The 57370-nt window shown below is 65.0% G+C and carries 46 protein-coding genes and 2 pseudogenes (2 of these 48 cut by a window edge); 30 read left to right on the top strand and 18 right to left on the bottom strand.

What is annotated here, in order from left to right; all coding sequences use genetic code 11:
* A protein-coding gene (locus XcuCFBP2542_RS03070; protein ID WP_104602150.1) for a tyrosine-type recombinase/integrase crosses the window boundary here: on the bottom strand, positions 1-492 show its 5' end (the start). The gene continues 693 nt to the left of window position 1, outside the view; the window shows 492 of its 1185 coding nt (coding positions 1-492); its start codon is at positions 490-492; its stop codon lies beyond the left edge, outside the window.
* A gap of 576 nt (positions 493-1068) precedes the next feature.
* Between XcuCFBP2542_RS03070 and cyoA the strand changes: the two genes are divergently transcribed.
* From cyoA to XcuCFBP2542_RS03030, 8 genes and pseudogenes are all read left to right on the top strand, one after another.
* Entirely contained in the window at positions 1069-2007 is a 939-nt protein-coding gene (gene cyoA, locus XcuCFBP2542_RS03065; RefSeq protein WP_104602149.1) for a ubiquinol oxidase subunit II, read from the top strand.
* The gene (gene cyoB, locus XcuCFBP2542_RS03060; protein WP_104602148.1) at positions 2007-4007 is read left to right on the top strand and encodes a cytochrome o ubiquinol oxidase subunit I; all 2001 of its coding nucleotides are present in this window, start codon (positions 2007-2009) and stop codon (positions 4005-4007) included. The genes cyoA and cyoB overlap by 1 nt, the downstream gene beginning before the upstream one ends.
* A complete protein-coding gene (cyoC, locus tag XcuCFBP2542_RS03055; RefSeq protein WP_211292967.1) occupies positions 4004-4636 on the top strand; it encodes a cytochrome o ubiquinol oxidase subunit III in 633 nt (210 codons plus the stop codon). Before cyoB ends, cyoC begins: the two co-directional genes overlap by 4 nt.
* Entirely contained in the window at positions 4636-4971 is a 336-nt protein-coding gene (gene cyoD / locus XcuCFBP2542_RS03050) for a cytochrome o ubiquinol oxidase subunit IV (RefSeq protein WP_104602147.1), read from the top strand. The genes cyoC and cyoD overlap by 1 nt, the downstream gene beginning before the upstream one ends.
* A 155-nt stretch (positions 4972-5126) precedes the next feature.
* A complete protein-coding gene (locus XcuCFBP2542_RS03045; protein ID WP_158251429.1) occupies positions 5127-7007 on the top strand; it encodes a M61 family metallopeptidase in 1881 nt (626 codons plus the stop codon).
* 522 nt (positions 7008-7529) lie between these two features.
* Positions 7530-8816, top strand: coding sequence for an aminotransferase class I/II-fold pyridoxal phosphate-dependent enzyme (locus tag XcuCFBP2542_RS03040; RefSeq protein WP_249027599.1), 1287 nt, complete (start codon positions 7530-7532; stop codon positions 8814-8816).
* 128 nt (positions 8817-8944) lie between these two features.
* Positions 8945-10336, top strand: a complete 1392-nt coding sequence (gene radA / locus XcuCFBP2542_RS03035; RefSeq protein WP_104602145.1) for a DNA repair protein RadA — start codon at positions 8945-8947, stop codon at positions 10334-10336.
* Positions 10337-10369: 33 nt separating this feature from the next.
* Positions 10370-10468 (top strand): annotated as a pseudogene (locus XcuCFBP2542_RS03030) (DUF805 domain-containing protein); the annotation flags it as partial.
* 173 nt (positions 10469-10641) lie between these two features.
* Here the strand turns inward: XcuCFBP2542_RS03030 and XcuCFBP2542_RS03025 are convergent.
* Positions 10642-11427, bottom strand: coding sequence for a response regulator transcription factor (locus XcuCFBP2542_RS03025; protein ID WP_104602144.1), 786 nt, complete (start codon positions 11425-11427; stop codon positions 10642-10644).
* Between the two features lie 890 nt (positions 11428-12317).
* Between XcuCFBP2542_RS03025 and XcuCFBP2542_RS03020 the strand changes: the two genes are divergently transcribed.
* The 12 genes from XcuCFBP2542_RS03020 (at position 12318) to XcuCFBP2542_RS02965 (ending at position 28309) form a co-directional block, all read left to right on the top strand.
* Positions 12318-13673, top strand: coding sequence for a helix-turn-helix transcriptional regulator (locus XcuCFBP2542_RS03020; protein ID WP_208800631.1), 1356 nt, complete (start codon positions 12318-12320; stop codon positions 13671-13673).
* A 208-nt stretch (positions 13674-13881) separates the two neighbouring features.
* A complete protein-coding gene (locus tag XcuCFBP2542_RS03015; RefSeq protein WP_104602221.1) occupies positions 13882-15750 on the top strand; it encodes an ATP-binding protein in 1869 nt (622 codons plus the stop codon).
* Between the two features lie 24 nt (positions 15751-15774).
* Positions 15775-18099, top strand: a complete 2325-nt coding sequence (locus XcuCFBP2542_RS03010; RefSeq protein ID WP_104602142.1) for a hypothetical protein — start codon at positions 15775-15777, stop codon at positions 18097-18099.
* 176 nt (positions 18100-18275) lie between these two features.
* The gene (locus tag XcuCFBP2542_RS03005; RefSeq protein WP_104602141.1) at positions 18276-18608 is read left to right on the top strand and encodes a helix-turn-helix domain-containing protein; all 333 of its coding nucleotides are present in this window, start codon (positions 18276-18278) and stop codon (positions 18606-18608) included.
* The gene (locus XcuCFBP2542_RS03000) at positions 18605-19831 is read left to right on the top strand and encodes a type II toxin-antitoxin system HipA family toxin (RefSeq protein ID WP_104602140.1); all 1227 of its coding nucleotides are present in this window, start codon (positions 18605-18607) and stop codon (positions 19829-19831) included. The genes XcuCFBP2542_RS03005 and XcuCFBP2542_RS03000 overlap by 4 nt, the downstream gene beginning before the upstream one ends.
* Positions 19832-20213: 382 nt before the next feature.
* Positions 20214-21062: an STAS domain-containing protein gene (locus tag XcuCFBP2542_RS02995; RefSeq protein WP_104602139.1), complete on the top strand. Its 849-nt coding sequence runs from the start codon at positions 20214-20216 to the stop codon at positions 21060-21062.
* Between the two features lies 1 nt (position 21063).
* Entirely contained in the window at positions 21064-21426 is a 363-nt protein-coding gene (locus XcuCFBP2542_RS02990; RefSeq protein WP_104602138.1) for an STAS domain-containing protein, read from the top strand.
* A complete protein-coding gene (locus XcuCFBP2542_RS02985; RefSeq protein WP_104602137.1) occupies positions 21423-21818 on the top strand; it encodes an ATP-binding protein in 396 nt (131 codons plus the stop codon). Before XcuCFBP2542_RS02990 ends, XcuCFBP2542_RS02985 begins: the two co-directional genes overlap by 4 nt.
* Positions 21809-22819 (top strand): ATP-binding protein, encoded by a 1011-nt coding sequence (locus XcuCFBP2542_RS02980; RefSeq protein ID WP_104602136.1) that lies wholly within the window; start codon positions 21809-21811, stop codon positions 22817-22819. Before XcuCFBP2542_RS02985 ends, XcuCFBP2542_RS02980 begins: the two co-directional genes overlap by 10 nt.
* Positions 22816-23691: a sensor histidine kinase gene (locus XcuCFBP2542_RS02975; RefSeq protein ID WP_104602135.1), complete on the top strand. Its 876-nt coding sequence runs from the start codon at positions 22816-22818 to the stop codon at positions 23689-23691. The genes XcuCFBP2542_RS02980 and XcuCFBP2542_RS02975 overlap by 4 nt, the downstream gene beginning before the upstream one ends.
* A complete protein-coding gene (locus XcuCFBP2542_RS02970; RefSeq protein ID WP_104602134.1) occupies positions 23681-25636 on the top strand; it encodes a response regulator in 1956 nt (651 codons plus the stop codon). The genes XcuCFBP2542_RS02975 and XcuCFBP2542_RS02970 overlap by 11 nt, the downstream gene beginning before the upstream one ends.
* 306 nt (positions 25637-25942) lie before the next feature.
* Positions 25943-28309, top strand: a complete 2367-nt coding sequence (locus XcuCFBP2542_RS02965; RefSeq protein WP_104602133.1) for a TonB-dependent receptor — start codon at positions 25943-25945, stop codon at positions 28307-28309.
* Positions 28310-28368: 59 nt separating this feature from the next.
* Here the strand turns inward: XcuCFBP2542_RS02965 and trxC are convergent, their stop codons facing one another.
* The 6 genes from trxC to XcuCFBP2542_RS02935 form a co-directional block, all read right to left on the bottom strand.
* Positions 28369-28815: a thioredoxin TrxC gene (trxC, locus tag XcuCFBP2542_RS02960; protein WP_104602132.1), complete on the bottom strand. Its 447-nt coding sequence runs from the start codon at positions 28813-28815 to the stop codon at positions 28369-28371.
* Positions 28816-28981: 166 nt separating this feature from the next.
* The gene (locus tag XcuCFBP2542_RS02955) at positions 28982-29347 is read right to left on the bottom strand and encodes a DUF1428 domain-containing protein (RefSeq protein WP_104602131.1); all 366 of its coding nucleotides are present in this window, start codon (positions 29345-29347) and stop codon (positions 28982-28984) included.
* 359 nt (positions 29348-29706) lie between these two features.
* Positions 29707-30831, bottom strand: coding sequence for a hybrid sensor histidine kinase/response regulator (locus XcuCFBP2542_RS02950; protein WP_104602130.1), 1125 nt, complete (start codon positions 30829-30831; stop codon positions 29707-29709).
* On the bottom strand, positions 30828-31412 hold the full coding sequence (locus tag XcuCFBP2542_RS02945; protein WP_104602129.1) for a chemotaxis protein CheB: 585 nt from the start codon (positions 31410-31412) through the stop codon (positions 30828-30830). Before XcuCFBP2542_RS02945 ends, XcuCFBP2542_RS02950 begins: the two co-directional genes overlap by 4 nt.
* Entirely contained in the window at positions 31409-32257 is an 849-nt protein-coding gene (locus tag XcuCFBP2542_RS02940; RefSeq protein ID WP_208800486.1) for a CheR family methyltransferase, read from the bottom strand. The genes XcuCFBP2542_RS02945 and XcuCFBP2542_RS02940 overlap by 4 nt, the downstream gene beginning before the upstream one ends.
* Complete coding sequence (locus XcuCFBP2542_RS02935) at positions 32230-35400, bottom strand: response regulator (RefSeq protein ID WP_104602128.1); 3171 nt, start codon at positions 35398-35400, stop codon at positions 32230-32232. The genes XcuCFBP2542_RS02940 and XcuCFBP2542_RS02935 overlap by 28 nt, the downstream gene beginning before the upstream one ends.
* 156 nt (positions 35401-35556) lie before the next feature.
* On the opposite strand from XcuCFBP2542_RS02935, the gene XcuCFBP2542_RS02930 reads away from it, so the two are divergent.
* Both XcuCFBP2542_RS02930 and XcuCFBP2542_RS02925 read left to right on the top strand, forming a co-directional pair.
* Entirely contained in the window at positions 35557-36720 is a 1164-nt protein-coding gene (locus tag XcuCFBP2542_RS02930) for a PAS domain S-box protein (protein ID WP_104602127.1), read from the top strand.
* Entirely contained in the window at positions 36713-37081 is a 369-nt protein-coding gene (locus XcuCFBP2542_RS02925; RefSeq protein WP_104602126.1) for a response regulator, read from the top strand. The genes XcuCFBP2542_RS02930 and XcuCFBP2542_RS02925 overlap by 8 nt, the downstream gene beginning before the upstream one ends.
* Before the next feature lie 206 nt (positions 37082-37287).
* Here the strand turns inward: XcuCFBP2542_RS02925 and XcuCFBP2542_RS02920 are convergent, their stop codons facing one another.
* From XcuCFBP2542_RS02920 to XcuCFBP2542_RS02890, 8 genes and pseudogenes are all read right to left on the bottom strand, one after another.
* Positions 37288-37917, bottom strand: coding sequence for a response regulator transcription factor (locus tag XcuCFBP2542_RS02920; RefSeq protein WP_104602125.1), 630 nt, complete (start codon positions 37915-37917; stop codon positions 37288-37290).
* A complete protein-coding gene (locus XcuCFBP2542_RS02915) occupies positions 37914-38915 on the bottom strand; it encodes a sensor histidine kinase (RefSeq protein ID WP_425477978.1) in 1002 nt (333 codons plus the stop codon). The genes XcuCFBP2542_RS02920 and XcuCFBP2542_RS02915 overlap by 4 nt, the downstream gene beginning before the upstream one ends.
* A gap of 92 nt (positions 38916-39007) precedes the next feature.
* A pseudogene (locus XcuCFBP2542_RS19935) lies at positions 39008-39169 on the bottom strand (IS30 family transposase); the annotation flags it as partial.
* 74 nt (positions 39170-39243) lie between these two features.
* Entirely contained in the window at positions 39244-40752 is a 1509-nt protein-coding gene (locus XcuCFBP2542_RS02910; RefSeq protein ID WP_211292971.1) for an efflux transporter outer membrane subunit, read from the bottom strand.
* The gene (locus XcuCFBP2542_RS02905) at positions 40752-43868 is read right to left on the bottom strand and encodes an efflux RND transporter permease subunit (RefSeq protein WP_104602122.1); all 3117 of its coding nucleotides are present in this window, start codon (positions 43866-43868) and stop codon (positions 40752-40754) included. Before XcuCFBP2542_RS02905 ends, XcuCFBP2542_RS02910 begins: the two co-directional genes overlap by 1 nt.
* On the bottom strand, positions 43861-44988 hold the full coding sequence (locus tag XcuCFBP2542_RS02900; RefSeq protein ID WP_104602121.1) for an efflux RND transporter periplasmic adaptor subunit: 1128 nt from the start codon (positions 44986-44988) through the stop codon (positions 43861-43863). The genes XcuCFBP2542_RS02905 and XcuCFBP2542_RS02900 overlap by 8 nt, the downstream gene beginning before the upstream one ends.
* A gap of 152 nt (positions 44989-45140) precedes the next feature.
* Positions 45141-45425 carry a hypothetical protein gene (locus XcuCFBP2542_RS19785; RefSeq protein WP_104602219.1) on the bottom strand — a complete coding sequence of 95 codons (285 nt, stop codon included), beginning with the start codon at positions 45423-45425 and terminating at the stop codon, positions 45141-45143.
* Between the two features lie 453 nt (positions 45426-45878).
* Positions 45879-47462: an alpha-N-arabinofuranosidase gene (locus XcuCFBP2542_RS02890; protein WP_104602120.1), complete on the bottom strand. Its 1584-nt coding sequence runs from the start codon at positions 47460-47462 to the stop codon at positions 45879-45881.
* Between the two features lie 239 nt (positions 47463-47701).
* Here XcuCFBP2542_RS02890 and XcuCFBP2542_RS02885 point away from each other — a divergent pair, with 239 nt between their 5' ends.
* On the top strand, positions 47702-48751 hold the full coding sequence (locus XcuCFBP2542_RS02885) for an aldose epimerase family protein (RefSeq protein WP_104602119.1): 1050 nt from the start codon (positions 47702-47704) through the stop codon (positions 48749-48751).
* 48 nt (positions 48752-48799) lie between these two features.
* On the opposite strand, the gene XcuCFBP2542_RS02880 is transcribed toward XcuCFBP2542_RS02885, so the two are convergent.
* Complete coding sequence (locus XcuCFBP2542_RS02880; RefSeq protein WP_104602118.1) at positions 48800-49591, bottom strand: cytochrome C assembly family protein; 792 nt, start codon at positions 49589-49591, stop codon at positions 48800-48802.
* Positions 49592-49871: 280 nt separating this feature from the next.
* Here XcuCFBP2542_RS02880 and ffh point away from each other — a divergent pair, with 280 nt between their 5' ends.
* The 7 genes from ffh (at position 49872) to rplS (ending at position 55691) form a co-directional block, all read left to right on the top strand.
* Positions 49872-51248: a signal recognition particle protein gene (ffh, locus tag XcuCFBP2542_RS02875; RefSeq protein ID WP_104602117.1), complete on the top strand. Its 1377-nt coding sequence runs from the start codon at positions 49872-49874 to the stop codon at positions 51246-51248.
* 289 nt (positions 51249-51537) lie between these two features.
* On the top strand, positions 51538-52608 hold the full coding sequence (locus XcuCFBP2542_RS02870; RefSeq protein ID WP_104602218.1) for an NAD(P)H-dependent flavin oxidoreductase: 1071 nt from the start codon (positions 51538-51540) through the stop codon (positions 52606-52608).
* Complete coding sequence (locus XcuCFBP2542_RS02865) at positions 52599-53396, top strand: aminotransferase class IV family protein (protein WP_104602116.1); 798 nt, start codon at positions 52599-52601, stop codon at positions 53394-53396. Before XcuCFBP2542_RS02870 ends, XcuCFBP2542_RS02865 begins: the two co-directional genes overlap by 10 nt.
* Positions 53397-53506: 110 nt before the next feature.
* A complete protein-coding gene (gene rpsP / locus XcuCFBP2542_RS02860) occupies positions 53507-53764 on the top strand; it encodes a 30S ribosomal protein S16 (protein WP_104602115.1) in 258 nt (85 codons plus the stop codon).
* A 43-nt stretch (positions 53765-53807) separates the two neighbouring features.
* Positions 53808-54323, top strand: coding sequence for a ribosome maturation factor RimM (gene rimM / locus XcuCFBP2542_RS02855; RefSeq protein ID WP_104602114.1), 516 nt, complete (start codon positions 53808-53810; stop codon positions 54321-54323).
* A gap of 57 nt (positions 54324-54380) precedes the next feature.
* Positions 54381-55139: a tRNA (guanosine(37)-N1)-methyltransferase TrmD gene (gene trmD, locus XcuCFBP2542_RS02850; protein WP_104602113.1), complete on the top strand. Its 759-nt coding sequence runs from the start codon at positions 54381-54383 to the stop codon at positions 55137-55139.
* Positions 55140-55283: 144 nt separating this feature from the next.
* Positions 55284-55691 (top strand): 50S ribosomal protein L19, encoded by a 408-nt coding sequence (gene rplS / locus XcuCFBP2542_RS02845; RefSeq protein ID WP_005989873.1) that lies wholly within the window; start codon positions 55284-55286, stop codon positions 55689-55691.
* Positions 55692-55913: 222 nt separating this feature from the next.
* Here rplS and XcuCFBP2542_RS02840 read toward each other — a convergent pair whose 3' ends face one another.
* Positions 55914-57370, bottom strand: the 3' portion of a protein-coding gene (locus XcuCFBP2542_RS02840; protein ID WP_104602112.1) for an MATE family efflux transporter. The gene runs 19 nt beyond the window's last position; 1457 of the gene's 1476 nt are visible here — the last part of the coding sequence; its start codon lies beyond the right edge, outside the window — the gene reads right to left on this strand; its stop codon occupies positions 55914-55916.

Here is a 57370-nt window from a genome sequence, read left to right as displayed (position 1 = left end):
GTCCGCCGAGGGTGCGCCGTGCCGATCGGTGATCCGGCGGTGCCTGTCGCGCACGCCCGAGCGGTCCGCGCCGAGCTCGGCCAACGGACGGTCGAGCCAGTCGGACAGGTACTGCTCGCAGTTGTAGCGGTAGTCGTCCTTGGTCCTCGGGGACAGCGGCTTGGCCGCCAGGTGGAGGTCGAGCGCCTCGCGCAGGGTGATCCCGCGCGCACGCGCCCGTCGGCGCTCCTCGTTCGGGTTGACCCCGCCGCGCATGCCGACCAGCGTCTGCCGGGCGGCGTCGCGGGCCTGCTTGGCGTCCATCGCCGGGTGGTCGCCCAGCTTCGTCCTGACCTGGCGGCCGTTGACGAGGGACTGCACGTAGAAGCTGCGCTTGGTGGCGGTGACGATGAGGTAGAACCCCCTCATCTCGGTGTCAGCGTATAGGACCGACTTGCCCGGCTCGGGCCGGGGCGCCCTTTCGACGAGGGACTGGGTGATCTTCGACTTCATGCTGGCTCCGTGAGTGGCGGGGCCACGGCACGGACACGGTTTCGCACCACAAGGTGCCGTGTTCAGACGCGCCGTAAGTGCCCCTGAAGCCTCATTAGGTCGCGGTTTTCCCTTGCTGTAAGCGCACTTAGGCCATCTGATACCAAATCATGGCAAACTGCGCACGCAGCGATTCGTAATGCGTAGGTCGTAGGTTCGATTCCTATTTCCGGCACCAGCACGCTCGCACCGGGTCGGCCCTTGGCCGGCCCGGTTGCGTTTTGCCAGGCGTGTAGTCAATCCGCGCCGTCGCTGCGCCTGTGCGCAGGTCACTTTCAGATCGTTGCGGGCAGGTGCCAGGGCGCACTGCGACGTTTGCCTGCGCTGCGACAACATGTCGCACAACGTTGCACGTATTTTATTGCGGCAGATCATTGCCAATGGGTTTCGTGCAGGTGCAGCAAAGTTTAAAATTAGGCAGCTAACCCGTGTCTTCGGTCTGCGCGGCGCCTTCCATCCAAAAAGCGCAGCCGTGGACAAGTCCCCCCACCGGATACGACGAACGAGGCTGGCGTTCCTTCGCACTTGGATCGACCGATGATTCCGCTGAAACATCTCGGGCGTTTACTTCGTCCAGGCCTGATGTTGCCGTTCCTGCTGCTGGCAGGCTGCAACTCGGCCATCCTCAATCCGAAAGGCCAGATCGGCCACGACGAGAAGCAGTTGCTCATCACCTCGGTGGTGCTGATGCTGATCGTGGTCATCCCGGTGATCGTGATGACGATTGCGTTCGCGTGGAAGTATCGCGCTTCCAACACCAAGGCCCGCTATGAGCCGGACTGGTCGCACTCCACCGCCATCGAAGTGGTGGTGTGGTCGATCCCGTGCGTCATCATCCTGGTGCTGGCGGTGCTGACCTGGCGCTCGTCGCACGCGCTGGACCCGTACCGGCCGCTGGATTCGGACGTCAAGCCGATCAACATCGAAGCGGTGTCGCTGGACTGGAAGTGGATGTTCATCTATCCCGACCAGAACATCGCTACCGTCAACGAAATCGCGTTTCCGGTGCATACGCCGCTGAACTTCAAGATCACCTCCGACACGGTGATGAACTCGTTCTTCATTCCGCACCTGGGCACCATGATCTACGCCATGGCGGGCATGGAAACCAAGCTGCATCTGGTGGCCGACGAGCCGGGCGAGTACTTCGGCCTGTCCACCAACTACAGCGGCCACGGCTTCTCGAAGATGAGCTTCAAGGCGCATGCGCTCGACCAGGCCGGCTTCGAGGCGTGGGTGGCCAAGGTCAAGGCGTCGCCGACCGCATTGAACGCAGCCGAATACCAGGTGCTGGCGGCCAATCGCAACGACAAGGAACAGTATCCGGTCACCTACTACTCGTCGGTGCAGGAGGGCATGTTCCGCGCGCTGGTCGACAAATACATGAATGGTCCGGGCCATAACAAGGGCAACCACGGCGACCATCAGGCACCGGCTGCAGAGCCGGTCGCCATGTGCACTTCCGGAGACAAGTGATGCTAGGCAAACTTACGATCGAGGCAGTTCCGTACCACGAGCCGATCATCATGGTCGCGCTGGGTGGTGCCGGCCTGCTCGGCCTGCTCATCGCGGGCGCCCTCACCAAGTACAAGCTGTGGGGCTACCTGTGGAAGGAGTGGTTCACCTCGGTGGATCACAAGCGCATCGGTGTGATGTACATCATCGTGGCGCTGGTCATGCTGCTGCGCGGCTTTGCCGATGCGGCGATGATGCGCGCCCAGCAGGCGCTGGCCGGTAACGGTGGCGAAGGCGTGCTGCCGCCGCACCACTACGACCAGATCTTTACCGCGCACGGCGTCATCATGATCTTCTTCATGGCCATGCCGTTCATGACCGGCCTGTTGAACCTGATCGTGCCGTTGCAGATCGGTGCGCGCGACGTGGCGTTCCCGTTCCTGAACTCGCTGAGCTTCTGGCTGTTCGTGGCCGGCGCGGCGTTGATCAACATCTCGCTGGGCGTGGGTGAATTCGCGCAGACCGGCTGGCTGGCGTATCCGCCGTTGTCGGGGCTGGAATACAGTCCGGGCGTCGGGGTGGACTACTACATCTGGGCGTTGCAGATCTCCGGGTTGGGCACCTTGCTGACCGGCGTGAACTTCTTCGTGACGATCATGCGCATGCGTGCGCCGGGCATGACCTTGATGCGCATGCCGATCTTCACCTGGACTGCGCTGATTACCAACATCCTGATCATCGCCGCGTTCCCGATCCTGACCGTGGCGCTGGCGTTGCTGGGTGCCGACCGCTACCTGGGCACGCACTTCTTCACCAACGACGGTGGCGGCAACGCCATGATGTACGTCAACCTGATCTGGATCTGGGGTCACCCGGAGGTCTACATCCTGATCCTGCCGGCGTTTGGCATCTTCTCCGAGTTGATCGCCACCTACAGCCGCAAGCGCCTGTTCGGCTATACCTCGATGGTGTACGCGACCTCGTGCATCGGCGTGCTGTCGTTCGTGGTGTGGTTGCACCACTTCTTTACCATGGGCTCGGGTGCCAACGTCAATGCCTTCTTCGGCATCACGACGATGATCATCTCGATCCCGACCGGCGTGAAGATCTTCAACTGGTTGTTCACCATGTTCCGCGGCCGCGTGCACATGACCTCGCCGGTGCTGTGGACGATCGGCTTCATCATCACCTTCACCATCGGCGGCATGACCGGCGTGATGCTGGCGATTCCGGCCGTGGACTTCGTGCTGCACAACAGCCTGTTCCTGATCGCGCACTTCCATAACGTCATCATCGGCGGCGTGGTGTTCGGTTACCTGGCAGGCCTGACCTATTGGTTCCCCAAGGCGTTCGGCTTCAAGCTCAACGAGAAGCTGGGCAAGGCCTCGTTCTGGTGCTGGATCGTGGGTTTCTTCGTGGCCTTCATGCCGCTGTACGTGCTCGGTTTCATGGGCATGACCCGGCGCATGAACACCTACAACCACCCGGAGTGGGCGCCGTGGCTGTACGTCGCTGCGGTGGGTGCGGCGATCATCGGCATGGGCATCTTCCTGAACCTGGTGCAGATCGGCTACAGCGTGTGGAAGCGCAAGGAGCACATGGACTACACCGGCGATCCGTGGGATGGCCGCACGCTGGAATGGGCGACCTCCTCGCCGCCGCCGTTCTACAACTTCGCCGTGCTGCCGCACATCGACGACCGCGATCAGTTCTGGGCCGACAAGCAGAACGGCAAGGGCTGGGTGCGTCCGTCCAAGTACGAAGCCATCCACATGCCGCGCAACACCGGTGCGGGCGTGTACATGGGTGCCTTCAGCGTGCTGCTGGGCTTCGGCCTGACCTGGCACATCTGGTGGCTGGCCATCGTCGGCCTGGTGGGCATGATCGGCAGCTTCATTGCGCGCACCTTCGATAACGACATCGATTACTGGGTGCCGGCCGAAGAAGTGGAGCGGATCGAGAACGCACGCTTTGCCCTGCTCGAACAGCAACAGGCGGCGCAGCCCGCGAAGGTGGTATGACCATGGCTTCCTCGACCACGCTTGACCACGCCGCCCACGCGGGTGGCCACGATCACGACCACGAACATCACGACGCCGGTGGCAACACCGTCTTCGGGTTCTGGGTCTACCTGATGAGCGACTGCCTGCTGTTCGCCGGCCTGTTCGCCACCTACGCGGTGCTGTCCGGCGCCACGGTGGACGGGCCGACGGCCAAGGAGCTGTTCGATCTCAAGTTCGTCCTGGTGGAAACCTTCCTGCTGTTGTTCAGCAGCCTGAGCTTCGGCTTTGCGATGATCGCCGCGCACAAGCGCAAGATGGGCGGCCTGTATGGTTGGCTGGCCGTCACCGCGCTGCTGGGCATCGGTTTTTTGTGCATGGAAATCTGGGAGTTCAACCACCTGATCCATGAAGGCGCAGGCCCGGGTCGCAGCGCGTTCCTGTCGGCGTTCTTCACCCTGGTGGGGACTCACGGCCTGCACGTTGCCTCGGGCCTGCTGTGGATGGCGGTGCTGGTGATCCAGATCTCCAGGCACGGCCTGACCGCGCGCAACAGCACGCGCCTGGCGTGCCTGAGCCTGTTCTGGCACTTCCTGGACATCATCTGGATCGGTGTGTTCACCGTCGTCTATCTGCTGGGAGCGCTGTAATGGCCAATCACCACCACACCGAAAATACCGCCGATGCACATGCTGGCGGTCTCAAGTCCTACCTGATCGGCTTCGTCATGGCGGTGATCCTGACCGTCATTCCGTTCGCGATGGTGATGAGCGGCGCGTTCTCCAAGGGCGTGACCGTGGTCGTGATCTCGCTGATGGCGGCGGTGCAGATGCTGGTGCACATGGTCTATTTCCTGCACATGGACCGCTCGCCGGAGCAGCGTTCCAACGTCCAGGTGGGCCTGTTCTCGTTGCTCATCATCGGCATCGTGATCGTCGGCTCGCTGTGGGTGTTGCACAACATGAACGTCAATATGATGCATTGAGACGGCTGCCGGCCGGACCCCAAAAAGCCCCCATCGCCTGGCGGCTTTTTTGGATGCACGATTTCGTGGGTGGCATGACCAATGGCATGCGGGCAGGCGCCCGTTGCCGCTTAGCATCGTGGGCTTGCCTGTTCCAGGTCCCCTGCGGAGTTGCGATGAAGATGCCCACCCTGTTGTCCGTGTCGCTGCTGGCGGCGTTGTCCTTGCCGGCGGCGGCGCAAACCGCGCCGCCACAGGACGTGCCGTTCGAGGGCACCCTGAAGATCGACGTCGATGCCACCGACCTGGTGCGCCGCATCTTCAAGGTCAGGACCAGCATGCCGGCCAAGCCTGGCCCGATGACGCTGCTGTATCCGCAGTGGATTCCCGGCAATCACTCGCCGACCGGGCCGATCGACAAGCTTGCCGGCCTGGTGGTCAAGGTGGATGGCAAGGTGGTGCCATGGACGCGCGACCAATTCGATGTCTACGCCTTCAAGGTGGATGTGCCGCAGGGCGCCACCGAGCTGACGGCCGAGTTCAAGTTCCTCTCGCCGCAGGCCCCCAACCAGGGCCGGGTGATGATGACCCCGGAAATGCTCAACCTGCAGTGGAACACCACGGCGATCTATCCGGCTGGGTACTTCGCGCGCAACATCAAGGCGCAGGCCAGCGTCACCCTGCCGGCTGGCTGGAGTTATGCCACCGCGCTGGAGACCGATCGCCGCGTGGGCGACACGGTCACTTTCAAGCCGATCGATTTCGACGATCTGGTCGACTCGCCGATGTTTGCCGGCAAGTACTACAAGCGGGTGGAGCTGAGCGCCGGCAAGCAGCCGGTCTATCTCAACGTGTTCGCCGACGAGGCCAAGGCGCTGGAGGCCAAGCCCGAGCAGATCAAGGCGCACGCGGCGCTGGTGCAGCAGATGGACAAGCTGTATGGCGCGCGCCATTTCGATCATTACGAATTCCTGTTGGCGCTGACCAAGAAGCTGGGTGGCATCGGCCTGGAGCACCACCGCTCCAGCGAAAACAGCGGCCCGACCAATTACTTCACCGAGTGGGACAAGAGCTGGACCGGACGCGATCTTCTCGCGCACGAATTCAACCACTCCTGGAACGGCAAGTACCGCCGCGGCGCCGACCTGGCAACGCCCAATTTCAATGTGCCCATGGGCGACAGTTTGCTGTGGCTGTACGAGGGGCAGACCCAGTTTTGGGGCGAGGTGATGGCAGCGCGTTCGGGCTTGTGGACGCAGGAGCAGGCGCGCGACATGCTGGCCGGCGTGGCTGCAACCTATGAGCGCGGTCGCCCGGGCATGGCCTGGCGCACGGTGCAGGACACCACCAACGACCCCACCATGTCGCTGCGCCGGCCCAAGGCCTACCGCAGCTATCAGATGTCGGAAGACTATTATTCCGGCGGGCAGATGATGTGGCTGGAGGTGGACAGCAAGCTGCGTGCACTGACCAACAACAAGCGCTCGATCGACGACTTCGGCAAGGCCTTCTTCGGCATGAAGAACGGCGACTGGGACGTCAACCCGTACACCTTCGACGACATCGTCGCCACTCTCAACGGCGTGGCTGCCTACGACTGGGCCAGCCTGTTGCGCAGCCGCATGGACGGGCATGGTTCCTTGAATGGAGGGATCGAGGCCAATGGCTGGAAGCTGGTCTATACCGACGAGCCGAACCTGGTCATCAAGAACTACGAGAGTAACGAGAACGACGTGAGCCTGACCTACTCGATCGGCTTGTCGCTGGAAAGCTCGGGCGAGATCAACGAGGTGCTATGGGACAGCCCGGCATTCAATGCGGGGCTGGTCGGCGGCAACACCATCGCGGCCGTCAACGGCCGCGCGTTCGGGGGCGAGGTCATCAAGGACGCGATCAAGGCCGCAAAGGGCACCACGTCGCCGATCGAGCTGCTGGTCAAGCGTGGCGATCGCTACGAGACCGTCCGTCTCGATTACCACGGCGGCTTGCTGTATCCGCATCTGGAGCGTATCGCCGGCAAGCCGGATCGGTTGAGCGAGTTGTACCGGGCACGGTGATGGGCAGGCGCCGGCTTGCGCCTGTCCAAGTCGGCGCTTGCAGCGTGGTGGTCGTTGTCATGTGTGTTGTTTGCCGGGCAGTCGTCCACTGAGTCTGCCACTGTCGGGCATGCCGCATGTTTGCATCCGAGATGTCGCTGCGGGCAGTCAATGCCCGTAGCAGGTGCGGTTGCCGTTTGCGGTGTAACACGGCGCTGAGGTGGCAGTAGTTGGACCAAGCGCAGTGCGGGCGACGCGGCCGTCTGCTGGGACGCTAGTGAAGTTGATCTGCCTTGACTTTCAGCTTCAGCCCATAGTTTATATGGATAAATAAATAATACTATTGAATTGTAGGCTAAATGCATTTACTTCATTGCCCTTGAATTACGCAGTATTTACGCTGGCAGACTTAATCCTGGATTGCATCTTTACGCTTGGGGCGCGCAATCTTGTTCGGCTGCAACTGTGTGCAGGCCGATAGCCGGCGATACGGCAAATGTAAGGTGTTCAATGAATTCTGCAGTAGATTGCACGGACTTTGAAATGCCGCGTAGCGGCGAGAACTTCGATCCCGCAGCGCTGTTCGACGGACGTGATTTGACGCTCGCACAACGCGCTGTGTATATCGATACAATGGTGCGACAGGATCGCGCCGATGGGCGGATGCCCTATCACCGCGTGATCGGCTCGGCGGCTGGCCGGGAAGTATTGGTGCATGATCGCGATGGCGTGGGAGTACAGCGATTATTGATGTTTGGTTCCAACAACTATCTGGGACTGGCCACCCATCCTAAGGTGCGCGAGCGGGTGATGCGCGCCATCGATCAATACGGCACCGGCATCGGTGGCCCGCCATTGCTCAATGGATATCTACGCATTACCCGTCAGCTGGAAGAACGCCTGGCGGCGCACAAGCAGCAAGAAGATGCGATGATTTTTTCCAGCGGCTTCAGCGCCAATCTGGCCTTGCCCGGGGCGCTGGCGCGGCGTACCGATTGCATTTACTACGATGAATATTCGCATGCCTCGTTGTTCGATGGCCTGCGGCTTGGTGACATTCCCGCCAAGCGCTTTCCGCACAACGATGTGTCGCGTCTGGAGGCAATGCTGGCAAAGCCCCGCTCCAGTCGACAGGATGTGTTCGTGGCGGTGGAGGGCGTTTATTCAATGGACGGCGATCTGGCACCACTGGACCGCATTGCGCCGCTCTGTCGTCGTTATGGCGCGCTGTTGGTGGTCGACGATGCGCATGGCACCGGCGTTATCGGCGCGCATGGTTGCGGTGCAGGCGAGCACTTCGGCGTGGCCTCGCAGATCGACGTGCTGATGGGTACCTTCAGCAAGGCGCTGGCGGTCAGCGGCGGCTTCGTCTGCGCATCGCGGCCATTGATCGAATATCTACGCTGCATGTCGCGCTCGTACGTGTTTTCTGCGGCACTGCCGCCGCCTACCATCGCGGCGGTGCATGGCGCGCTTGATGTCATTGAAAGCGAGCCTGAGCGCATGCAGGCGTTGCACGACAACGTGGCCTATGCGCTGGCGGCACTCAACGCCTTGCCCTGGGGCTTCACCTTGCATACCGACTCGGCGATCCTGATCGTGCCGACGCCGCCGCAAATGGATATCAGGAGGGCAAGTGCTTATCTGCATGAGCAGGGTCTGTTCATCAATCCCGTGCATTATCCTGCGGTGCCACGCGGCCAGGAACGCTTGCGCATCAGCCTGATGTGCACGCACACGCGTGATGACATCGACCGTCTGGCCGATGGCATCGATGGTCTCTGGCGGCAATACAGCGCCGGTGGCCTCCGCGTGGTCGGCAATTGCTGAGGGCAGCGCGCCGTCGGTTTGGGTGGTCCGACGGCGCGCTGCCGATCCTGTCGCGCGGATCTTCCTACGTCTCGCCGGATGCGACAGCGGCAGACTATGCTGCCGCATTGTCGAACGAGTCAACATCCATGGCGAAGGCGAAAACGGCCTATGTCTGCGGCGAATGCGGCGCCGAATACACCAAGTGGCAGGGGCAGTGCACCGAGTGCGGGGTGTGGAATACGCTCAGCGAAATCGTGCTCGAAAGCGCCACTGCCGGCGGCAAGGCGTCGCCAGCGGCGTCACGGCGCAGCGGCTGGGCTGGCAAGGCCGAGGCGCCCAAAATCACTGCGCTGAAGGATGTACGGCAGACCGAACAGGCGCGCGTGTCCACCGGCATCGGCGAGTTCGATCGCGTGCTGGGCGGCGGGTTGGTCGAAGGCGCGGTGGTGCTGATCGGTGGCGACCCCGGTATCGGTAAATCGACGCTGTTGCTGCAGGCGTTGGCCAGCATGGCCGGCACGCTGCCGGTGCTGTACGTCACCGGCGAGGAATCGCTGGCCCAGGTCGCCGGGCGCGCGGTGCGCCTGGATCTGCCGCTGGAAGGCTTGAATGCATTGGCCGAAACCGGCATCGAACATATCCTGCAGCATGCCAGCGCGGCGCGACCGAAGCTGATCGTGGCCGATTCGGTGCAGACGCTGTGGACCGAATCGCTGACCGCCGCGCCAGGCTCGGTCAGCCAGGTGCGCGAGAGCGCGGCGCGGCTGGTGCGCTTCGCCAAGGAAACCGGCACCGCCGTGTTCCTGGTCGGGCATGTCACCAAGGAGGGCGGCATCGCCGGCCCCCGCGTGCTCGAACACATGGTCGATGCGGTGCTGTATTTCGAAGGTGAGAGCGGCAGTCGGTTCCGCTTGCTGCGTGCCTTCAAGAATCGCTTCGGCGCGGTCAACGAATTGGGCGTGTTTGCGATGGGCGAAAAGGGACTCAAGGAGGTCTCCAACCCGTCGGCAATCTTCCTGTCCGGCGGCAGCACGCAACAGCCGGGCAGCTGCGTGATGGTGACGCGCGAAGGTACCCGGCCGCTGATGGTCGAAGTACAGGCACTGGTGGACGCCTCGCCCTTGTCCAACCCGCGTCGGGTGGCGGTGGGGCTGGAGCAGAACCGGCTGGCGATGCTGCTGGCGGTGCTGCATCGTCATGGCGGCATCGTGGTCGGTGACCAGGACGTGTTCGTCAACGTGGTCGGCGGCATCCGCGTGCAGGAAACCGCCGCCGACCTGCCGGTGCTGCTGGCAGTGCTGTCCTCGCTGCGCGACCGGCCACTGTCGGAAAAAACCATCGCTTTCGGCGAGGTGGGGCTGTCCGGCGAGATCCGCCCGGTGCCCAATGGCGAGGACCGGTTGAAGGAGGCCGCCACGCACGGATTCAAACGCGCCATCGTGCCGCGTGCCAACGCCCCCAAGACCTCCAGCATCAAGGGAATGGAGATCGTCGCGGTCGAGCGGCTGAGCCAGGCGCTGGAGGCGGCGGCGGACTGAGGCCGCCGGGCTGGGGTGGCCTCGCCGGCTCCCTGCGAGGCACCGCACGTGGGCGGCCTTGTCGTGCTGGTATTCATGTGCCTGGAAGGCACGCCGGGGCCGAACGAATACGGCGAAGATCCGAAGCAGTAATACCCGATTGCCTGGGCGAACGGAAACGGCGCAGGGAAGCCTGCGCCGTCTTTCTTTTCACTGGCAACGGCATGCGGCCCGGCAAGGCGCGCCTCACGTCTGTGCTGGAACGACGTCGGTGCTGGAACGGCGTCGGTGCGGCTACGCGGCACCGGACCTGTAGGCCGGCTCGCTCAGCAGGCCGCCGAATGATGCCCCGGGCTCTGGTTGCTGCCCTTGCCGGGTAGCGTTGCATCCTTGTCCTGCAGGGCAAGTTCCAGCTTGTAGCCGTGCGAATACACGGTTCTGATGCGCACCGGGCCAGTGTGATTGCACAGCTGCAATTTCTTGCGCAGCTTGTAGATGTGCTGCTCCATCGTGCGGTCGGTGAATTCGGTATGGCTGCCCCACACGGCCTTGGCCAGCTGACAACGACGAAAGCAGACTCCGGGGCTGGAAAACAGCAGCCAGGCGATCGAAAACTCGCGTGCCGTCAGGACGATCGGCTTGCCGTGCAGGTAGACCGTGTTTTGCTCACGGATCAGGCGATAGGGGCCGACGTTGAGCTGCTGCGCCTGCTCACAGGCGGCAGCCATCGGGGCGGTTGCCAGTGTCGCCCGCACCTGTAGTTCGTGCGAATTAACCGGCAGCGCCAGCACTTCCTGCGCCCCTGCGCGGTACCAGGCCAGGATGTCGTTGGCGCAATCGAAGCGCCCCAGGACGATCAACGGCATCGGGTGATCGCCATGGCATCGCTGCCACGCCAGCACGGAACTCTCGTCGCAGGCCACGCAGGTTGCATCGAAAATCAGCAATTCGCAGGGGGAATGACGCAGGAAGCGCAACAGTTCCAGTTCGTCGGAAAACACCGCGAAGTGCGCAGCCAGGGTGGCCAGGCTGGCGTGGATCTGCGAGGTCAGGCGTGCGTCCTGGCTCAGCAGGAACACCGACCCCTGGGTAACCGGAGGGTTGCCGTGCATCAGGTATCTTCCCCCTGCTCGATCTCGCACAGGACGGGTCCGGCAAACCGACGCCAGGCGCCGGGCGGGAAGGCCGTGCAGACCAGGAACGAGAAGTGCATCGCCATACCATCCAGTTGACAGGGAATGTGTCCGGTCGAACTCGGACGCATTGGTATGTACCATTGCGGGAGTGGAAAGTTTCACTCCCGCGTACTTTTCTTCGGGTTGGAGTCACCGGGCTTTAATGTGCGCTCATGTACGCGTAACGCTACTCTGACCAAACAGGCATGAGCAGTGTGCTGCAGAGGCGGGCAGGTCATTCCGGACGACGAGCGCGGAATCCGACGAAGGTCTGGAAAGGTCTAGACCAATCTATTGCGATTCAGCAGAGATTCTGCCGTTTGGCGGAATACGCCGGGCGGAGATGGATGATGAGGCAGCTGTAGCGCGGGGTGACGACGCGGCTGCACACCACGCGCGGGCGACATCAGCAGGACAGACGTGGGAAATGTAATGACACCGGTAACTTGTCGTTGATGTCGCACATCCTGAGAGAACTTTACATAGTTTAGGGCTGCGTGCGCGGCTTCTCGCAGGGCAATACGCCGCCATACGGCGTGTCGTGTTCGGCAGATGGCGTGGGTTTCCGCATGCCAGATACCCCATCCAACAGCAAAACGTCTGCGGCGCGTGCAGGAAGACAGGTTGAGAATTTTTGATGTTTAGCGCGTTCGGGAGTGAGGGTTTCCATTGGATCGGCTGCATACAATCGGTTGCGCCAATACAACGGCGCATTGCGGTTTTTTGCGCATCCCCCACTGAGAGAGCTTGGCATGATCCTTTCCACGTACTTCGCAGCGATTTCTGCGTTGTCCTACGCAGACCGTCTTCCTATCTATACGAGCAGGATGCTGGTAGGTGCCTGGCCACAAGGTCTGCAACATCTTCAACAACGACGTGACGGACAGGCCGCGCCCGACACGCCCGATGACGAGGTTGCCCTGCTCGGCGCCAGTGGCGATGCGCTGCTGATCCTGGAGTATCAAGAGGAAGCCGAGGACGCCTACCGCCATGCGCTGAAGGCCGTGCGGGGCCAGCAGCGGCAGTTGCGGCTGCTGTCGTGCCGCAACACCGCCTGGCTGATGCTGAGCCAGCGCCGTCTGAGCGCGGCGCTGAACTGCTTCGCGCAGCTGGCGATGGATCGCGACACCCCGGCCTGCCTGCGCGGCGAAGGCTTGCTCGGAAAGGCGCTGACGCATTTCCATCTGGGTCAGAGCACGCTCGCCCTGCAGACCCTGGAGCGTGCCCAGGACGTGCTGTCGGAGCTGGAGGTCAATGCATCGGAATGGCAGCGGATTGCGTCCGCGCTGCGTCTGGACATGCTGGCGCAACTGCGTATCCGCCGCGCCGACCGGATGAGCGACCATGTGTTCTGGCAGGCCACGCTACGCCACGAAGATGCCGCGCATGCCTTCGAACCCAGCGATTTGCGCGCCTGTATCGCCGATCTGACCGCCACCATGCCGGTCCTGGCGCAGCGCATGCGCCATGTGCGCAATCTGTTGCGGATCGCCGGCGGCGACACCTTCGGCTTCGATGCCCAGATCGATGCACTGCCGGCAGCGGCAACCGGTTGCCCGCCCTGCGCGCGGCAGGACGCCCAGGTGGAGCTGGCGCTGGCGGCCCTGGCGGTGGGGCGCGCCGACCTGGCCGAGCGTGCATTGGCCGGTGCCGGCCGGCATCACGCGCCGCGCTGGAATCTTGAGTTCGAATACTGCCAGGCCAAGATCAGTCAGGCGCTGGGGCGCACCGAACAGGCCCTGTTGTTGTACAACCGCTATGCGTTGGGCGCGGTGCAATGCCTGCGCAGCGAAGTGCAGGCACCGCGGTTGCTGGAGAGCGGGGCGCCGGCGCATGTCAGCGATGACATCTCGGCACGGTTGCCCGCCAAGTACCGGCGCGCCTACGGTTACATGATTGCCAACGCACACCGCTCGGACCTGTCGATCAACGAGGTGGCCGCGCAGATCGGCGTCACCGGCCGCGCGTTGCAGCAGGCCTTCAAGTCTGCCACCGGGTTGTCGCCGACGCAGGTGCTGCGGCGTTATCGCATGCAGAGCATTCGCGACGAGTTGCTGGCCGAAGGTGGCTGCGGCAGCGTGTTGCAGGCGGCCAGCCGCTGGGGGGTCGGGAGTCGCTCGGCGCTGGCCAAGGGCTATCGCCAGCACTTCAACGAGGCACCGATGGAAACCCTGCAGCGCTGAGCAGGCGTGCGCCATGGTCCGGCAGCAACGTCGGGCCATGGCGCGTGTCGTGGCAGCCGGGTGGGGGCCGGTTTCGGCGATGTGTGGTGCATCTGGAAGGACCGGGCGCGCGTAGGCAGTGGCTTGGGGTTACTCTTGCCGGCTTGCTCTTCCACTCCGCGCGGCGCTTCCGAGGATGGATGTGATCGCTCCAGAAACGATGACGATCATGCAAGATCACACCCCCGAGGCGACGGACGCCTCACAGATCCGCCGTGCCGGGGTCGATCTCACTGGGCTGATGTCCGTGCTGGGCAAATACCTGTACTCCACGCCGGTGGTGGCGCTGCGCGAATTGGTGCAGAACGCGCACGATTCGATCCTGCGGCGTCGGCTGGAACAACCCGGGTGGACCGGGATGGCGCGGATCCATGTCTACGCCGATCCTGCGCAGGGCATCGTGCGCATCGTCGATACCGGTGCAGGATTGACCCGGCACGAAATCCACGACTACCTGGCGACCGTGGGCGTGGGTTACACGCGTGGATTGCGTCAGGGTGGGCACGAAGACAGCGGCCTGATCGGCATGTTCGGGCTGGGCTTTCTGTCGGCCTTCGTGTTGGCGCGGCGTGTGACCTTGCGCACCACCTCCTACCAGACGCCGACGCTGGGTCATTGCTACGTGTCCAGCACCGCCGAGCAGTACACGGTCAGCGTGATCCCGGCGCGTGCGCAGGTGGGAACGGAAGTGGTGCTGGAGTTGCACGATCAGTACCTGGCGCTGGCCCATGACGCGCGGCTGCACGAGATTCTGTCGCGGTACTGCGCGCTGTTGCGCGAGCCGATCTGGGTGGGTGCGCAGGCGCGATCCCTCAATCCCGAGCCGCCGCCGTGGCGCATGCATGCTGCGGTGCCGCTGCATCCGGTGCAGGGCTGGCGTTTGCAACGCGAGTTCGCGGCGCGTTTCGAGCGCAACTTCGAACCGCTGTGCTGTTTGCCGGTGCGCGCGCACGACAGCAGCGATGCGGTGGGGTTGCTCTGGGTACAGGATGGCGCCACCTATGGCACCAGCGACAACCGCACTCTGTCGGTGTTCCTGCGCGGGATGCTGCTGGACGACAACGCGCGCGAATTGCTCCCGTCCTGGGCCGGCTTCATCGGTGGAGTGATCGAATCGGACCGCTTGACGCCAACCGCCAGCCGCGAGGAGCTGCAGCGCGATGCGGTGTACGGTGCAGTCCAGCATGCCTTGTCCGAAGCCTTGGTGCAGGGCCTGGCGGAGGTCGCACGGCAGCAGCCGGAGGCCTGGCGGCGCATCCTGCTCAGGCATAACGAAGCGCTGCTGGGCGCGGCGCTGTGTGACGAGCGCCTGTTCGACCTGTTGCTGGAGCATGTGCGGGTGCCGACCTCGCAGGGCGATTTGCCGGCCCACCAGCTGCCCTCGCGCGGCGCGGTCCACGTGATCCTGGAGAGCGACAGCGGTTTCGAGGAGATGCTGTTCCGTGCGATGGGCGTGCCGGTGGCGTACGGAAACCGCTATGCGGTGGTGCCTTTCCTGCGCCGCTGGGCACAGGCCAAGGGTGTGCGCCTGGTCGAGCTGGGAACCGAGCAGGGCAATCGGCAGCTGTTTCGGCTGGAGGGATTGCCTGCCGACGAACTGGCATGGCTGGAGCAGCATCTGGGCGATGGCGAAGCGCTGGTGCCGGCACGCTTCAGCCCCGAAGCGCTACCCCTGGTGGTGGTGCCCGACCGCGAGGCCGAACTCAAGCACCGCCTGGAACAGGATGAGAACGACAAGCGCGTCTCGACTGCGGCATTGCGGCTGGCGCGGCAGTTCACCGCACGCATCGACGCGCGCCAGACCCGGCGTCTGTATCTCAATCTCGACAATCCGGCCTTGCAGGCCTTGCTGGCGGCATGGCGCCAAGGCAATCCGCAGGCGGCAGTGGCGGCGCAGCTGTTGCGCGCACTGAAGGTGATCGTGTCGGCGCAAGGGCGCACGCCGTCGCCGCCCGGTAGCACCGAAGCGGGCGGTTCGGATCTGAACAAGGCCTTGGGCGATCTCGCCGAGGCAGTGACCCAACTGCTGGCGCACTGAGCGCTGCACCGCAGGAACAACGCCGTGGAAATCTGGAACTGGGTGGAAAAGCTGCAGGACGACCTAAGCGAGGCAGGGCAGCCGCAGAACGCCCAGCTGCTGACGCGCCTGACCGATTACATCTGCGATCTGCAGATCGAGCGTGCCGAGGCCTTGTTGCCGGAAGCGCGCGCGCTGGGCAGGACGCTCGCCAATCCGTGGCTGGAGGTGTTCGTCGGTCATTGGGAGATGCGCAACCGGGTCGGCAATCTCTGCGAGGGCGAGCGTGCGCTGGGCGATGCAGTGACGCTGTTCGAGCGTGCGCATCGCCCCGATGCGGTGGAATGCCCGCAGTCGATCTGCGTGACCCAGGACCTGGCCGCCTGCTACGCCAATGTCGACGGCCCGGGGTGGGTGGACGAGCGCATCGAGGTCTGCGATGAAACCCTGGCGCGTATCGATCCGGGTTGGTCGTGCTATCAATGCCTGAGCTGCGAAAAGGCCGATGCGCTGCTTGACGATGGGCGCGGCGAAGCGGCGCTGCAGTATCTGGAACAGCAATCGCAGACCATCCTGGCGCACGGTGGCGAGATCTACGATGGCGTGCCGGACATGCGCATCTCGATCCTGTTGTCGCTAGGGCGTGCGGAAGCGGCGCTGGCGCTGATCGAGCAGCGTGAACGCGAAGCAGCGCGCGAGGGCGTGGAGTGGGCCAACTGCAGCCAGCCGCGTCGCCTGCAGAAGGCACGGGCGCTGGCATTGCTGTATCGCGACGATGCCGCGCTGGAGGCCCTGCTGCCGTGGCGCGAGGTGGCACCGCGTTACCGCCTGCACTGGTTGCGCGCGGTGGCGCTGCTGGCGGCGCGTGCGCCGGAGCGCAATACCTGGGAGCTGGGTGGTCGGCTGCAGACGATGCTGGACCATTACGCCCAGGTCGGAGCGTACCGCATCCTGATCGAAGCGGCCGAGCTGGCGATCGAGCTGGCGTTGCGCCGCGGCGCGACCTGGACCGCGCGGCGGCATCTGGCATTGGCGCGTGCGCAGCTGCCCCGCTTGCGTCGGGACCGCGGCGCGGCGCAGCTGCTGGATGGTCTGGCGGCGCGCATCGACGCCGCGCCGACGGGCGAGCCGTCGCCAGTGCCTGCCGGGCAGTTGCTGGAGTGGCTGAACCGGCAGGGCGAGCAGAGCGTGCGCAATCCCGAGCGTGAAGCGCAATGGTTGCTGCAGGCCGTGGACGAGCGGCCCGACGATGCCGAACTGGTCGACACCACGGCATCGGCATTGAGTGCCTGTGCCGCCGACGAGCAGGCCATCGCCCTGCTGTGGGATTTCGTGCAGCGGCATGCCGATCGCGAAACCGGCCCGACCTTCCGGCTGATGCATCTGCTGCTGGGGCGGGGCGAGGAGGCCGGCGTGCGCCGGCTGGCGCAGCTGTATCGCCCGCAGGTGCCGGTGGTGGCGTTGTGGTGCCAGGCGCAGCTGGCGCAGCGACTGGCCGACTGGCCGGCACTGGAACAGGCCTGCATGGACTTGTTGCAACAGTCGCCCGGTTCGCATGGCGCGCGTGGGTTGCTGGCGCGCATGTATCTGGAGACCGGCCGCTTTGCCGATGCTGCGGCCGTCTACTGGCAGCTCACGCGGCTGATGGACGAACCGCGTTCCGCGCACTGGGACCATATGACCGCCGCCAGCGCTGCACAGGATTGGGCGGCGGTACGGGCATCGGCGCAGGCGGTCGGTCTGGATCTGTGCAGCGCCGAGGGCGTTGTCGAGGAGGCGTTGGGGTGGGTGATCGTGCGTTGCGTGGACGATGGCGAAGCGGTCGAGTATTACGCCCGCCGCACGGGCCCGGTCACCGCACGCATCGTCGAGAACGCGCCCGCCCATCGGCGGCAGCAGGTTGGCGATTGGGTGGTGTTCGATGCCGAACTGCTGCACGCGCCGCCGGAAGACGCCGCCGAGCGCGAACGGTTCGTGCCGACCTATGCGCAGGTGCATGTGCTGCAGCCCGGTGGCTATGGCAGCAGCTGGCTGGTGGATGGTGCGCATCCCGGAGAAGCGGCGATCGAGGCGCTGCGCGCGGACATCCAGGCGCGTGGCTGGACGCTGTGGGTGCATAGCCGCGACGATTACCGGGTGATCGACCCAGCCGACCCGGAGCGCTTCGATCCGGAGAACGCCGACGCGGGCCTGCAGGGCGTGTTGTTCACCGTGGCGCTCCCGGAGGCGGCTGCACCGCTGGAGCTGCATGGCGCCTTGCTCGCCACCACCGCGCAGTGGCCGCACCCGATGTGCTGGCTGCGGCTGGCCGAAGCCTGCGGTCAGGACCCGCGCCCGCACCTGCAGGCCCTGGAGCGTTATGGGTTGTAGGCCAGGCCATCGCCAGGACCGCGCGAACGGCGCGATGTAGCCGATGACGGCGTCGATACCGTAGAACTCCGCCGGGCCAGTCTTCCTGTGGCGCATTTAAAGGATTTTATTCAAACTCTTATTTGCGAAAACTGACGTTATCAGCTACAATTAGGCCCCTTAAAGAGGGGGGGCTCATGCGCGACGTCAGCTTTGCCACTGTCCCGGAGCTTATGGAGGTTCTGGGCCAGCGCCTGCGTTCCCAACGCATCGCACAGTCCCTGACCCAGTCGGAGCTGGCCACGCGCGCCGGCGTATCGGGCAGCGCCATCAAGACCCTGGAATCCACTGGCGCCACGACCCTGGAGACCATGGTACGCATCGTCCATGCCCTGGGCCTTGTCGATGCGCTTGCCGACCTGTTCAGCTTGCAGCCGACCGCCAGTATCGCCGCCATGGAGAAGGCGCAGGCCGCGCAGCGACAGCGCGTTCGCCATCCTCTCAGGTCTGCGTCGAAGGGCCGGCCATGAAGAAGCTCACCGTCTGCTACGAAGGCTGGGCCCAGCACTGGCCCCTGGGCACCTTGGCAGACGACGGGCGCCGGATCATCTTCGAGTATTCGGCAGACGCGCTTGCCAACGGTATCGAGTTCTCACCCAGGCACCTGAGGCTGCGGGCCGAGGCCTACGGGCCGTTTCCGAAAGACGTCGGCTACCTGCCGGGCCTGGTCTACGACTGCCTGCCCGATGGCTGGGGGCTGCTGCTGATGGATCGCCTGTTTCGCAAGGCCGGGCTTGACCCGGCGCGCGTTTCGCCACTGGACCGTCTGGCCTTCATCGGCGCGAGTGCGATGGGTGCGCTGACGTTCGTCCCGCCACGCGACGATGGTGCGCGCGCGGCCCAGTGGAGCTTGCAGCAACTGGCGCAGGCGGCGCAGAACCTCGCCGACGACGACGTGGTCGCGCTGCGCATGCTGGCCCAGGCCGGTGGCTCGCCACACGGCGCCCGTCCCAAGGCGCTGGTCATGTTCGACGCCACGACCCGCATCGTGAGCACCGCCAACGATGCCGCTGGCGAGCCCTGGCTGGTGAAGTTTCCAGCCCACTCCGAGCATCGCGAGGTCTGTGCCATCGAGCACGTCTATGCGCAGATGGCGCGCGAATGCGGGATCGTCATGGGGCCGACCGAATACTTCGCACTGGGCGAAAACCTCGCGGCCTTCGGCACCCAGCGGTTTGATCGGGTGGGACAGTTACGGGTGCCTGTGCATTCTCTGGCGGGTGCCCTGCATGCCGACTTCCGCGTCCCCTGCCTGGACTATGAGACCGTGCTGCGCGCCACCGCTTTTTTCACCCAGAACGCCCATGAGGTGATGGCCGCCTTCCGGCTGTGCGTATTCAACGTGGTGTTCAATAACCGGGACGACCACGCCAGGAATTTCTCGCTGCGGATGAACGCGCAGCATCGCTGGGATTTCGCGCCAGGCTACGACCTGACCTTCAATCCTGGCCCGGGCGGCTATCACCAGACGTCGGTGATGGGCGAGGCGCTTGCGCCTGGCAGAACCCACCTGTTGGCCCTGGCGGCCAAGTTGGGCCTGCGTGTTGGCGAGGTGCAGCACATCATCGACCGAACCTGCGCCGTCTCGGAGGGGGTGCCCATGGCGCTGCGCGAGGCCGCGGTGCGGCGCGAGACGGTGGGCGACATTGCAGGTGCCGTCGCCAGCAACGCGCGGCGCTGTCGCGGCGGTTAGCGGGTCTTTGCACGATGGTGTGACGGCATCGCTTCGCCACGACCCGCTATCCAGAGCCGCCCACAAAAGATTCCAGCCGGACACGAGGCCGCGTGGAGCGATTTTGTGACGTCGGATCCGGCTGCGGCGTCGAACAGGCAACCTGGCCCCGCAGGACGCGATGCACGCTCTACGCGTGTCCGAGGCCCCATGACCGTGACGCCAGCGCTGCTGCGCGGTCGCAACGCATTCCGGCCCTGGCTGACTGCGACAGGTTGGCTCGCTGGTTGCCGAATCTGAATTGTTTTACCCTGCTGCGCATCGGCGTGGGGGCGCCGCGTCGTCAAGGGCGCATCCGGCCTGCATGCTTGGCTTTTTCTTTAATCTTCTGGCGGGTGATCTCATGGTGGCATTGCAGCAGCGCTCGATCGACACGATTCGTGGCCAGGAACAGGCCTTGTTGGCGGCCTGGCTAGGCTCCGCTGTGGGCAACGATGCGCGCCTGCCCCGGCAGGAGCTGGAAACCCAGAGCGCACAATTCCTGAACCTGCTGGTGGCCGCGTTGAAGGACGGTGGTAGCAGCCTGGACAGTGCCGAATGGAGCGAGGTCCGTCGTTTCCTGGAAACCCTCTCGCGCGACCGCGCCACCCGCGGCTTCGATTCGCAGGAAACCGCCAACTTCATCTTCTCACTCAAGCGCGTGTTGTTTGCGCTGGTGCAGCGCGAATACGCCAGTGCCCCGGACGAGCTGGGCCAGCAGCTGTGGGCGCTGTCCGAGCTGCTCGATCGCCTGGGCCTGTACACCGTCAAGACGTTCCAGAAGACCCGCGAAGACATCATCGTGCGCCAGCAGGAAGAGATGCTGGAGTTGTCCACGCCGGTGGTGAAGCTATGGGACGGGGTGCTGGCGCTGCCGATGATCGGCACGCTGGATTCGCAGCGTACCCAGGTGGTGATGGAGTCGCTGCTGCAGCGCATCGTCGATACCGGCGCTGAGATCGCCATCATCGACATCACCGGCGTGCCTACCGTGGACACCCTGGTGGCGCAGCACCTGCTCAAGACCGTCACCGCGATCCGGCTGATGGGCGCCGACGCCATCATCAGCGGCGTACGCCCGCAGATTGCGCAGACCATCGTGCACCTGGGGCTGGACCTGCAGGGCATCGTGACCAAGGCCAACCTGGCCGATGCGCTGGCGCTGGCGCTGGCGCTCAAGCGCACCGGTCTGACCGTGAGCAAGGCAGGCTGACATGGAGCGCATCCCGATCCTGCGCATGGGCCAGCTGTTGCTGGTCACCATCCAGGTGGACATGCACGACCAGCTGGCGCTGCAGCTGCAGGAAGACCTGTCGGAAAAGATCAGCTTCACTTCCGCGCGCGGCGTGCTGATCGATATTTCCGCACTGGAGATCGTCGATTCGTTCATCGGCCGCATGATTAGTACCATCTCGGGTCTGGCCGCGCTGATGGGTGCGCAGACCGTGGTCGTGGGAATGCAGCCGGCGGTGGCGATCACTCTGGTGGAGCTGGGGTTGACCCTGCCGTCGGTACGCACCGCGCTCGACGTCGAACGTGGCATGCGCCTGCTGCAGCAACCCGACCGGCATTCATGACGGCCGGCTCGCAACCGGTGCGTACCGAACAGGACGTGGTGCTGGCACGACAGACCGTCCGCAAGCTGGTGGTGCAATGCGGGCTGCGGCTGGTCGATCAGACCAAGCTGGTGACTGCGGCCAGCGAGCTGGCGCGCAACACCGTGATCTACGGCGGTGGCGGCGACATGGACTGGGCATTGGTGGAGAGCGGCATCCGCAAGGGCGTGCAGCTGACCTTCCGCGACGAAGGCCCGGGCATTGCGGACCTGGATCTGGCACTCACCGATGGCTGGACCTCCGGCAGCGGACTGGGGTTGGGGCTGTCCGGCAGCCGGCGCCTGGTGGACGATTTCGTTCTGGAGAGTGCAGCCGGCACGGGCACCCGCATCACCATCACCAAATGGAAGTGACGGTTGCCGGCGCGCTCACCCAGCTGATCCGCGTCGAAGAGATCACCCAGGTAGGGCAGGTGCGCCGCGCCGCGGTGGCGCTGGCCCAGGCCTGCGGATTCGACGAAGCCGCCTGCGGGCGCGTGGCGCTGGTGGCCACCGAGCTGTGCACCAACCTGCTCAACCATGCCGGTGGCGGGCAGGTGCAGCTGTGTCGCGTGGCTGGCCGCGATGGTCCTGGCGTGGAGTTGTGCGCGCTCGATCACGGCCCGGGCTTCGTGCTTGCCGACTGCCTGCCGGACGGCTATTCCACCGGCAGCACGCCCGGTAATGGCCTTGGCGCCGTACAGCGGCAGGCGGCCCTGCTGGATGCGTATTCGGATGCGACCGGTGCGGTGGTGCTGGCGCGCGTCTACGCCGCTCCCGAGACCGCGGCGGACCTGCCTTACGGTGCGATCCGCCTGCCGTTGCATGGCGAAACCGTCTGCGGCGACGCCTGGCAGTTGTGCGTCGATGCGCAGCGCGTCACCGTCACCGTGATCGATGGCCTGGGCCACGGCCCGGGCGCGGCCGATGCCGCCGATGCGGGCGCCCATGCCGCTGCGGTGGCCAGCGGCGAGCCCAGCGAGCGTCTGGCGCGGCTGCATGCCGCCATGTCCGGCAGCCGTGGCGGCGCGGTGGCGGTCATGCAGTTCGATGCCGACACCGGCAGGGCGCGCTTTGCCGGAGTGGGCAATATCGCCGCGATGCTGTGCGATGGCGACGGCGTGCGCGGCATGCCCTCGCATCCGGGCATCGTCGGCGTGCAGTTCCGCAAGGCGCAACCGTTCGATTTTTCACAGGCCGCCGGCAAGGTACTGGTCATGCACAGCGACGGCCTGCAATCGCGCTGGAACCTGCGCGATCACCCGGGGCTGCTGTCGCGCCATCCACGTCTCATTGCGGCGGTGCTGATGCGCGATTACGCGCGCGGCCGCGACGATGCCTGCGTTTTCGTCATGCGCCTGGGAGCCATGCAATGACTGCATCCGGTGCGATACCGGTCAACGATCCGATGGCCGAGCTGGACGCCCTGCGCCAGCAGAACCAGGCCCTGCGCGAGGAACTGGAAGAAACCAACCAGGGCGTGCTCGCGTTGTATGCGGAATTGGACCAGCAGGCCGAACAGCTGCGTGACGTTTCCGAGCTCAAGAGCCGCTTCCTGTCGTACATGAGCCATGAGTTCCGCACCCCGCTGGGCTCGATCCTGAGCATCACCCGGCTGCTGGAAGATGGCATGGACGGTCCGCTCAACGACGAACAGCTCAAGCAGGTGCGCTTTGTCAGCGCCTCCACGCGCGAGCTCAGCGAGATGGTGGACGACCTGCTGGACCTGGCCAAGATCGAGGCCGGGCGCATCACCATCTCGCCGGGCTGGTTCGACCTGATGGACCTGTTCGCCGCATTGCGCGGCATGTTCCGCCCGCTCACCGATGTCGGCACCACCACCTTGATCTTCGAAGATCCGCCGGTGCTGCCGATGCTGTACACCGATGACAAGAAGCTGGCGCAGATCCTGCGCAACTTCATCTCCAACGCGCTCAAGTTCACCCCGCAAGGCCAGGTGCGCGTGATGGCGCAGCTGCAGGACGAGCACCATGTGCGCTTCAGCGTACAGGACACCGGCATCGGCATCGCGCCCGAGCTTCACGAGGCCTTGTTCGAGGATTTCGTACAGGTGGACTCGCCGTTGCAGAAGCGCCTGACCGGCACCGGGCTGGGTCTGTCGATCTGCAAGCGTTTCGCCGAATTGCTGGGCGGGCGGGTGGGTATCAACAGCGTGGTGGGGCAGGGGTCGGAATTTTTCGTGGTGCTGCCGGTGACGCCGGCAGCGGAGAAGGCACTTGGCCAGTAACCAGCACATCCTGGTCGTGGACGACAACGCGGTGACGCGCTATTCGGTGCGGCGCGTGCTCGAGCATCATCGTTTTGTGGTGGAAGAGGCCGGTACCGGTGGCGAAGGCCTGGCCAGGCTGGACGCCCAGCCCTTCGCGGCGGTGGTACTGGACGTCAACCTGCCGGACATGAGCGGTTTCGACATCGTGCGCACGCTGCGAGCCACGCCGCGCACCGCGTTGCTGCCGGTGGTGCACGTCTCGGCCGCCTCGATCGCCACTGGCGACATGATTACCGGGCTGGATGCCGGCGCCGATGCGTACCTGATCCATCCGGTGGACCCCAATGTGCTGGTCGCCACGCTGCGCACGCTGCTGCGCGCGCGCGAAGCGGAGGATGCGTTGCGCGTCAGCGAGGCGCGCTTTCGCGAGATCTTCGAACACATCAGTGCACCGATCGCGGTGGTGGACGCGCAATTGCGCATGCACGAGAGCAACGCGGCCTTCCAGCGGCTGATTGGCGAGGCCAGCCTGAGCGAGGCGATCCGTGCCGCAGCCTCGGATCAGGCGGCCACCGTGCAGGCATTGACCGCCGCGCTGGCGCAGCGCGAACGCTGGAGCGGGGCGTTGACCATCCTGCGCGATGGCAAGCCGCGCGAGACCGAATGGCGGGTCTCGCCATACCGCGAGCCGGATCTGGGCTTGCTGATGGTTGGAGACGTCACCGAGCAGCGCCAGCGCGAGCGCGCGCAACGTCAGGAGCTGGATACCGCCACCACCGAACTGGCGCACCAGATCGCCGAGCGCCAGCGCACCGAGATCCAGCTGCTGCAGGCGCAGAAGATGGAAGCGCTGGGCAAGCTCACCGGCGGCATCGCGCACGACTTCAACAACCTGCTGACCAGCATCATCTCCGGCCTGGACATGATCCAGCTGGCGGTGGAATCCAATCGCGTCGAACGGGTGCCACGGCTTGCCGAAATCGCTACCGGTTCGGCGCACCGCGCGGCGGCGCTGACCCAGCGCATGCTGGCCTTTGCGCGCAAGCAATCGCTGGATGCGCAGCCGTTCGACGTGAACCTGCGCGTGCGCTCGCTGGAAGACATGCTGCGCCGTTCGATTGGAGAGAACGTCGTGCTGGACCTGGAGCTGGCCGAGGCCACGTTGGTGGCGGTGGCCGATGCCAACCAGCTGGAAAACGTGGTGCTCAACCTGGTCATCAACGCCCGCGATGCCGTGCAGGGGCAAGGCCGTATCCGCGTGCAGACCGCCGCGCATACCGCCCACGACGACCCCGAGCTGGACGACGGCGATTACGTGGCGGTGAAGGTGATCGACAACGGCAGCGGGATCGCACCGGCCATCCTCGATCAGGTGTTCGAGCCGTTTTTCACCACCAAACCCATCGGCGAAGGCACCGGCCTGGGGTTGTCGATGACCTATGGCTTTGCCCGTCAGTCCGGTGGCACCGCGCGCATCACCAGCCAGCTGGGCAAGGGCACCACGGTGACGCTGCTGTTGCCGCGCGGGATGACCGCCAGCGAGCTGCCGCCGGCGCCGGTAGCGAGCAACCCGCGCACGCACAATGCACGCATCCTGCTGGTGGACGACACCGACGTGGTGCGCATGATGGTGAGCGAAGTCCTCACCGATGCCGGCTACCTGGTGCTGGAAGCCGAAGATGCCAACGGCGCACTGACCCATCTGCGCACCGAGGTGCCGATCGACCTGCTGGTGTCGGACGTCGGCCTGCCGGGCATGAACGGGCGCGACATGGCCGACGTGGCGCGCACGCTGCGCCCCGGGTTGCCGATCCTGTTCATCACCGGCTATGCAGAAAACGCGATCACCCGGCAGGAGTTCCTTGCCGACGGCATGGCCCTGCTACCCAAGCCATTCAGTCTCAACGACCTGCTCAATACGGTTGGGCAGATGCTCGACTGCAGTGCGCTGAAGCGCGCGTAGCGCGGTGGCCGTGACGGATGGCAGTGCGTGTGCCTGCAGGCAGCGGCACTCATTGCACGAGCCGCTATCCAGCTTTCTCAAAACGGCCTGTTGCGATTGCCGCCTGCGTGCCCTGCGTAGCATGCAGTACCAGGTCGTGCGTTGAAAACGCAGCGATCTACCGCCGGTTTGCAGGGGGGAGCCGTAGCTGCCACCTCGCTGCAACATCGCTGACATATCGTGCGCGCGGCACCCTGCTGCGCCCCTTCCGGCATGCCCATGCCGAACGGACTCATTCTCGCCTCACTCATCCAAGGACTCACCCGCATGCCGCTGTACTCGCCTGTCTCGCCGTCGCTGACGCCCGCTACCTCGCATGCCGTGCGCTGCCGCACCGTAGTGCAGCGCACGCCGCTGGCACGCGCCTGCGCCGGCCTGCTGCTGGCTTCGATGGCGGCCGCCGCATCGGCGCAGCAAACACCGGCAAGCCAGGGTGAGGGCAGCCCGACGGCGCTGGATGCGGTGACCGTCACCGCCGAGCACCGCGAGCAGAACCTGCAGGAGGTGCCGATCTCGGTGGGTGTGGTGCAGGGCGCGGCCATGCGCCAGTACACCGCCGGTGGCGACGACACCTTGCTGGCGCTGTCCGGCCGCGTGCCGGGCTTCTATGCCGAGACCACCACCGGGCGCATCTTCCCGCGCTTCTACATCCGTGGCCTGGGCAACATCGACTTCTATCTTGGTGCCTCGCAGCCGGTGTCCATCATCCAGGACGACGTGGTGCTGGAGCATGTGGTGCTCAAGTCCAACCCGGTCTACGACGTGGACCAGGTCGAAGTGCTACGCGGCCCGCAGGGCACCCTGTTCGGCCGCAACACCACCGCCGGCATCGTCAAGTTCGACACCGTCAAGCCCAGCGACACCTATACCGGCCGCCTCGATGCCAGTTACGGCAGCTACAACACGGTGTCGCTGGATGGCGGCTTCGGCGGGCCTATCAACGATGTGCTGTCGTTCCGCGTCTCGGCGTTGTACCAGCATCGCGACGACTGGGTGGACAACACCTTCGCCGGCAGCAGCGCCGACGGCACGCGCACCCCGCGCAAGGACGCGATGGGCGGCTACAACGACCGCAACGCGCGCCTGCAAGTGCTGTTGAAGCCCAACGAGGCGTTTTCGGTGCTGGGCTCGGTGCATACGCGGGACTACGACGGTACCTCCACGCTGTTCCTGCGCAATGCGGTCACCCGTGGCAGCGACACCGTGGACGTGCCGCGCGATCGGGTGGCCTACGATGAAGCGCACGACAATCCGCAGGCGTACCAGACCGACGGCGGCTCACTTAAGGCGATCTACGACTTCGGCGGCGTGTCGCTGACCTCGATCACCGCCTACGAAACCACCTCCGGCTACAGCCGTGGCGACACCGATGGCGGTGCGGCGGCCAACTTCCCGGTCAATTGCGTGCCGAACGGGTTCGGTCAGTCGATGGGCCAGATCCGCGACCTGGACCAGTACACCCAGGAACTGCGTCTGGCCAGCCAAGGCGACCAGGCGCTGCAATGGCAGGTAGGCGCGTTCTACTTCGACGGCCGCGACACCACCGATTTCTATCAGCGTGCGTATTTCCTGCAGACCGCCGCGCGCAATCCCAACAACTGGGTGCGCCTGCGCAATACCAACACCTCGTGGGCCGGCTTCGGCCAGCTCAGCTACAAGGCCACCGACGCACTGACGCTGACCGCCGGCATCCGCCAGACCAAGGACAGCAAGGAAACCCGCCTGCTCAAGAGCGCCGACACCGCCGCCGGCGTGGTGACCTACCGCGGCCGTCGCGACGTGCGCCTGTCCGACACCCAGCCTAGCTGGGACCTCAGCGCCATGTATGCGTTCAACCCGGAGCTGAGTGTGTATGCACGCGTTGCGCGCGGCTTCCGCGGCCCTACCATCCAGGGCCGCAGCGCGGTATTCAATTCGGATTTCACCACCGCCGATTCGGAAACCATCCTGTCCTGGGAAGCCGGCATCAAGAGCAGCCTGTTCGACAATCGCCTGCGTTTGAATGTCAGCGGCTTCACCTACACCGTGGATGACATCCAGCTCAACGGCAACGATTCGGACGGCAACGGCGTGCTTTTCAACGCCGACAAGGCCAAGGCCTACGGCCTGGAAGCGGATCTGGACTGGCGCCCGATCTCCAACCTGTCGCTCACCGCCGGCCTGAGCCTGCTGCATAGCGAAATCAACGACACGCGCGTGTTTGCGCAGGCGTGCGCGCTCAATGGCGTGGTGGTGTGCACGGTCAACGACCCCACCATCCGCGTGGGTGCCAACACCTTTGCGCAGATCGACGGCAACCCGTTGCCCAATGCGCCCAAGTACAACCTCAACCTGGCCGCGCGCTACGATATTCCGGTGGGCAACGACGGTGCGTTCTTCGTGTCCACCGACTGGAACAGGCAGGGCGAGACCAGCTTCGTGCTGTACGACTCCACCGAGTTCCGCGCCGACGGCAATTTCGAAGGCGGCCTCAAGCTGGGCTATACCGGCGGCTACGGAGCGTGGGAAGTGGCGGCATTCGCGCGCAACATCACCAACGAAAAGAACGTCAAGGGTGTGATCGAAAACTACATGGCGGCGGTCTATAACGAACCGCGCATCGTGGGCGTGTCAGTCAACGTCAACTGGCAGTAACCCCTGCCTGTTGCACCAGCAAAGCCAGCGGCGTGGAGGCGCCGCTGGTTCTTTTCAGGTCAGCGTTGGCTCAGGACTGAACGCACCCAGCTGACTATCTGCGCGCTGCTCACTGCGCCGGAATGCCGGCCGATCTCGTGCCCGCCGCGCAGCACCAGCAGGGTGGGAATGCTGCGAATGCCAAAGCGCGTGCCCAGCGCCGGATGCAGGTCGGTGTCCACCTTGGCCAGCCGCACCTGCGGCTCCAGCGTCACTGCGGCCGCGGCGAATTGCGGTGCCATGCTCAGGCATGGCCCGCACCACGGCGCCCAGAAATCCACCACCAGTGGCAGCTGGCTGCGCACGGCGTGCTTGTCGAAATCGACGCCTGACAAGGCCACCGGCGCACCGAGAAACAACGGGCGATGGCAGTGGCCGCAGTTGGGCGCATCGTGCAGACGCGCCCGCGCAATGCGGTTCATTGACGCGCAGCTCGGGCAGGCAATCAGCAGCGGGGCGTCGGTCATGCAGGGTCTCCGGTGGTCGGGCAGGGCGCTCGCCTGGTTGCGCCACCGTGGCGGCGAACGCGGCGACAGGCCGCCAGTGTAGCCACCACGACGCGCGACGGCGGCGTCATGCCCCCAGCCGCACCGTACTGCATGGTGCACTGCGGCTGGAGCCCACGCCGCGTGCTCAGGCCGACTGCCCCAGCACCACGGTCGGAACGAAGCCGCCGTAGATCATGCGCTTGCCGTCGAAGGGCATCGGGTTGACCGACGGGTCCATGCGCGGGTCCTCCATCATCTTGCGCATGCCTTCGTCGCGGGTGGCCTTGTCCGGCCATTCGATCCAGGAAAACACCACGGTCTCGTCCTCGGTGGCCTGGATCGCGCGATAGAAGTCGGTCCATTGCCCGTGCTGGACATCATCGCCCCAGCACTCCACCACGCGCAGCGCGCCATATTCCATGATGAGCGCATCGCCCATGCGGGCGTGCGCGATGAAGGCGTCCTTGTTGGCCGTCGGCACGGCAAGCACAAACCCATCAATATACGACATAACCACCTCCGCAGACAGGGTGCATGGCGTGCACCCGAGGATGAGCAAGGGATGTTAGTGCGACCAAGAACGTGGGACGCAGTGCGGGCAGGAGCGTGCATCCAGCGCACTTGCCGCACGAGCATACGGTGCCTGCGGCCGGTCGGCACTGCTTGAGTTGGCTGTCACGCGCTGTATGCCGCTGGCAACGCCGGTCGGGCTTGCTCGCACGGCTGCGGATGGCTGGCGCTGGCTGGGTTTGGCCGATGGCAGCCCCCAAACTTCGCTGCTCGGGCAGGACCTCCATCGGTGGGTGGCTGCCCCTGCAGAATGCGGTCGGTGCCCACTGTGAGGTGCGGGCACCGGAACCCGCGCGGCGGTCAGGCGGCCAGGTTGTGGCGGCGCAGCCGGGCTTCGAACACCACCTCGTCGCCTTCGTTGCGGGCCTGCAAGGTACCGCCGTGCGCCTTGACGAACTGGTCGGCAATGAACAGACCCAGCCCCAGACCCTGGCTGGCGTGAAAGCTCGCCTTGAATGGCTCGAACAGGCGCGGCATCAGGCTGTCCGGGAGATGCCCGGCATTGCGTACCGACAGCCGCAGCGTGTCGGCCTCGCGCCCGTCCAGATGCACCTGCACCGGATGCTGGCCGCCATGCAGCACGGCATTGCCGACCAGGTTGGACACCACCTGTGCCAACCGATCGCCGTCGCCATCGCCTTGCAGGTCGCCCTCGGTGCGCAGGTCGATGGTGGTATGCGGATTGGCCTGCGCCACTTCGCCGACCACGCCATGCGCCACCTCGCCGAAATTGCAGGGGCCGAACTGCATCGGTAAGCCGTCGGTGCGCAGGCGCGAAAAATCCAGTAACTGTTCGACCATGCGCGCCATGCGGCGCGCGCTGCTTTCAAGATGGTCGAGCGTGCGTGCCGCCGAGCTGTCGGCCTCCACGTCCAGACTGAGCTTGTCGGTGCACAACAGGATCACCGACAGCGGCGTGCGCAGGTCGTGGGTGAGTACCGCCATCATGGTTTCGTTGAGCGTGAGCGCGCGTTCCAGCGAGGCGTTGCGTGCCTTGAGCAGGCGTCGCTGCTGATACAACTCGATGAACACGTTGACCTTGCTCAGGATCACTTGCGGCTCGATGGGCTTGTGCAGGAAATCCACTGCCCCGGTCTCGTAGCCCTGGAAAGCGCGCATCGGGTCGCTCGGTGAAGCGGTCAGGAAAATGATCGGCACATGCCGGGTACGCTGTGAGCCGCGCATCAGCTCGGCCAACGAGAAGCCATCCATTTCCGGCATATGCACATCGAGCAGGGCCAGCGCCACGTCGTGTTCGAGCAGCAGCTCCAGCGCCTGCGCACCGGAGGCGGCACACAGTACTTCGATGCCGCCGCGTTGCAGCAGCGCTTCCATCGCCACCAGGTTCTGCGGCACATCGTCCACGATCAGGATCTTGGCGGGTTCCTCGCCCGGTGCAGCAGGGCCGGTCGCGATGAGATTCATGGGTGAAAGGTTTCCAGTTCGCTGCAGATCGCCTGCAGGGTGAGCACCGCATCGGCGCCGGCGTGGGCGAGCGCAGAGGCGGGCATCAAAGGGGAGGCCGCATCGTCGGGCAGCTGGATCCAGGCCGTGCCGCCAGCGGCGCGCACGGCCGCCACGCCGGCGCTGCCATCGCTACTGGCGCCAGTGAGCAGGATCGCCAGCAGGCGCTCGGCAAACACATCGGCGGCCGATTCGAACAGCGGGTCGATCGCCGGGCGCGAAAACAGCACCGGTGCATCCATCGACAGCGCCAGGCTGGTGCCGCTTTCCACCAGCAGGTGGTAATCGGGCGGAGCGATGGTGACGGTGCCTGCCAGCAACGGCTGCTTGTCTTCGGCCTCGCGCACCGGCAGCACGCAGCGCGCATCCATCAGTTCGGCCAAGTGACTGGCGCGGTCGCGCGGCAGGTGCAGTACCACCAGTACCGGCATCGGCAGCGTCGCCGGCAGGCTGGACAACAATGCCTGCAATGCAGACACGCCGCCAGCCGACGCGCCGATCACCATCGCATCGAATCGCAGGTGCCCGGGCCGGGCGCTCATGCGGCCTTCCGATACAGGCGTTGTTCGCGCGCACAGGGCTCGAACGCCCTTGCATGCGCACCGAACTGCAGCGATTCCTTGCTGCCCAGACCCAGGAACCCGCGGTGCACCAGTGCCTCGAAGAACAGGCCCACCGCGCGGTCCTGCAGGCTGCGGTTGAAATAGATCAGTACGTTACGGCACGACACCAGATGCACCTCCGAGAAGACCGTATCGGTCGCCAGGCTGTGATCGGCGAACACGATGTTGCGCCTCAGACGACGGTCGAACACCGCACCGTCGTAGGCGGTGGTGTAGTAATCCGACAGCGAGCCCAGGCCTCCGGCATCCAGGTAGTTGCGGCTGAACTGCGCTATGCGGTCGATGCCGTAGGCACCGGCTTCGGCCATGCCAAGCGCCTCGGGATTGATATCGGTGGCGTAGATCACCGCTTTTTCCAGCATGCCTTCTTCGTGCAGCAGGATTGCCAGTGACCAGACTTCCTCGCCGGTACTGCAGCCGGCCACCCACAGCTTGATCGAAGGATAGGTGCGCAACACCGGCAACGCATGCTCGCGCAGCACCCGGAAGTACGCCGGGTCGCGGAACATCTCCGACACCTGCACAGTGAAGAACTGCATCGCCTGTGCGAAGGTGTCCGGCTCGTGCAGCAGGCGGTGCTGCAGATCGGCCACCCGCGCGCACTCGAAGCGTGCCATTGCATGGCGCATGCGCCGCCGCAGCGAGGACATCGCGTAATCGCGGAAATCGTAGTGGTAGCGCTGGTAAACCGCCTCCAGCAGCACCCGCAGCTCCAGGTCGAACAGTTCCACCGGATTCATTGCCGCGAGCACCAGACCCGGCACAGCGACACCAGCTTGTCCACGTCGATGGGCTTGGCGATGTAGTCGTTGGCACCGGCTTCCAGACAGTGTTCGCGGTCGTCGGCCATGGCTTTGGCAGTGAGCGCGATGATGGGCAGATCCTGCCATTGCCGATTGGCGCGGATCTGGCGCATCGCGGTCAGGCCATCCATCTCCGGCATCATGATGTCCATCAGCACCAGGTCCACGTCGCGTGTTGCCAGGCGTTCCAGTGCTTCGCGCCCATTGCGGGCGATTTCCAGCGTCACGCCCAGCGGTTCGAGCACGCTGGACAACGCGAAGATGTTGCGCACATCGTCTTCGGCCAGCAGCACGGTGGCACCGTCGAGCACCGCATCGCGGCGACGCGCTTCGCGCAGCAGGCGTTGCTGGTCGCTGGGCAGCGAGGCTTCCACGCTGTGCAGGAACAGTGTCACTTCGTCGAGCAGCCGCTCGGGCGAACGCACGCCCTTGATGATGATGCTCTTGGAATAACGGCGCAGGCGCTGCTCTTCGTCGCGCGTCAACGCGCGGCCGGTGTAGACGATCACCGGTGGGAAGGCCACTGCATCGTTGCCGGCCATGCGTTCGAGCAGGTCGTAGCCACTGCCGTCGGGCAAGGCCAGGTCGGTGACCATGCAGTCGAAGGTGGAGCTTGCCAGTTGCTCCATCGCTTGGGCAATCGTACCCACGGCCACGATCTCCAATTGGTCGCGCGCCAGCAGCAGTTGGAGATTGGCACGCAAGGCGCTGTCGTCTTCGACGATCAGTAAGCGTCGCACTGCACGTTCGTTGGTTTCTTCCAGCTGGCGGATCGCACCGGCCAGCAATTCGCGCGTGGCCGGCTTTATCAGGTAGCCCACTGCGCCCAGTTTCAGCGCAATCTGGCTGCGTTCCAGCGCGGACACCACATGCACCGGGATATGGCGGGTGGCCGGGTCGCGCTTGAGGCGTTCGAGCACGCTCAGGCCGGAGGCATCCGGCAGGCCGATGTCCAGCAGGATGCCGCTGGGGCGCAGTTCGGTGGCCAGGCGCAGCGCTTCTTCGGCACTGGGCGCCACCACGCAGTCGAAATCCAGTTCATGCGCCAGATCCACCAGCGCCTGCGCAAAGCGGGTGTCGTCCTCCACTGCCAGGATCAGGCGGCCCGGCCGCAGCCGTTGATCGCGATCGTCCTGAGCAGGCTGCAGCGGCACGGCACTTGCGGCGGGAATCGGTAACGGCGGCATGGAAGAGATGGCGGTGCTGGCAGCGCCAAGCCATGCGGGAGCGATCACGCTTGCGTGTGGGCGTTGTGCGGACTCCGCTGCAACTGCTGGCCCAGCCGTAACAGTGTCGATTTGCGGGGCGGCAACGCTCTCGGCAGGCGCACCGTCGATGGGCAGCTCCAGCGTGAAACAGCTGCCGCGTCCCGGCTCGCTGTCCACACCGATGCCACCGCCCATGCGTTGCGCCAGATCGCGCGAGATCGACAGACCCAAACCAGTGCCACCGTAGCGCCGCCGCGTACTGCCATCGGCCTGCCGGAAGGCTTCGAAGATCACTTCGGTCTGCTCGCGTGCAATGCCGATGCCGGTGTCTTCCACCTTGAACAGCACCCGCCCGGGCGGATGCGCCTGGATCGACAGACGCACCGTGCCGTGCTCGGTGAACTTGACCGCATTGGCGAGCAGGTTCTTGAGGATTTGCTGCAGGCGCTGGTTGTCGACCACCAGGTGGCTGGGGGCGCCGATCTCGGCGCCAATCTCCAGCGTCAGTCCCTTCTGCCGCGCCAGCGGTTCGAAGGTGTCGCGCAGCCGCTGCACGATGCTGCCGGTGTCGATGGTTTCATCGGCCAGCTCCACATGCCCGGCCTCGATCTTGGACAGATCCAGGATGTCGTTGATGAGCGCCAGCAGGTCGTTGTTGGAAGACAGAATCGCCTGCGCGTACTTCACCTGTTCGGCGCTGAGCGTGCCGTCCTTGTTGTCGGCCAGCAGCTTGGCCAGGATCAGCGCGCTGTTGAGCGGGGTGCGCAGTTCGTGCGACATATTGGCCAGGAACTCGGACTTGTAGCGCGATGCGGTCGCCAATGCGTTGCCATTACGCACCAGTTGGCCTTGCGCCACCAGCAAGGCCTGCTTCTGCGCTTCCAGTGCCTGGGTGCGCTCTTCCAGCTGCACGTTGGTCTGTTCCAGCTCGGCCTGCTGCTGCTCCAGATCGCTCTGCGACTGCTGCAGGCTGCGGCTCTGTTCTTCCAGTTCTTCATTGGCAACGCGCAATTCTTCCTGCTGCGTCTGCAGTTCCTCGCTCTGGCGCTGGGTTTCTTCCAGCAGGGCCATCAACTGTGCGCGCAGCAGCGCGGTGCGCAAGGCCAGGCCGATGTTTTCGCCACAGCGTGTCAGCAGATCTTCCTCGCGCATGGCGGCCGGGCGCGCATCACTGACACGGCCCAGCTCCAGCAGGCCGATCACCTGGCCATCGGCGGTGACCGGTGCCAGCAACAGCTCCTGGCAGGCGCTCTGTCCCAGGCCGGTGACGATCTGCAGATGCCCGGCCTCCACGCCGCGCACCCGGCGCACCGCCGCCCGTTGCAGGACTTCACCCCATTGGCCGGCATTGGTTGGCAGCGAGGACGGCATGTCCACCGGCAGCGCGGCACCGCCGGTCAGGCGCAGGCGATCGCCTTCGATGCGATACAGCGCGCCGACCTGCGCATCCAGCACGTCGCACAGCGCGCGCATGGCGGCATCGGCGAGCTCTTGCGGGCTCTGTTCGCCACGCAGGCTGGCTTCCACGGTGTTTTCTGCCTGCTGCAGCCACAAGGCCACTTCGGCCTGGCGGCGGGCGCGAATCGCCTGCATCACCACAAACGCCATCGCCAGGAACGACACGCCGCCGATGCTGCGATTGATTGAAGAGAAACTCGAGTTGGTGCTGGGCGGAGCCAGATGAAAGCCGGTTGCCAGCAGTACGCACGACAGTACGCCGACCACGATGGGGGCCTGCTGGCGGTTCTGGAATACGGTGACGCCGACGGCCACGAAGTAGGTCAGCCAGACTGCATAGCCGAGCGGCGTCACCAATTCTGCGCTCAGGGTTCCGGCCATCAAGGCCCCTGCGATCACCCAGATCCAGCGGTCGCGTGGGGTCGAGATGTTCTGCATGAGGCAAGGACCAAACGGGGAGGGTGGTCATGGTAGCCGATAAGGTTCGTGCACCCATCTGCCGCAATTTCAAGGTGTTTCCTGTCGTGTCGGCTTGCACGCAATCTTCACGTATATGTCACTAAGGTCGCGCGTTTTCCCGGGGGACAGTGCCAGGTGGATGCGGGGACGGCCATCGAGGACGCAGGGCCACTGTCGTGCGACAGCCGGCAGTGCCAGCTGTTGGTGCAGAGCGTTTCCGATTCTGCCATCTACATGCTCGATATTGCGGGGCATGTGCGCAGCTGGAATCCTGGCGGCGAGCGCATCCATGGCTATTGCGCCGACGAAGTACTGGGATTGCACGTTTCGCGCTTCTATCTGCCTGAAGACGTGCAGCGCGACGAGCCCATGCGCAATCTCGAGCTTGCCCAGCAGCAGGGGCGACTGGCCGCAGAGGGCTGGCGTTTGCGCAAGGATGGCAGCCGTTTCTGGGCCAGCGTGGTGATCGAACCGGTGCAGGAGTTCGGCGTGCTGGTCGGCTTTGCCAAGATCACACGCGACGTCACCGAACGCCACCAAGCGCACTGTCTGTTGCAACAAGCGCAGCAGGCACTGTCGCAGTTGCACAAGACCGAGGCGTTGGGCAGGCTGACGCTGGGCATCGCGCACGACTTCAACAACCTGCTCACGGTGATGATGACCAGCCTGGAATTGATTGCGCTGCGTACCGGCGATGATGCGCGCACGCGCATGCTGGTGGAGGCGGCGCAGACGGCGGTGGATCGTGGCACGCTGCTGACGCGGCAGCTGTTGTGCTTTGCACGCGGCCAACACCTGGTACCCGAACGACAGGCGGCCAACGTGGTGGTGACGCGGACGCTGGAACTGTTGCGTCGTGCGTGTCCGGCTGGAACCGGCCTGACGTTGGCGCTGTCCGATGCAGTGCCTGAGATCTGCGTTGATGTCAGCCAACTGGCATCGGCGCTGCTCAACCTGGTGTTCAACAGCTGCGATGCGATGCCTGGCGGCGGCACCATTACATTGGAGACGGCCGTGCAGTGGCGCGTGGCGCCATCGGATCCACATGGCGTGGCGCGTTGCTATGTTGGCATCGCAGTGCGCGACGACGGCCCGGGCATGCCGCAGCATGTGGCACAGTGCGCCAGCGAACCATTCTTCACCACCAAGGACGTGGGCAAAGGCGCCGGCCTGGGTTTGAGCCAGGTGTTCGGCTTTGCATCCCAGTCCGGTGGATTTGCGCAGATTCAGACCGCACCGGGAGGCGGGACCACAGTGACCCTGTTTCTTCCGGCCGTCGAGGAGGCCAAGCATGACTGAATCCCTACGCCTGCTGATGGTGGAAGACCAGGAAGAACTGCGCGAGTTGATCGGCGAAGCGCTGCGCGATGCAGGCATCACCGTCGATACCGCCGACGATGGTCATGCTGCGTTGCGCATGCTGCGCGAGCACGGACCCTACGATGTGGTGTTTAGCGACGTCCGCATGCCCAACGGCATGTCGGGCATCGAATTGAGCGAGCAAGTGGCACAGCTGTTGCCGCAGGCACGCGTGATCCTGGCCTCGGGCTTTGCGAAGGCACAACTGCCGCCTTTGCCGGCGCGGGTCGATTTCCTGCCCAAGCCGTATCGCCTGCGCCAGCTCATCGACCTGTTGAAAGGTGTTGCGGCTAACGCCTGACACTGGATGAAGACTCTCTGTCGCCGGCGCCTGGCGACTGTGTATCGCCCTCTCAAGCGCCACCGGTTTACGATATTCGCTGTGCCCTGCCAACATGGCGCCGTCCTTGTGCGTCCAGGGTAGCGTCCTGACGGTACGGCCGAAAACTACCGCCCCCGATGACCTGTGATCGCGGTAGCGCGTTCGCCCGCGGGTGCCCTCATCCGCTAGATTGCCAACTTCTCGGTCATCCTCACCAGTTCTGCCAACGACCTTGCCTGCATCTTGCGCATGGCGTGCCCTCGTCGAACCTTTACGGTAATCTCGCTAATATTCAACCGTGATGCGATCTGCTTGTTCAAAAGGCCCTGTACGACCAAGCGCGTCACATCCTGCTCGCCGGTCGTCAGCGACGCCCATCTTGCTTGAAGCTCGGATGCAAGCGCTGCGATCCTGCGTCGCTCACGATCCTTGTCGATGCCGTTATGAATCGCGTCGAGCAATGCCTGATCCTTGAAGGGCTTTGTCAGGAACTCGATCGCACCATTTTTCATGGCATCGACCCCCATGGCAATGTCGCCGTGGCCTGTGATGAACACGACCGGAAGCGTCATTCCCAGGGTGGCCATTTTTCGATGGAAGTCCATGCCGCTCTGTTCCGGCATGCGGACATCCAGAACAAGGCACCCCGGCACATCCTCCATCGTGTAGGCCAGAATATCCTTGGTCGAGCTAAAGGTCAGCGCCCTCAGCCCGACCGAGGCCAACAAATCTTCGAGTGCTGCGCGGACTGAGATATCGTCGTCAACGATATAGACAGTCGGAGTGTCCGATGCAATTGTCGACTGCTTCGTCATAGGTGCTTCTCCTGCGAAGTTCCCGGCACGCTGAATCGAAAGACTGCACCGCTGCCCACATTTGGCTCGGCCCATATTTGCCCGTCATTGGATTCGACAATCGCTCTGCTGATACTTAGGCCGATCCCGATGCCTTCTTGCTTTGTGGTCCAGAAGGCTTCGAACAAGTGCTCGTGCACCCCAGTTGGGATGCCCGTGCCGGAATCAAAAACGCTGAATACGATGGCGCCTTCCTTGGTCTCCGACGTGATCCGCATGCTTCGCGTTGGCTCAGGGACTGAGGCCAATGCCTCGATGGCGTTCAATAGCAAGTTGCCGATTACTTGCTGTATCTGAATCCGCTCGGCCAACGCGGGAGGTAGGTCGGGACTTAGCTCGGTCGTCAGGTGAATGCCGGTGCGCACCATTTCGGCCTGAGAAAGAGCGATGATCTCGACAATGGCCTCGTTGAAATCGAACGTGCTCCTGTGTGGGTGCTCCCCACGGGTGAGGCTGCGTACGCGGGCAATGATGCTGCTTGCACGGCCGGCGTCGCCCAGTATCCGGTCAAGTGCCTGACGTGCCTTGTCAAGATTTGGTGGCTCCTGCGCCAGCCAGCGCTGACAGGCATTGCCACTGGTCACGATGGCCGCGAGTGGTTGATTGACTTCATGCGCAATGGAAGTGGTCAGCCCTTCCAGACTCTTGGCGCGCGCGATCCGCATCAAGTGCGCCTGCGCCTCGTGCGCCGCCGTTCGCGCAGCGTCCGCCTTCAGGATCAAGATGGAGATCATCACAATCGCCGCGATGCTGATGCTCATATTAATCAGGCCCGCCTCCAGATTCCCGTGCGGTGTCAGAGCGAAGCTGGTTGTCGTCATCACGATGCACGCAGCAGCCAGTGCAATCAACCCTCGACGACGTAGGGTGCGTGCCGAGACAAAGATGACCACCGTGTAGAACACGGCCACCGCGACCTCGTATCGCGTGGTGGTGTCTGCCACGAAGATGGCCGCCATGACGACGGCGATCAACGCAATTTTCAGAATGCGATGGTCTCGTGGTGAGGGCGGCTGCGTGTGATCGGCGTGCATGGAATACCCTGGCGGATTCAACTCTGAGTCGCAGCGCTGTTAGGGATTTCCTCGCAGAAGACTTCGAGGGGTGTTGTGAATCTGCATCTCTTGCGCGGACGCTTGTCAGGCCGCTATTGGATCCAGCCCAGCGGGGCGTCGGTCATGGTGCTGAAATCGGTCTGTCTAGGCAAGCGCTGGCATGCTCCACTGGTGGTCGAAGCCTTGGTTGATGCCTTGCCTCTGATCGCCGGCAAGCCGGGGCATCCGCGAGTCAGTCGCCGGTAGGCCGTGCGAGGTGATCTGCGTTGATTTGTCTGTCGGTGGCTTCCGGCTCCTGCCACCATCCCCCAAGCGCCACGTACAGCGCTACGGTGTTGGTGTAGCGACTGGCCTGGGCCTGGACGAATGTCAGTGCGGTTTGCTGACAGGTTTGTTGGGCAAGGATCACTTCCGCCTGTGTCGTTGCTCCCAGCGCATGTTGACGACGGGCCATTGCCAGGCTCTTTTTCGCCGCGGCGTCGGAGGCGCTGGCAGCACGCAAGGTGTCTGCGTCGCTGACGATGGCCTGCAAAGCGTCTGCGCTGTTCTGGAACGCGGTCAAGACCGTGCTGCGGTACTGCGCCGCCGCTTGGTCATAGGTCGCCTCAGCCGCGCGTTGCTGGTGCATCAGCGTTCCGCCCTGGAAGATCGGTTGCAGCAGATCCTCGCCAACCGACCAGAGCCCGCTACCGCTGCGAAAGAGCTGCGAGACATTGAGTGCCGAGCTTCCCAACGTGGCCGTCAGCGTGAGGTTGGGCAACCGCGCGGCCGTGGCGACACCGATCTGCGCGCTGGCCGCGTGCAACTGCGCTTCGGCCGCACGGATGTCTGGCCGTTGCTCGACCAAGCGGGACGGTAAGCTGACTGGCAGTTCTGACGGAAGGGAGAGTGAGGCTAGCTCGAAATGCTGGGTGGCCTGCTCGCTGGGCAGCCGTCCGGCCAGTACGGCGAGCTGGTTGTGCTGCCCGGCCAGTCGCTTCTCCAGCGGCGGCAAAGCGGCTTGTGCTTGCGCTAGTGCCGCCTCCTGTGCGGCGACGTCGGCGCCACCGATCTGGCCGGCCTGGTGTTCACGATGCGAGATATCCAGCAGTCGCGTTGCCAGACCGATGAGGTCGTGCGTCGCGGCGATCTGCGCGCGCAACGAAGCTTCCTCGATCGCCGCGTTCACGACGTTGGAAACCAGCGTCGTGTAGATGGCCTCGCGCTGGAAGCGCTGCACGTCCACCTCGGCGGAGAGCGCTTCGGCTTGCCGCCGGTTGCCGCCGAACACGTCCGGCACGTAGCCGATGCTGAGCTGCGCGGTGTGCAGTGTGTAGAGCGTGACGTTCGCGTCCACCAGCGGTCCCGCCAGCGGCCCCGGTGTCTGCTGCCTCGTCGCATTGACGCCGGCATCGACGCTGGGCCAGAAGGCGCCCCGCTGCGCGGCCGCCGTCTCGCGCGCGGCGCGCAGTGCGGCTTCGGCCGCCTTCAGGTCGGGATTGGCCTGCAGCGCGGCAGCGACCAGCGCATCGAGTTCTGGGGAGCCAAAGGCTTTCCACCACTGTGTCTGCACCTCCTGGCCATGCGCGAAGCGTTGCGCCTCGCTGGCGAGGCCGGATACCGAGGCGGTTTGCTCGGGTAGCGTCCCGGCGACGTAGGAATGCGTGACCGGGGTCGCCGGACGCTGGAAGTCCGGCCCGACGGCGCAGCCTGCCGTCGTCGCCAGCAGCAACGCCAGCGTGGTGCAACGAACCGTGCGGATCATCGTTGCGCTCCTTGTTCGGATGCGATCAGGGCGGCGGTCCTGGCGTTGCGCCGCGCGATGCGGTCTTCGATCAGGTGGTAGAGCGCGGGCAACAGCACCAGGGTCAGGGCGGTGGCGGTCAGCAGGCCGCCCACGACGACGGTGGCGAGCGGTCGCTGCACGTCGCTGCCCAGTCCCGTGGCAAGCATGGCCGGCGTGAGGCCAAGCGCGGCGACCGTCGCGGTCATCAATACCGGGCGCATGCGGCTGCGTGCGCCTTCGAGTACGGCGTCGCGCAGGCACTTGCCTTCCTCGTGGCGCAGCCGGTTGATCTGCGCGATCATCAGCACGCCGTTGAGCACGGCCACGCCGAACAGCGCGATGAATCCAACTGCGCTGGACACGTTGAGCGTCATGCCACGCAGATGCAGCGCGGCCAATCCGCCGAGCATCGCCAGTGGTACCGCAACCAGCACGAGCAAGGGCTGATGCAGGTTGCGGAACTCGCCGAACAGCAGCAGGAACATGATGCCCAGCGTCATCGGCAGGATCAGCGCCAGTCGTGCCTCGGCCCGCTCCAGGTTCTCGAATTGGCCGCCCCACTTGATCTGGATGCGCTTGTGGTCGAACTGGACGTTGCGCGCGACGGCGGCATGCGCGTCGCTCAGGAAGCTTGCCAGGTCCCGGTCGCGCACGTTGAGGCGCACGATGATGTTTCGCTGCGCCATTTCTCGCACGATCACGCTTTCACCGGAAACCGTGCTGATGCGTGCCACGTCCGACAGCGGAACCCGCTCGCCGGTGGGCGCCTTCAGCGTGAGGTTGCCGATCACATCCGGACTGAATCGGTACTTCTCTGGAAAGCGTACGGTCATGTCGTAGCTCTTTTCGCCGACGTAGAGGTGGCCGATCGGTGTGCCGCCGATGCCGGTGGCGATCAGGTCCGCGACATCGGCTGCGTTGATGCCGTGCCGTGCCGCCGCGGCGCGGTCGAGTTCGATCTTCAGGTTGGGCAGCGGGGGCTCCACGTCCACCGCAACATCGGCCGAACCGGGCACGCGCTTGAGAACGCCGGCCAGCCGGTTGGCGATGCCGCGGACTTCAGTCAGGTCGTCGCCGAAGACCTTCACCGTGAGGTCGCTATGGGCGCCCGAGAGCTTGTCCTGCACGCCGTCGATCATTGGCTGCATGAAGCCGATCGTGTAACCGGGCATCTGCGCGTAGCGCTCGGCCAGTTTGGCGATCAACTGCTGTTTGGTCAGGCCGGATTTCCATTCCTTGTACGGATGCAGTCCGATGCTCACCTCGATGTGCGAGGGCGTCCAATAATCCGTGCCATCGTCGTTGCGGCCGGTCTGGGTCACCATGTAGGACACTTCCGGGAACCTCAGCGTGACTCGCCGCAGCGCGTTCGCCATCGCCGACGCCTTGTCCAGCGTGATGCCCGGCGGCATCTGCACTTGCAGCCACAGCGAGCCTTCGTCCAGATACGGCAGGAAGTCGCGCCCGATAGTGGAGAACAGCACGATCAGTCCGAACACGGCGGTCACGCAGGTGACCAGGAGCCATCGCGTCTTGCCCAAGGTGCGCTCCAGGAAGCCGGCATAGCGCAGCGATAGCGCGTCGATCACCGGGTTGTGGAACACCTTGCGCGGCTTGCGAAATGCCAGCCAGGCCAGCGCCGGGATCAGCGTGAGCGCCACGATCAATGCGCCAGCGAGTGCCGCGCCGACCGCATACGCCATCGGCGAAAATAGCTTGTACTCGATGCGCTGGAAGGCGAACAGCGGCAGGTACGCGCAGACGATCACGGCCATGCCGAAAAAGATCGGCCTGGCCACCTGCAAGGTTGCCTGGATCGCGTCCTGCGCCTGCAGGGGGCGGTCCTCGTTCTCCTCGCGCTTGCGCAGAATGTTCTCGACCAGCACGACGGCGCCGTCCACCAGGATGCCGAAGTCGATGGCGCCGAGCGACAGCAGATTTGCAGGAATCTTGAAGTGGTGCATGAACACGAACGCGATCAGCAGCGACAACGGAATCGTCAATGCGACGATCGCTGCTGCACGCGGGCTGCCGAGGAACAACAGCAGGACGAGGCTGACCAGGACCATGCCTTCGGCGAGCGTAAAGCTCACGGTATGCAGGGTGGCGTCGATCAGCGAGGTGCGGTCGAGATAGGGAACGACCTTGACATCCTTCGGTAGCAGGTTTTCGTTGAGGTCGTGCACGGCCTCATGGATGCCGGCGAGCGCCTGCGAGGTGTTGTAGTCCTTCAGTAGCAGGGTGATGCCTTCGATTGTGTCGGGGTTGTCGTCCTTGCCGAGAACACCGCGGCGTTCGACGTTGCCATAGGTGAGCGTACCCAGATCCTTGACCAGCACGGGCAGGCCGTTCTTGGTCTTGACGACGACGTTGCCCATGTCCTCGAGCGAGCGCAGCAACCCGACGCCGCGCACCACGTAACTCTGCTCGCCCCGATCGACGACGCTGCCGCCGCCGTTGGCGTTGTTGGCGTTGATCGCGTCCTTGACGTTCTGCAGCGACAGGTCGTACTGGCGGAGCCGCTCGGGTTCGAGTTCGAGCATGAACTGCGTCGTCACACCGCCAAAATTGCTCACGTCCACCACCCCCGGCGCCTTCCGGATGCGGGGAATGACGGTCCAGAACTGCAGTTCGGACAGTTCGCGCAGGCTTCGTGATGTGGACTCCAGCGTATAGCGGAAGATCTCGCCGGTCGGCGAGGTGTAAGGATCCAGGCCAGGCATGGCGCCGTAAGGCAGCGATACCTCGTTCAACCGTTCCTGCAACCGCTGGCGGGCGAAATAGCCATCGGTGCCGTCCTCGAAGACAACGGTGATGAGCGACAACGCAAACAAGCTACGCGAGCGCAGCACGTGCATGCCCGGCGTACCGAGCAAAACACGTTCCAGCGGGATGGTGATCTGCTGCTCGACCTCCTCGGCGCCGAGACCGGGTACCTGGGTGACGATCTGCGAGGTCACGTCGGCGATGTCTGGGTAGGCTTCGACCGGAAGCTGTTTCCAGCTCCATGCACCGTACAACGCAACAAAGACAAAGATCAGCCAGGCGATGCCGCGGCGCTGGAAGCAGGTGCTGACAATGGCATCAATCATTGAGCAGCACTCCGCCCTTGGTCACGATACGCTCACCGGCCTTCAACCCGGACAGCACCTCGACGCGATTGCCGACGGTCACACCCACAGTGACCACACGGGATTCGAATCGGAACGGAGCCTGCTCGACGAAGACCCGCGTATAGAGGCCGCTTTGCAATAGCGCGCTCGCGGGCGCGAGCAGTGCCGGGTGGCTGGCGCCGGTGAAGCCGACGCGGGCGAACATGCCAGGCTTGAACAGCCCCGTGCGGTTGTCGATGGCGACGCGGGCAGACGCCGTGCGCGTGTCGGGGTCGAGTAAATCGCCGATGTACTGCACCTTGCCGTTGAATGCCTGATTGGCATAAGCGTTGGGCACGATGCGCGCGGCCTGGCCGACGACTATCTGCGACAGGTCCTTCTCCGGCACGCTGGCCGACAGCCAAACAGTGGACAGGTCTGCGACGGTCATGATGGAGGCAGTGCTTTCGTTCCAATAACCGCCCAGCGCGCCGTTCATTTCGACGATCCGTCCCGGGATGGGAGCGCGAATGACGTATTCGCGTCGGGAGTTGCCAGCAGCGGAGGCGCCGAGTTGCGCCAGCCGATCGGTGATCGCACGCGCGTCGCTTTCGGCTGCGAACAATGCCAATTGTGCGGCCTCGAAATCCTTCTTGGCCGAGATGTCCTCGTCCTGCAGCGCCTTTTGGCGCTCGAACTCCTGGCGAGCCTGGGTCAGCGTTGCCTGCGCCTTACTATGGTCGCTGTAGGCGGAACCCAGGTCGGGTGAGTCGATGGTGACCAGTGCATCGCCAGCCCTGACTGCATCGCCGAGTTGGTGGTGCAGCCGCACGATGCGGCCGGTCAGCGGCGGTGTGATCTTCACCAGCTTTTCGGGTGCCGCCTGGATCACTCCGGGCGCGTCGATCGTCTGTGCGAACGCCTGCTGCTCGACCGGGCTGACGACCAGGCTCTTGCGCAGCGGTGACGCCGCCGGCACTGTCACCAGTGCACCCTGGCGCTGAAGGTCGCCAGCCTCTGCCACGTTACCATTGGAGGCATCGGCGTCAGGATGCTTGTCGCTGCACGCCGTCAGTAATGCGGCGCAAAGGAAGGTCGCGATCAGGGTGGTAGTTTTCATTGGAACATCCAGGGCGTGGGTCGATGTGGAATGGACGTGGCTTGACCGCCTCGCTCCCAACTGAGGACGGGGGATGCCGTGGCTTGGCACCAGGAGAGGGCGGACGTGGATGCCCTGATGAAACCGTTGGCGTCTTCGCTCTCCGTGCCCCTCTACCAAAGCAGGAACAGCGGCGAGGCGGCTGCGGCCGATCGCGTGGGTAAGGGCTCCTGTGCAGGAAGACCCTCTGCCTCACACAAACGGTTGCGCGAGGCGCAAGGCAGGTGGCACAGATCGGCACCGCGATCCGATGCGAACAGTGTGGACAGCGCCCCTGCGATTGCCCGATTGCCGTCCGATGTCAGCAGGACGCGAAGTGCGGCGGCACCATGGGATGCGGCAGCGGCGTGCAGTGCGCCTTGCGGAGCATCAGTGCGATGGTTGTAGAGAAATGGCATGAGATCCTCCATGGGCACGCAGCCGGGAGGTCTCTCACGCGCTCAGGCGTGCGAGAGCCTTGGGGCTAGCGCCCGATACGTCGTTGCGTTCATGGGCTGATCGGGCTGGCTGTTGGGCGCGCACGCGCGCCTGCTCGGGTCGGGATCCATAAACGTCTTCCTATCCAGTTCTGTTCAATCACCATGTCACCACTCGCCCTGCACGATGGGCGGCTGCCAAGCGCGTGTTGTCGCGTTGATTCAAGCCGACGACAGCGTGAATTTTCCCATTGCGGCTATGTGCTTGCCAGCAGGCATGAGGACCTGTGCGATATACCAAGGTATATCTTCGGCTTGGCCGCGCCAGGCGCCGCATCCCCCGCGGCGATGGAGTCGCGGGAAACGATGAGGCCCAGGTTCAATGCCGATGAAGGCGACAACGCGTCTGACGTTGTGGGATTGGCAGGCAGTGACTCACTCAAGCCTGAGCATCACCACCGAGCGTGCGGGTAGCGCCACGGTCAGCGCCTTGCCTTGCAGGCGTGCCCCCTTGAACGCGGTTGGCTCCACCGCGCGCGGCTGCGCAAAGGTGTTGTGCGCAGTCATCGCGGGGGCGGTGAGGATCTGTCCTTCGACACGGCGTGCGGCCAATCCCTGCACATTCACGCTGACGGTAGCCGCTGTGCCCGCATCCAGGTTGGTCAGCGCCACATATACATGCCCATCCTTGGCCTTAACGGCCGACCCGTGCACTGCCGGCACGTGTACGCTGCCGTGGCGGTACTCGGGCGTGCGCAGTTCGAGCGGTAGCTGCGTGGCGTCCTGGTAGGGCTTGTACAGCGCGAAGACGTGGTAGGTCGGCGTCAGCACCATCTTGTCGCCGTCGGTGAGGATCATCGCCTGCAGCACGTTGACCATCTGCGCGATGTTGGCCATGCGCACGCGCTCGGCATGCGCGCTGAAGATGTCGATATTCAGCGCGGCCACCAATGCATCGCGCAGGCTGTTCTGCTGATGCAGGAAGCCTGGGTTCGCGCCAGGCAGGCCGGCGTACCAGGTACCCCATTCGTCCACTACCAGTGCAACCTTCTTCCCCGGATCGTACTTGTCCATGATGGCGCTGTGCTTGGTAATCAGCTCGTCCATCACCAGGGTGCGCGAGAGCGTGTCGATCCATGCGGCCTCGTCGAAATCGGTGGACGAGGCGCGTGGCGGCCAGCCGCCGGGCACGGTGTAGTAATGCAGGCTCAGGCCATCCATCAAGTTGCCGGCCTCGCGCATCATCACCTCGGTCCAGTGATAATCGTCGTTGTTCGGGCCGGGCGCGATCTTGAGGATCGTCTGGTTGGCCGGCACCTTGACGAAGGTCTGGTAGCGCCGGTACACGTCGGCCGCATATTCCACCCGCATGTTGCCGCCGCAGCCCCACAGCTCGTTGCCCACACCGAAGTAAGGCACCTGCCAGGGCGCATCGCGGCCATTGGCGCGGCGCTCGCTGGCCAGGCTGGAGCGGGTGGGGGCGGTCATGTACTCGCTCCACTGCGCGATCTCCTCCGGTGCCGCATTGCCCACGTTGCCGGCGATGTACGCCTGGGTGCCGACCAGTTCGGTGAAGTCCATGAACTCGTGGGTGCCGAACCGGTTGGATTCCTCCACGCCGCCCCAGTGGGTGTTGATGCGGATCGGGCGCCTGGCCGGTGCGCCTACGCCGTCGCGCCAATGGTATTCGTCGGCAAAACAGCCGCCCGGCCAGCGGATGTTGGGCACGGCGATGGCCTTCAAGGCCGCAAGCACGTCGTTGCGATACCCGCGGGTATTGGGAATCGGGGACTCCTCACCCACCCACACCCCGCCATAGACGCCGGTGCCCAGGTGTTCGGCAAACTGCCCGAACACCTGGCGCGACACCTGCGCGCCCGGCTGGTCCACACGCAGCGTGCCAGTCACCTTGACCTCGGCCGCAGAGGCCGCCAATGCGGTGATCGCCACGCTGGCCGCAACCACGGAGGGCAGCAGCCTGTTGCGGGAGGTTTGTAACGCCAGGGAAATCCACTGCATCGGCTGGGCGCTCCTGTGCTGGTCGGTGGGCGAGGGCGTGCGCCTTCGTCGCGGCAGGCGCGACAGTAGGGTAGTGCGTGTGGGGCCGTCTGTCGCTGTGGCACCGGCCGTCACTGCCGCATGCAGAGGCCGATGCATGCCCGGGCATCGTTCGGCCGGCCAGGATGTGCGCGGGTGCATGGCCGGCGCCGCCGCCGGGCGGCTATGCTCGCGTACTTCAATCAGCGGCGGAGCGATCCATGCAGCGAGTGTTCGGGCAGTTGCCAGACGGGACCGAGGTCCACGCGTTGACCCTGCGCAGCGATGCCGGGTTGGAAGCGGAGGTGCTGACCTATGGCGGCATCCTGCACACGCTGCGTTTTACGACCGCACAGGGCGTGGTGCCGCTGGTGTTGAACCTGCCGGATCTGCCCGCCTATGCCGGCGATGGCGATAGCCTGAATATCCTGGTCGGCCGCTTCGGCAACCGCATCGCCGGTGCGCGCTACACGCTCGATGGCGTCACCCATGCGCTGGCCGCCAACGAGGGACGCAACCACCTGCACGGCGGCCTGCGCGGTTTCGGGCGGCGGGTCTGGAGCGTGCTCGAGCACACCGCCGACCAGCTGCTGCTGGGCTACGACTCGCCCGACGGTGAAGAAGGCTATCCCGGCAACCTGCAGGTGCGTGCACGGCTGGCGCTGCATGGCCACACCCTGCAGCTGGACTTGGAGGCGCGCTGCGATGCCGCCACGCCGTTGAACCTGACCCATCACCCCTATTTCAACCTGTCCGGCGACCCGCAGCTGCGTGCCGCATCGCAGGTGTTGCGGGTGCCGGCGGACCGCTATCTGCCGGTGGATGCCGAATTGATTCCGACCGGGGAGGTTGCCGCAGTGGCCGGTACACCGTTCGACTTCCGCACGCCTGCCGCGCTGGCCGAACGGATCGACCCGGCGCATCCGCAGATCGTGCTGGGCCAGGGTTATGACCAATGTCTGATACTGGCGGAAGGCGCCCACTGCGTCGCCGAGCTGTACTCGCCGCAAAGCGGAGTGGCGATGCGCATCAGCAGCGATGCGCCGGCGGTGCAGCTTTACGAAGGGCAGCATCTGGACGCGCATCACCCCGGGTTGGGCCGCGGCATCTGCCTGGAGCCGCAGGATTACCCTGACGCGCCCAATCAGCCGCACTTCCCGTCGACCATCCTGCGCCCGGGCGAGGTCTACCATCGTCGCATCGCCTATCGCTTCGCCAACCCGGGCCCGGAGCGGCCGTGGGAGGTGGTCAGCGCTGCGTTGGATGGCTAGTGGCTGCGTCTACCCTCGGTGACGGCCGGTCACCCGACGTCATCGCAATCAGCGCGGGCCCAGCACCAGCTCGATCACGAACTTGCTGCCGAAGAACGACAGCACCAGCAGCGCCATTGCGGTCAGCGTCCAGTGCACCGCCTTGGTGCCGCGCCAGCCGTTACGCCAGCGGCCGATCAGCAGTGCGCCGAAGACGACCCACGACAGGATGCTGAGCACGGTCTTGTGCAGCAGGCGCTGCGCGAGGAAGTCCTGCACGAACAGCAGGCCGGTCAGCAGGGTCAGGCTCAGCAGCACGAAGCCGACCGTGATCGTGCGGAACAGCAGCGTCTCCAGCTCGGTCAGCGGTGGCAGCGCACGCAGCCAGGTGTGGAAGTCGCGCCGCCGCAGCGCACGCTCCTGCAGCCACAACATGATCGCCAGCAGCGCGGCGATGCCCAACGTGGCATAGGCCAGCAAGGCCATCCAGGCGTGCAGCTCCAGCCGCCAGCCCAGGTCCGCGCTGGGCTCGTGGCCGTAGGCGTGATAACAGGCCAGCAGGATCGCCGACAGCGGGAACACCACCACGCCCACCGCCGCAGTCCTGCCGCGCCCGCCGAACACCGCGGTCAGCCCGGCCATGCCCAGCCCGGTCAGCGACAGTGCCGCGAAGAAGTGCATGTCCGGTCCGCCGGCGGTGCGCAAGGCCACCAACGCGTGGTAGCCGGCATGCAGCGCCACTGCCGCCAGCGCCGGCGCCAGCCAGCGCGCGGGCGCCTGGTTGCCATCACGCAGCACCGCACGGGTGAGCAGGGCCGCAGCCAGCAGGTACAGGGCGAACGCGATGAGAACGATTGTCATCGTGGAAGTTTCGCATACTGGGGGCTGGGAATCGGGAATCGGGAATCGGGAATCGGGAATCGGGAATCGGGAATCGGGAATCGGGAATCGGGAATCGGGAATCGGGAATCGGGAATCGGGAATCGGGAAAAGCTGGCGGCCGCGGGGCGCGGGGGGCTGGCAGAGGGGGGGGCTCCTCCGGCGGGTCGGTGTCGCTTGGCGCGCAGCCGGTCGCTTGGGGCGGGGTGTTGGCCGGTGCCGCTATAATCGCTGCCCGTTTCCCCTTCGCGGTCCCTTGCGCATGTTCGAGTCCCTTACCCAACGTCTCTCCGGCACCATGGAGCGCCTGCGCGGCCGCGGCCGCCTGACCGAGGAGAACATCCGCGAAGCGACCCGCGAAGTGCGTATCGCGCTGCTCGAAGCCGACGTCGCGCTGCCGGTGGTGCAGGCGCTGATCGAGCGCATCAAGGTGCGCGCAGTTGGCCAGGAAGTGCTCAAGTCGCTGACACCCGGCCAGGCGCTCATCAAGGTGGTGCGCGACGAGCTGACGGCGGTGATGGGCGCGGCCGCTGCCGACCTCAATCTCAATGTGCCGGCACCGGCCATCGTGCTGATGGCCGGCCTGCAGGGCGCGGGCAAGACCACCACGGTGGGCAAGCTCGCCAAGCACCTGAAGGAAAAGCGCAAGAAAAAGGTCATGGTGGTCTCGGCCGACGTCTACCGCCCGGCCGCGATCGAGCAGCTCAAGACCCTGGCCGACCAGGTCGGTGTGCTGTTCTTCGCCTCCGACGCCTCGCAAAAGCCGGTGGACATCGTGCGCGCGGCCATCAGCGATGCGCGCAAGTCCTTCGTCGACGTGCTGCTGGTCGATACCGCCGGCCGACTGGCGATCGATGCGGCGATGATGGAGGAGATTAAGGCGCTGCACGCTGCGGTCAACCCCACCGAAACCCTGTTCGTGGTCGATGCCATGACCGGCCAGGACGCGGCCAATACCGCCAAGGCCTTCGGTGAGGCGCTGCCGCTCACCGGCGTGGTGCTGACCAAGACTGACGGCGATGCTCGCGGCGGTGCCGCGTTGAGCGTGCGCTACATCACAGGCAAGCCGATCAAGTTCGTCGGTACCGGCGAGAAGACCGACGGCCTGGACGTGTTCCACCCGGACCGCGTCGCCAGCCGTATCCTGGACATGGGCGACGTGCTGTCGCTGGTGGAGCAGGTCGAACACAGCGTCGATCAGGAAAAGGCCGCCAAGCTCGCCGCCAAGGTCGCCAAGGGCAAGAAGTTCGACCTCAACGACATGAAAGAGCAGCTCGAGCAGATGCAGAACATGGGCGGCATCCATGGGCTGATGGACAAGCTGCCGGGTATGGGCCAGATCCCGGACAACGTCAAGCAGCAGGTCACCGGCAAGGAAGTGCCGCGCATGATCGCCATCATCAATTCGATGACCAAGAAGGAGCGCCGCAACCCGGCGTTGCTCAACGGCTCGCGCCGCGCCCGCATCGCACGCGGTTCCGGCATGCAGCCGGCCGACGTCAACAAGCTGATGAAGCAGTACCAGCAGATGGAGAAGATGATGGGCAAGCTGGCCGGCGGCGGCATGAAGGGCCTGATGCGAAACATGAAGGGCATGATGGGCGCCATGGGTGGCCGCGGCGGCATGCCGTTCCGCTGAGATCGCCTCACCCCTGCGCGCGGTGCGCAATGTCGCAGGCGTGCTTGGCCTGCATGCATCCCCCTGCCGACGCGCTTGATTGCGACACCCGGACCGGCTGCCGTCGCAGTCGAGAGTTGCGTGAGATGTACGCCGTTCTCGGAAATGTAGGGGCGGCCATCGCTGTCGCTCCCGACGCGCCGACCTCTGCGCTACGGCGCGTCTGGCAACATCCGTTGGCCACCCGCGTCTGCATCGCCATCGAATATCGCAGGTACCATGCGCCATCCCATGGCTGTCGATGGTGTTGATGAGCAGATCTTCGAACGCGGATGCCTTTCAGCAGCGCTTCGGGCTACGCCTGCCGATCCTGCTCAGTCCCATGGCCGGCGCCTGCCCGGTGCCGCTGTCGGCGGCGGTTGCCGCTGCCGGTGGCATGGGCGCGATGGGCGCGGTGTTGTCGCAGCCACAGGACATCTCGACGTGGATGGCGGCCTTCCGTGCGGCAAGCAAGGGCCCTGCACAGATCAATCTCTGGATTCCTGATCCGGTGCCCGCGCGCGATGCGGACGCGGAAGCGCGGGTGCGCGCGTTTCTCGCGCAATGGGGGCCGCCAGTCCCCGAGTCGGCTGGCGACGCTGTGCCAGCCGACGTCGATGCGCAGTTCGAGGCCTTGCTCGCTGCGCGCCCAGCGGTGGCGTCTTCGATCATGGGGGTGTTTCGTCCCGATCAGGTGGCGCGGTTGAAGGCGGCCGGCATCGCCTGGTTCGCCTGCGCCACGACCCTGCAGGAGGCGCGTGTGGCACAGGGCGCTGGCGCCGATGCGGTGGTTGCGCAGGGCGCGGAGGCCGGCGGCCATCGCGGTGCGTTCGATGCCGGTCAGGCCGAGCGGCAGATGACCGGCTTGTTTGCGCTGGTGCCGCGCCTGGTCGATCAGCTGGACATCCCGGTGATCGCCGCAGGCGGGATCGCCGACGCACGCGGGATTGCGGCGGCGCTGCTGCTGGGGGCCAGCGCCGTGCAGATCGGCACCGGCCTGCTGCGCACGCCCGAGGCGGCACTGCCCGGCGCCTGGGCCGACGCGCTGGCCGCGTCCGAACCTGAGCAGACCCAGCCCACCCGCGCATTTTCCGGACGACTCGGCCGCGCGCTGGCAACGCCTTACGTGCAGGCCGCCATCGCTGCGGATGCACCGCCGCCGGCACCGTACCCGGTGCAGCGCGCGCTGACTGCACCGATGCGTCAGGCCGCCACCCGCGACAATCGCCTGGACGCAATGCAGGCCTGGGCCGGGCAGTCGGCCTGGATGGCGCCCGCGCAACCGGCTGGCGAACTGGTCACGCAGTGGTGGGAGCAGGCGCAGGCACTGTTATGTCGCTGATCTTCTGCAACGGCGTGCCGGCCAGCGCGCAGCAACTTGGCGCCGCAGCGCTGGTCAACTACGGCCACTTCACCACGCTGCAGGTGCGCAACGGTGCCACGCTGGGGCTGGATCTGCATTTGCAGCGCCTGCAGGAGGGCAGTCGCGCGCTGTTCGGCCAGGCGCTGGAACCGCGGCAGCTGCGGTCGCAACTGCGTGCCGCGCTGGCAGCATCGGCCATGGCCGATGCCAGCCTGCGCGTTACCGTGTTCGCGCCCGACTACGATTTCCGCAACCCCTTGCGCGAGGTTGCACTGGAGGTGCTGGTCGCCCTGTCGCCGCCGGCCGACATGCCCGAGACCGGGCTGCGCGTGCAAGTGACCGATTACGTGCGCGAACGGCCGGAACTCAAGCATGTCGGCACGTTTCCGTTGCTGCACCTGCGCCGCCTGGCCATGCAGGCGGACCACGACGATGTGGTGCTGCAGGATCGGCAGGGCAGGCTGCTGGAGGGGGCGTTCTGGAATCTGGGGCTGTGGGAGCGCGGCGGGGTGGTGTGGCCGCAGGGTCCGGCGCTGCTAGGCACGCGACAACAATTGCTGCAGTCCGGCCTGAAAACCTTGGGCATCGCCCAGGTGAGCCGGCCGGTGGAGCTGGCCGAGCTGGGCCGCTTCGATGGCGCATTCGCCTGCAATGCACGCGGCCAGCAGGCCATCGTGGCGCTGGGGTCGGCACGCTGGGTGCCGCATGCCGCGCAGTTGCCGCTGCTGGAGCGGGCCCTGCAAACCCATGCCTGGCAAGCGATCTGAGCGATCTGGCCCAGTTGGGTGGGGTGGCTTGGCTTCGCTGGCGCGGCCGGCTATAATCGCCGGCTTACCGCGCCACACTGGCGACTGGGCAACTTGAGGAAAACGACACCATGGTCAAGATTCGACTGACCCGCGGCGGCGCCAAGAAGCGTCCGTTCTACCACATCATCGTGACCGACGTGCGCAGCGCGCGCGACGGCCGCAACATCGAGCGTCTGGGTTACTACAACCCGGTGGCACAGGGCGCCGAACCGCGCATCGTGCTCGATACTGCCCGTGTCGACCATTGGGTCGGCAACGGTGCACAGCTCACCGACAAGGTGCGCAACCTGTATCGCGAAGCCAAGTCCCAGGCCGCTGCGGCCTGATCCTGAGGGCCGGGCATGACTGCCTGGCCCAGAGTCGACACAGATGAAGCCGATCGAGCGCCGCATCCTGTTAGGCAGGATAGTCGGCGCTTTTGGTGTCAAGGGCGAGCTCAAGCTCGAATCCTGGACCGAGCCGCGCACGGCGATCTTCCGGTACCAGCCGTGGATCGTGCGCTCGCCCTCCGGCCAGGAATCGGTGCTCAGTGGAGTACGTGGACGCGATCAGGGCAAGAACCTGATTGCGGTGTTCCCCGATATTACCGACCGCGACACCGTCGAAGCCATGCACGGGACCGAGATCTTTGTTCCCCGCAGTGCGTTGCCGCCGCCCAAGCCCGATGAGTATTACTGGGTGGACCTGGAAGGCTTGCAGGTGCAGACCGTCGAGGGCGTCGAGCTGGGCACGGTGTCGCACCTGTTTTCCACCGGTTCCAACGACGTGGTGGTGGTGGTGCGCGGCGATCGTGAGCGGATGATTCCGTTCGTGTTGCCGGACTTCGTCAAGTCGGTGGATTTCGAGGCCAACCTGATCGTGGTCGACTGGGACCCGGATTTCTGATCGAAGCCATCCGCTTCGCTCTTGCCTTACCCATTCCCGATTCCCGAATCTCTGCCAGTGCGCATCGACGTCATCAGCCTGTTCCCCGAGTTCATCGCGCAGTGCGCGGCGTTCGGCGTGGTCGGGCGGGCGCAGGAGCGTGGATTGCTGGAATTGCAGGGCTGGAATCCGCGCGATCATGCACAGGGCAACTACCGCCGGGTGGACGATCGTCCGTTCGGTGGCGGGCCCGGCATGGTGATGTTGATCGAGCCGTTGCGGGCCTGCCTGGAAGCGGCGCAGGCCGCCGACCCGCGGCCGGCACCGGTGATCTACCTCAGCCCGCAAGGGCGGCCGCTCACGCAGTCGCTCGCCCGCGAGCTGGCGCAGTTGCCGCGCATGGTGCTGTTGTGCGGCCGCTACGAGGGCGTGGACGAGCGCTTCCTCGACCAGGCGGTGGATAGGGAAATCTCCATCGGCGACTACGTGCTGTCCGGTGGCGAGCTCGGTGCGGCGGTCCTGGTGGATGTGGTGACGCGGTTGCAGGACGGTGTGTTGAACGACGCCGAATCGGCCGCGCAGGACAGTTTCGAAGGGCCGCAAGGCCTGCTGGACTGCCCGCACTACAGCCATCCCTCCACCCACGCATGGGGCGATGTGCCGGAGGTGCTGCGGTCGGGCAATCACGGCGCCATTGCGCGCTGGCGTCGGCAGCAGTCGCTGGGCCGGACCTGGCTGCGTCGCCCGGACCTGCTGGACGAGGCCGGGTTGGACAAGCACGATCGCCGGTTGCTGGAAGAGTTTCGCCGCGAACTCGACCCAGGCGACGAGAAATAAGGGCGCACCCCTAGCCCTTGAAGATTTGATTGGGGTACAATATGCGGCTTGCTGGCCAGCCTTGCGTCTGGCCCTCCTACGAACCTCGAGCAATCGCCGTGCGGCGACTGCCGGTCCAATATCACCAGACACGCGGTGCCCACCATGAGCAAACTCAACAAGACCATCCTGGCTGACTTCGAAGCCGCCCAGATCCAGCGCAAGCTGCCGGAATTCAACCAGGGCGACACCGTCGTGGTGAACGTCAAGGTGAAGGAAGGCAACCGCGAGCGCGTGCAGGCCTATGAGGGCGTGGTGATCGGCACCAAGAATGCCGGCCTGAACTCCGCTTTCACCGTGCGCAAGATCTCGCACGGCTTCGGCGTCGAGCGCGTGTTCCAGACCCATAGCGCCATCATTGACTCGGTCGAAGTCAAGCGCCGCGGCAAGGTCCGCGCCGGCAAGCTGTACTACCTGCGTGGGCTGGAAGGCAAGGCTGCCCGCATCAAGGAAGATCTGGCCGCTGCTGCACAGGCCAAGGCCGCTCGCCAGGCAGCTGCCAAGGCCGAGTAAGCCACACCGCTGGCAGGTCCTTCGACCTGCCGCTGCCAGACGGCCGCCTCCGGGCGGCCGTTTGCGTTTGCGGAAGATGCGTTGCGCCGACGGTGGCCGGTCACTGACTGCCTGAGCGATGTTGCGCCAGCCCGCTCGGTGGTCTGCTGTTGATCCGACGGCCCAGTGACGCCGGTGGATGCGCTGGGTGGCGGCATCCGCCACGCGGCGCGTCTTCGCAGGTCAGCGCGTTGGTTGCCGGGGTGCAGGGGGCACCGGGGCTGGATCGGCCACCAGATTGGCCGGGTGCGTGGAGACTTCGGCTGGCACGGCCACTTCTTCCGGGGCCGGTGGCGTTGCCAGCATGCGCACCCTGCGCCAACCGCCCCAACGGTAATACGCCAGCGACAGCAACATCGAACAGGCGGAACTGATCGGGAAGCTCCACCACACCGCATCGGCGCCCAGCTCCGGCAGTAGCAGGTTCGCCAACGGGATACGCACGCCCCAGAGCGCGAAGGCCAGGATCAGCAGTGGCGGGATCACCGCGCCGGTGGCGCGGACGACGCCGGAAATCACGAAGGTCACGCCGAACAGCAGGAACGACCAGATGGAGATGTGGTTGAGATGGCGCGCTATCTCCAATGCGGGACTGTCGCCGGGCAGGAACAGCGCCAGGGTCCAGCGGTCGAACAGGATCAGCGGCGCGATCAGCAGGCCGGTCATCAGGAAATTGGCGGCGATACCGGTGCGCGCGGTGGCATCCACGCGCGCCCACAGGCCGGCGCCTACGTTCTGCGCGGCCATTGTCGAGCAGGCCGCGCCCAGCGCCATCGCCGGCATCTGGACATAGGTCCACAGCTGCAAGGCCGCGCCGTAGGCTGCGGCGGTGTCGGTGCCAAAGCCGTTGACCAGCGTCAGCATGGCGATCATCGCCAGCGAGATCAGTACCATCTGCAATCCCATCGGCACGCCCTTGACGATGAGCGCGCGCAGAATCGCGGTGTCGATGCGGAACAGGTGCAGGTCGCGCCGTCCCAGCCACAGGATGTGGCGCTTCCGGCGCAGAGACACCAGCAGCCCGGCCAGCGCGGCCACCTGCGCGATCAGCGTGGCCCAGGCCGCACCGGCGATACCCAGCGCCGGAAATGGACCGATGCCGAACAGCAGCAACGGGTTGAAGACGATATCCAGTACCACCGACAGCAACAGGAAGCGGAACGGTGTACGTGCATCGCCGGTGCCGCGCAGGGCCGCCGACAGGAACGCGAACAGATACAGCGTGGGCATCGCCAGGAAGATCACCCGCAGATAGTCTTCGGCCAGCGCCTGCGAGGCGGCTGGCGTGCCCATCGCGGCGAGCAGCTGCGGCGACAGATACCAGCCAAGGAGGGCGATCACGACCGAGAGCCCACCGAAGAAGCTGGCGCTGGTGCCCATGACCTTGCGCGCCTGGGCGATGTCGCGCGCGCCCATGGCCTGGCCGATCAGGATGGTGGAGGCCATGCCGATGCCGAACACCGAACCGACCAGGAAAAACAGGATGCTGTTGGCGTTGGCTGCGGCGGTGAGCGCTGCTTCGCCGAGGTAACGGCCGACCCAGATCGCATTGATCGAGCCATTGAGCGATTGGGCGATGTTGCCTGCCAGGATGGGCATCGCGAACAGCAACAGCCTCTTGCCGATCGGGCCTTCGGTCA

This window comes from Xanthomonas cucurbitae, assembly GCF_002939885.1.
GTDB classification, from domain to species: domain Bacteria; phylum Pseudomonadota; class Gammaproteobacteria; order Xanthomonadales; family Xanthomonadaceae; genus Xanthomonas; species Xanthomonas cucurbitae.
This window is presented reverse-complemented; position numbering and strand designations above follow the sequence as displayed.

What these genes read in the sequence shown, in the direction of transcription:
- cyoA (WP_104602149.1), top strand. Translation starts at nt 1,069, where the DNA reads ATGATTCCGCTGAAACATCTCGGGCGTTTACTTCGTCCAGGCCTGATG.
- cyoB (WP_104602148.1), top strand. Translation starts at nt 2,007, where the DNA reads ATGCTAGGCAAACTTACGATCGAGGCAGTTCCGTACCACGAGCCGATC.
- cyoC (WP_211292967.1), top strand. Translation starts at nt 4,004, where the DNA reads ATGACCATGGCTTCCTCGACCACGCTTGACCACGCCGCCCACGCGGGT.
- cyoD (WP_104602147.1), top strand. Translation starts at nt 4,636, where the DNA reads ATGGCCAATCACCACCACACCGAAAATACCGCCGATGCACATGCTGGC.
- XcuCFBP2542_RS03045 (WP_158251429.1), top strand. Translation starts at nt 5,127, where the DNA reads ATGAAGATGCCCACCCTGTTGTCCGTGTCGCTGCTGGCGGCGTTGTCC.
- XcuCFBP2542_RS03040 (WP_249027599.1), top strand. Translation starts at nt 7,530, where the DNA reads ATGCCGCGTAGCGGCGAGAACTTCGATCCCGCAGCGCTGTTCGACGGA.
- radA (WP_104602145.1), top strand. Translation starts at nt 8,945, where the DNA reads ATGGCGAAGGCGAAAACGGCCTATGTCTGCGGCGAATGCGGCGCCGAA.
- XcuCFBP2542_RS03025 (WP_104602144.1), bottom strand. Translation starts at nt 11,427, where the DNA reads ATGCACGGCAACCCTCCGGTTACCCAGGGGTCGGTGTTCCTGCTGAGC.
- XcuCFBP2542_RS03020 (WP_208800631.1), top strand. Translation starts at nt 12,318, where the DNA reads ATGCTGGTAGGTGCCTGGCCACAAGGTCTGCAACATCTTCAACAACGA.
- XcuCFBP2542_RS03015 (WP_104602221.1), top strand. Translation starts at nt 13,882, where the DNA reads ATGCAAGATCACACCCCCGAGGCGACGGACGCCTCACAGATCCGCCGT.
- XcuCFBP2542_RS03005 (WP_104602141.1), top strand. Translation starts at nt 18,276, where the DNA reads ATGCGCGACGTCAGCTTTGCCACTGTCCCGGAGCTTATGGAGGTTCTG.
- XcuCFBP2542_RS03000 (WP_104602140.1), top strand. Translation starts at nt 18,605, where the DNA reads ATGAAGAAGCTCACCGTCTGCTACGAAGGCTGGGCCCAGCACTGGCCC.
- XcuCFBP2542_RS02995 (WP_104602139.1), top strand. Translation starts at nt 20,214, where the DNA reads ATGGTGGCATTGCAGCAGCGCTCGATCGACACGATTCGTGGCCAGGAA.
- XcuCFBP2542_RS02990 (WP_104602138.1), top strand. Translation starts at nt 21,064, where the DNA reads ATGGAGCGCATCCCGATCCTGCGCATGGGCCAGCTGTTGCTGGTCACC.
- XcuCFBP2542_RS02985 (WP_104602137.1), top strand. Translation starts at nt 21,423, where the DNA reads ATGACGGCCGGCTCGCAACCGGTGCGTACCGAACAGGACGTGGTGCTG.
- XcuCFBP2542_RS02980 (WP_104602136.1), top strand. Translation starts at nt 21,809, where the DNA reads ATGGAAGTGACGGTTGCCGGCGCGCTCACCCAGCTGATCCGCGTCGAA.
- XcuCFBP2542_RS02975 (WP_104602135.1), top strand. Translation starts at nt 22,816, where the DNA reads ATGACTGCATCCGGTGCGATACCGGTCAACGATCCGATGGCCGAGCTG.
- XcuCFBP2542_RS02965 (WP_104602133.1), top strand. Translation starts at nt 25,943, where the DNA reads ATGCCGCTGTACTCGCCTGTCTCGCCGTCGCTGACGCCCGCTACCTCG.
- trxC (WP_104602132.1), bottom strand. Translation starts at nt 28,815, where the DNA reads ATGACCGACGCCCCGCTGCTGATTGCCTGCCCGAGCTGCGCGTCAATG.
- XcuCFBP2542_RS02955 (WP_104602131.1), bottom strand. Translation starts at nt 29,347, where the DNA reads ATGTCGTATATTGATGGGTTTGTGCTTGCCGTGCCGACGGCCAACAAG.
- XcuCFBP2542_RS02950 (WP_104602130.1), bottom strand. Translation starts at nt 30,831, where the DNA reads ATGAATCTCATCGCGACCGGCCCTGCTGCACCGGGCGAGGAACCCGCC.
- XcuCFBP2542_RS02945 (WP_104602129.1), bottom strand. Translation starts at nt 31,412, where the DNA reads ATGAGCGCCCGGCCCGGGCACCTGCGATTCGATGCGATGGTGATCGGC.
- XcuCFBP2542_RS02935 (WP_104602128.1), bottom strand. Translation starts at nt 35,400, where the DNA reads ATGCAGAACATCTCGACCCCACGCGACCGCTGGATCTGGGTGATCGCA.
- XcuCFBP2542_RS02925 (WP_104602126.1), top strand. Translation starts at nt 36,713, where the DNA reads ATGACTGAATCCCTACGCCTGCTGATGGTGGAAGACCAGGAAGAACTG.
- XcuCFBP2542_RS02920 (WP_104602125.1), bottom strand. Translation starts at nt 37,917, where the DNA reads ATGACGAAGCAGTCGACAATTGCATCGGACACTCCGACTGTCTATATC.
- XcuCFBP2542_RS02915 (WP_425477978.1), bottom strand. Translation starts at nt 38,915, where the DNA reads ATGGCGGCCATCTTCGTGGCAGACACCACCACGCGATACGAGGTCGCG.
- XcuCFBP2542_RS02905 (WP_104602122.1), bottom strand. Translation starts at nt 43,868, where the DNA reads ATGATTGATGCCATTGTCAGCACCTGCTTCCAGCGCCGCGGCATCGCC.
- XcuCFBP2542_RS02900 (WP_104602121.1), bottom strand. Translation starts at nt 44,988, where the DNA reads ATGAAAACTACCACCCTGATCGCGACCTTCCTTTGCGCCGCATTACTG.
- XcuCFBP2542_RS19785 (WP_104602219.1), bottom strand. Translation starts at nt 45,425, where the DNA reads ATGCCATTTCTCTACAACCATCGCACTGATGCTCCGCAAGGCGCACTG.
- XcuCFBP2542_RS02890 (WP_104602120.1), bottom strand. Translation starts at nt 47,462, where the DNA reads ATGCAGTGGATTTCCCTGGCGTTACAAACCTCCCGCAACAGGCTGCTG.
- XcuCFBP2542_RS02885 (WP_104602119.1), top strand. Translation starts at nt 47,702, where the DNA reads ATGCAGCGAGTGTTCGGGCAGTTGCCAGACGGGACCGAGGTCCACGCG.
- XcuCFBP2542_RS02880 (WP_104602118.1), bottom strand. Translation starts at nt 49,591, where the DNA reads ATGACAATCGTTCTCATCGCGTTCGCCCTGTACCTGCTGGCTGCGGCC.
- ffh (WP_104602117.1), top strand. Translation starts at nt 49,872, where the DNA reads ATGTTCGAGTCCCTTACCCAACGTCTCTCCGGCACCATGGAGCGCCTG.
- XcuCFBP2542_RS02870 (WP_104602218.1), top strand. Translation starts at nt 51,538, where the DNA reads ATGAGCAGATCTTCGAACGCGGATGCCTTTCAGCAGCGCTTCGGGCTA.
- XcuCFBP2542_RS02865 (WP_104602116.1), top strand. Translation starts at nt 52,599, where the DNA reads ATGTCGCTGATCTTCTGCAACGGCGTGCCGGCCAGCGCGCAGCAACTT.
- rpsP (WP_104602115.1), top strand. Translation starts at nt 53,507, where the DNA reads ATGGTCAAGATTCGACTGACCCGCGGCGGCGCCAAGAAGCGTCCGTTC.
- rimM (WP_104602114.1), top strand. Translation starts at nt 53,808, where the DNA reads ATGAAGCCGATCGAGCGCCGCATCCTGTTAGGCAGGATAGTCGGCGCT.
- rplS (WP_005989873.1), top strand. Translation starts at nt 55,284, where the DNA reads ATGAGCAAACTCAACAAGACCATCCTGGCTGACTTCGAAGCCGCCCAG.